Source organism: Curtobacterium sp. MCBD17_003 (assembly GCF_003234885.2).
In the GTDB taxonomy this organism is placed as follows: Bacteria; Actinomycetota; Actinomycetes; order Actinomycetales; family Microbacteriaceae; genus Curtobacterium.
This window is the reverse complement of record NZ_CP126275.1, coordinates 563,947-618,919: the sequence shown is the minus strand read 5'-3', so window position 1 is coordinate 618,919 and position 54,973 is coordinate 563,947. Positions and strand designations below refer to the sequence as shown.

Annotated in this window: 60 protein-coding genes (2 of these 60 running past the window's edge); 21 read left to right on the top strand and 39 right to left on the bottom strand. The window is 69.8% G+C overall.

From position 1 onward, the window contains the following. A protein-coding gene (locus DEI88_RS03070; protein WP_111012314.1) for a PadR family transcriptional regulator crosses the window boundary here: on the bottom strand, positions 1 to 425 show its 5' portion. Its footprint begins 205 nt before the window's first position; 425 of the gene's 630 nt are visible here — the first part of the coding sequence; the start codon lies at positions 423 to 425; the stop codon falls past the left edge of the window. 125 nt (positions 426 to 550) lie between these two features. On the opposite strand from DEI88_RS03070, the gene DEI88_RS03065 reads away from it, so the two are divergent. The 4 genes from DEI88_RS03065 to DEI88_RS03050 all read left to right on the top strand — a co-directional run bounded on the left by DEI88_RS03065 (position 551) and on the right by DEI88_RS03050 (position 5,007). Continuing rightward, complete coding sequence (locus DEI88_RS03065; RefSeq protein WP_111011554.1) at positions 551 to 802, top strand: phosphoribosylformylglycinamidine synthase subunit PurS; 252 nt, start codon at positions 551 to 553, stop codon at positions 800 to 802. Between the two features lie 5 nt (positions 803 to 807). Next, positions 808 to 1,503, top strand: coding sequence for a phosphoribosylformylglycinamidine synthase subunit PurQ (gene purQ, locus DEI88_RS03060; RefSeq protein WP_111012427.1), 696 nt, complete (start codon positions 808 to 810; stop codon positions 1,501 to 1,503). Between the two features lie 223 nt (positions 1,504 to 1,726). After that, complete coding sequence (purL, locus tag DEI88_RS03055) at positions 1,727 to 4,060, top strand: phosphoribosylformylglycinamidine synthase subunit PurL (RefSeq protein ID WP_111027227.1); 2,334 nt, start codon at positions 1,727 to 1,729, stop codon at positions 4,058 to 4,060. A gap of 2 nt (positions 4,061 to 4,062) precedes the next feature. Further along, positions 4,063 to 5,007, top strand: coding sequence for a 2-hydroxyacid dehydrogenase (locus DEI88_RS03050; protein WP_111072816.1), 945 nt, complete (start codon positions 4,063 to 4,065; stop codon positions 5,005 to 5,007). A gap of 113 nt (positions 5,008 to 5,120) precedes the next feature. On the opposite strand, the gene DEI88_RS03045 is transcribed toward DEI88_RS03050, so the two are convergent. Genes DEI88_RS03045 through DEI88_RS03035 form a run of 3 tightly spaced genes read right to left on the bottom strand, consistent with a single transcriptional unit; the run spans position 5,121 to position 7,312 of the window. Further along, positions 5,121 to 6,236 carry a lactonase family protein gene (locus DEI88_RS03045; RefSeq protein WP_181441302.1) on the bottom strand — a complete coding sequence of 372 codons (1,116 nt, stop codon included), beginning with the start codon at positions 6,234 to 6,236 and terminating at the stop codon, positions 5,121 to 5,123. Further along, positions 6,233 to 6,595, bottom strand: coding sequence for a chorismate mutase (locus DEI88_RS03040; RefSeq protein ID WP_111011557.1), 363 nt, complete (start codon positions 6,593 to 6,595; stop codon positions 6,233 to 6,235). Before DEI88_RS03040 ends, DEI88_RS03045 begins: the two co-directional genes overlap by 4 nt. Before the next feature lie 9 nt (positions 6,596 to 6,604). Beyond that, the gene (locus DEI88_RS03035) at positions 6,605 to 7,312 is read right to left on the bottom strand and encodes a haloacid dehalogenase type II (RefSeq protein ID WP_111072818.1); all 708 of its coding nucleotides are present in this window, start codon (positions 7,310 to 7,312) and stop codon (positions 6,605 to 6,607) included. Positions 7,313 to 7,499: 187 nt separating this feature from the next. Between DEI88_RS03035 and DEI88_RS03030 the strand changes: the two genes are divergently transcribed. Beyond that, entirely contained in the window at positions 7,500 to 7,787 is a 288-nt protein-coding gene (locus DEI88_RS03030; RefSeq protein ID WP_111011559.1) for a putative quinol monooxygenase, read from the top strand. Positions 7,788 to 7,884: 97 nt separating this feature from the next. Then, positions 7,885 to 8,289, top strand: coding sequence for a DUF1304 domain-containing protein (locus DEI88_RS03025; protein WP_181434616.1), 405 nt, complete (start codon positions 7,885 to 7,887; stop codon positions 8,287 to 8,289). 37 nt (positions 8,290 to 8,326) lie between these two features. On the opposite strand, the gene DEI88_RS03020 is transcribed toward DEI88_RS03025, so the two are convergent. From DEI88_RS03020 to DEI88_RS03005, 4 genes are all read right to left on the bottom strand, one after another. Beyond that, positions 8,327 to 9,040 carry a class F sortase gene (locus tag DEI88_RS03020; RefSeq protein ID WP_111072819.1) on the bottom strand — a complete coding sequence of 238 codons (714 nt, stop codon included), beginning with the start codon at positions 9,038 to 9,040 and terminating at the stop codon, positions 8,327 to 8,329. Continuing rightward, positions 9,037 to 12,057: a DUF7927 domain-containing protein gene (locus tag DEI88_RS03015; protein ID WP_181441303.1), complete on the bottom strand. Its 3,021-nt coding sequence runs from the start codon at positions 12,055 to 12,057 to the stop codon at positions 9,037 to 9,039. The genes DEI88_RS03020 and DEI88_RS03015 overlap by 4 nt, the downstream gene beginning before the upstream one ends. Before the next feature lie 500 nt (positions 12,058 to 12,557). Next, positions 12,558 to 13,070 (bottom strand): VOC family protein, encoded by a 513-nt coding sequence (locus tag DEI88_RS03010; protein WP_111011568.1) that lies wholly within the window; start codon positions 13,068 to 13,070, stop codon positions 12,558 to 12,560. A 232-nt stretch (positions 13,071 to 13,302) separates the two neighbouring features. Continuing rightward, entirely contained in the window at positions 13,303 to 14,316 is a 1,014-nt protein-coding gene (locus tag DEI88_RS03005) for an iron-siderophore ABC transporter substrate-binding protein (protein ID WP_111011269.1), read from the bottom strand. A gap of 133 nt (positions 14,317 to 14,449) precedes the next feature. Between DEI88_RS03005 and DEI88_RS03000 the strand changes: the two genes are divergently transcribed. Next, the gene (locus tag DEI88_RS03000) at positions 14,450 to 15,214 is read left to right on the top strand and encodes an enoyl-CoA hydratase/isomerase family protein (protein WP_111035487.1); all 765 of its coding nucleotides are present in this window, start codon (positions 14,450 to 14,452) and stop codon (positions 15,212 to 15,214) included. 85 nt (positions 15,215 to 15,299) lie between these two features. Beyond that, the gene (locus tag DEI88_RS02995; RefSeq protein ID WP_181439696.1) at positions 15,300 to 15,878 is read left to right on the top strand and encodes a TetR/AcrR family transcriptional regulator; all 579 of its coding nucleotides are present in this window, start codon (positions 15,300 to 15,302) and stop codon (positions 15,876 to 15,878) included. On the opposite strand, the gene DEI88_RS02990 is transcribed toward DEI88_RS02995, so the two are convergent. Together DEI88_RS02990 and DEI88_RS02985 are read right to left on the bottom strand one after the other, a co-directional pair. Beyond that, complete coding sequence (locus tag DEI88_RS02990; protein WP_284183586.1) at positions 15,875 to 16,867, bottom strand: IS481 family transposase; 993 nt, start codon at positions 16,865 to 16,867, stop codon at positions 15,875 to 15,877. The two genes, DEI88_RS02995 and DEI88_RS02990, sit on opposite strands and share 4 nt — an antisense overlap. 254 nt (positions 16,868 to 17,121) lie before the next feature. Next, positions 17,122 to 17,817 (bottom strand): SDR family NAD(P)-dependent oxidoreductase, encoded by a 696-nt coding sequence (locus DEI88_RS02985; RefSeq protein ID WP_111012305.1) that lies wholly within the window; start codon positions 17,815 to 17,817, stop codon positions 17,122 to 17,124. A gap of 101 nt (positions 17,818 to 17,918) precedes the next feature. Between DEI88_RS02985 and DEI88_RS02980 the strand changes: the two genes are divergently transcribed. Beyond that, the gene (locus tag DEI88_RS02980) at positions 17,919 to 18,791 is read left to right on the top strand and encodes a helix-turn-helix transcriptional regulator (RefSeq protein WP_111035485.1); all 873 of its coding nucleotides are present in this window, start codon (positions 17,919 to 17,921) and stop codon (positions 18,789 to 18,791) included. Between the two features lie 42 nt (positions 18,792 to 18,833). Continuing rightward, the gene (locus DEI88_RS02975; RefSeq protein WP_111035484.1) at positions 18,834 to 19,718 is read left to right on the top strand and encodes a shikimate dehydrogenase family protein; all 885 of its coding nucleotides are present in this window, start codon (positions 18,834 to 18,836) and stop codon (positions 19,716 to 19,718) included. Here the strand turns inward: DEI88_RS02975 and DEI88_RS02970 are convergent. The 3 genes from DEI88_RS02970 to DEI88_RS02960 form a co-directional block, all read right to left on the bottom strand. Next, positions 19,696 to 20,646: a metal ABC transporter solute-binding protein, Zn/Mn family gene (locus DEI88_RS02970; protein WP_111035483.1), complete on the bottom strand. Its 951-nt coding sequence runs from the start codon at positions 20,644 to 20,646 to the stop codon at positions 19,696 to 19,698. The genes DEI88_RS02975 and DEI88_RS02970 overlap by 23 nt on opposite strands. 163 nt (positions 20,647 to 20,809) lie before the next feature. After that, positions 20,810 to 21,298, bottom strand: a complete 489-nt coding sequence (locus DEI88_RS02965) for an FBP domain-containing protein (RefSeq protein ID WP_111072726.1) — start codon at positions 21,296 to 21,298, stop codon at positions 20,810 to 20,812. Between the two features lie 211 nt (positions 21,299 to 21,509). Beyond that, positions 21,510 to 22,094, bottom strand: a complete 585-nt coding sequence (locus DEI88_RS02960) for a helix-turn-helix domain-containing protein (protein WP_111072725.1) — start codon at positions 22,092 to 22,094, stop codon at positions 21,510 to 21,512. A gap of 83 nt (positions 22,095 to 22,177) precedes the next feature. Between DEI88_RS02960 and DEI88_RS02955 the strand changes: the two genes are divergently transcribed. Beyond that, the gene (locus DEI88_RS02955) at positions 22,178 to 23,206 is read left to right on the top strand and encodes an NAD(P)/FAD-dependent oxidoreductase (protein ID WP_111072724.1); all 1,029 of its coding nucleotides are present in this window, start codon (positions 22,178 to 22,180) and stop codon (positions 23,204 to 23,206) included. Between the two features lie 132 nt (positions 23,207 to 23,338). Here DEI88_RS02955 and DEI88_RS02950 read toward each other — a convergent pair whose 3' ends face one another. Continuing rightward, a complete protein-coding gene (locus DEI88_RS02950; RefSeq protein ID WP_111035606.1) occupies positions 23,339 to 23,881 on the bottom strand; it encodes a TetR/AcrR family transcriptional regulator in 543 nt (180 codons plus the stop codon). A gap of 54 nt (positions 23,882 to 23,935) precedes the next feature. Between DEI88_RS02950 and DEI88_RS02945 the strand changes: the two genes are divergently transcribed. Further along, a complete protein-coding gene (locus DEI88_RS02945) occupies positions 23,936 to 24,646 on the top strand; it encodes an MBL fold metallo-hydrolase (protein ID WP_111035481.1) in 711 nt (236 codons plus the stop codon). A gap of 75 nt (positions 24,647 to 24,721) precedes the next feature. On the opposite strand, the gene DEI88_RS02940 is transcribed toward DEI88_RS02945, so the two are convergent. Next, positions 24,722 to 25,102, bottom strand: a complete 381-nt coding sequence (locus tag DEI88_RS02940) for a YchJ family protein (protein ID WP_111011280.1) — start codon at positions 25,100 to 25,102, stop codon at positions 24,722 to 24,724. Between the two features lie 143 nt (positions 25,103 to 25,245). Here DEI88_RS02940 and DEI88_RS02935 point away from each other — a divergent pair, with 143 nt between their 5' ends. Beyond that, entirely contained in the window at positions 25,246 to 25,818 is a 573-nt protein-coding gene (locus DEI88_RS02935; RefSeq protein ID WP_220037211.1) for a GNAT family N-acetyltransferase, read from the top strand. 80 nt (positions 25,819 to 25,898) lie between these two features. Further along, positions 25,899 to 26,252 (top strand): hypothetical protein, encoded by a 354-nt coding sequence (locus DEI88_RS02930; RefSeq protein ID WP_111048921.1) that lies wholly within the window; start codon positions 25,899 to 25,901, stop codon positions 26,250 to 26,252. A gap of 72 nt (positions 26,253 to 26,324) precedes the next feature. Here DEI88_RS02930 and DEI88_RS02925 read toward each other — a convergent pair whose 3' ends face one another. Both DEI88_RS02925 and DEI88_RS02920 read right to left on the bottom strand, forming a co-directional pair. Next, on the bottom strand, positions 26,325 to 28,121 hold the full coding sequence (locus tag DEI88_RS02925; protein ID WP_181441290.1) for an IPT/TIG domain-containing protein: 1,797 nt from the start codon (positions 28,119 to 28,121) through the stop codon (positions 26,325 to 26,327). Between the two features lie 330 nt (positions 28,122 to 28,451). Then, positions 28,452 to 28,877, bottom strand: a complete 426-nt coding sequence (locus DEI88_RS02920) for an organic hydroperoxide resistance protein (protein WP_111035479.1) — start codon at positions 28,875 to 28,877, stop codon at positions 28,452 to 28,454. An 85-nt stretch (positions 28,878 to 28,962) separates the two neighbouring features. On the opposite strand from DEI88_RS02920, the gene DEI88_RS02915 reads away from it, so the two are divergent. Then, a complete protein-coding gene (locus tag DEI88_RS02915) occupies positions 28,963 to 29,571 on the top strand; it encodes a maleylpyruvate isomerase family mycothiol-dependent enzyme (RefSeq protein ID WP_181434613.1) in 609 nt (202 codons plus the stop codon). A 63-nt stretch (positions 29,572 to 29,634) separates the two neighbouring features. Here DEI88_RS02915 and DEI88_RS02910 read toward each other — a convergent pair whose 3' ends face one another. Beyond that, entirely contained in the window at positions 29,635 to 30,198 is a 564-nt protein-coding gene (locus DEI88_RS02910; RefSeq protein ID WP_111011288.1) for a DUF3040 domain-containing protein, read from the bottom strand. Positions 30,199 to 30,372: 174 nt separating this feature from the next. Here DEI88_RS02910 and DEI88_RS02905 point away from each other — a divergent pair, with 174 nt between their 5' ends. Then, positions 30,373 to 31,104, top strand: a complete 732-nt coding sequence (locus tag DEI88_RS02905; RefSeq protein WP_111035477.1) for an SOS response-associated peptidase — start codon at positions 30,373 to 30,375, stop codon at positions 31,102 to 31,104. A 7-nt stretch (positions 31,105 to 31,111) separates the two neighbouring features. Here DEI88_RS02905 and DEI88_RS02900 read toward each other — a convergent pair whose 3' ends face one another. Beyond that, complete coding sequence (locus DEI88_RS02900; RefSeq protein WP_181435049.1) at positions 31,112 to 31,261, bottom strand: hypothetical protein; 150 nt, start codon at positions 31,259 to 31,261, stop codon at positions 31,112 to 31,114. A 117-nt stretch (positions 31,262 to 31,378) separates the two neighbouring features. Between DEI88_RS02900 and DEI88_RS02895 the strand changes: the two genes are divergently transcribed. Further along, the gene (locus tag DEI88_RS02895) at positions 31,379 to 32,275 is read left to right on the top strand and encodes a VanZ family protein (protein WP_146242787.1); all 897 of its coding nucleotides are present in this window, start codon (positions 31,379 to 31,381) and stop codon (positions 32,273 to 32,275) included. A 108-nt stretch (positions 32,276 to 32,383) separates the two neighbouring features. Here the strand turns inward: DEI88_RS02895 and DEI88_RS02890 are convergent, their stop codons facing one another. The 13 genes from DEI88_RS02890 to DEI88_RS02840 form a co-directional block, all read right to left on the bottom strand. Further along, positions 32,384 to 32,941, bottom strand: a complete 558-nt coding sequence (locus DEI88_RS02890) for a sortase (protein ID WP_111027196.1) — start codon at positions 32,939 to 32,941, stop codon at positions 32,384 to 32,386. Between the two features lie 74 nt (positions 32,942 to 33,015). Further along, on the bottom strand, positions 33,016 to 34,827 hold the full coding sequence (locus tag DEI88_RS02885) for a DUF4012 domain-containing protein (RefSeq protein ID WP_111035475.1): 1,812 nt from the start codon (positions 34,825 to 34,827) through the stop codon (positions 33,016 to 33,018). Positions 34,828 to 35,480: 653 nt separating this feature from the next. Next, entirely contained in the window at positions 35,481 to 36,425 is a 945-nt protein-coding gene (locus tag DEI88_RS02880; RefSeq protein WP_181435048.1) for a glycosyltransferase family protein, read from the bottom strand. Next, positions 36,385 to 37,170 carry a glycosyltransferase gene (locus DEI88_RS16445; protein ID WP_502866985.1) on the bottom strand — a complete coding sequence of 262 codons (786 nt, stop codon included), beginning with the start codon at positions 37,168 to 37,170 and terminating at the stop codon, positions 36,385 to 36,387. The genes DEI88_RS02880 and DEI88_RS16445 overlap by 41 nt, the downstream gene beginning before the upstream one ends. A gap of 293 nt (positions 37,171 to 37,463) precedes the next feature. Then, complete coding sequence (locus DEI88_RS02875) at positions 37,464 to 38,858, bottom strand: O-antigen ligase family protein (RefSeq protein WP_111072721.1); 1,395 nt, start codon at positions 38,856 to 38,858, stop codon at positions 37,464 to 37,466. Beyond that, a complete protein-coding gene (locus DEI88_RS02870; protein WP_111035472.1) occupies positions 38,845 to 39,900 on the bottom strand; it encodes a glycosyltransferase in 1,056 nt (351 codons plus the stop codon). The genes DEI88_RS02875 and DEI88_RS02870 overlap by 14 nt, the downstream gene beginning before the upstream one ends. A 10-nt stretch (positions 39,901 to 39,910) precedes the next feature. Continuing rightward, entirely contained in the window at positions 39,911 to 40,825 is a 915-nt protein-coding gene (locus DEI88_RS02865; RefSeq protein ID WP_181435046.1) for a glycosyltransferase, read from the bottom strand. 293 nt (positions 40,826 to 41,118) lie between these two features. After that, the gene (locus DEI88_RS02860) at positions 41,119 to 42,312 is read right to left on the bottom strand and encodes a lipopolysaccharide biosynthesis protein (protein ID WP_284183585.1); all 1,194 of its coding nucleotides are present in this window, start codon (positions 42,310 to 42,312) and stop codon (positions 41,119 to 41,121) included. 62 nt (positions 42,313 to 42,374) lie between these two features. Next, on the bottom strand, positions 42,375 to 43,475 hold the full coding sequence (locus DEI88_RS16440) for a glycosyltransferase (RefSeq protein ID WP_111035469.1): 1,101 nt from the start codon (positions 43,473 to 43,475) through the stop codon (positions 42,375 to 42,377). A gap of 1 nt (position 43,476) precedes the next feature. Then, positions 43,477 to 44,943 carry a sugar transferase gene (locus tag DEI88_RS02855; protein ID WP_111072720.1) on the bottom strand — a complete coding sequence of 489 codons (1,467 nt, stop codon included), beginning with the start codon at positions 44,941 to 44,943 and terminating at the stop codon, positions 43,477 to 43,479. 19 nt (positions 44,944 to 44,962) lie between these two features. Next, the gene (locus DEI88_RS02850) at positions 44,963 to 45,955 is read right to left on the bottom strand and encodes a hypothetical protein (protein ID WP_111072719.1); all 993 of its coding nucleotides are present in this window, start codon (positions 45,953 to 45,955) and stop codon (positions 44,963 to 44,965) included. Further along, entirely contained in the window at positions 45,952 to 46,554 is a 603-nt protein-coding gene (locus DEI88_RS02845; protein ID WP_111072718.1) for an arsenate reductase/protein-tyrosine-phosphatase family protein, read from the bottom strand. Before DEI88_RS02845 ends, DEI88_RS02850 begins: the two co-directional genes overlap by 4 nt. Then, positions 46,554 to 47,987 carry a tyrosine-protein kinase domain-containing protein gene (locus tag DEI88_RS02840; RefSeq protein WP_111012280.1) on the bottom strand — a complete coding sequence of 478 codons (1,434 nt, stop codon included), beginning with the start codon at positions 47,985 to 47,987 and terminating at the stop codon, positions 46,554 to 46,556. Before DEI88_RS02840 ends, DEI88_RS02845 begins: the two co-directional genes overlap by 1 nt. A gap of 143 nt (positions 47,988 to 48,130) precedes the next feature. On the opposite strand from DEI88_RS02840, the gene DEI88_RS02835 reads away from it, so the two are divergent. Next, positions 48,131 to 48,874 carry a CPBP family intramembrane glutamic endopeptidase gene (locus DEI88_RS02835; protein WP_181436030.1) on the top strand — a complete coding sequence of 248 codons (744 nt, stop codon included), beginning with the start codon at positions 48,131 to 48,133 and terminating at the stop codon, positions 48,872 to 48,874. A 34-nt stretch (positions 48,875 to 48,908) separates the two neighbouring features. On the opposite strand, the gene DEI88_RS02830 is transcribed toward DEI88_RS02835, so the two are convergent. Continuing rightward, entirely contained in the window at positions 48,909 to 49,106 is a 198-nt protein-coding gene (locus tag DEI88_RS02830) for a hypothetical protein (RefSeq protein WP_111011311.1), read from the bottom strand. Positions 49,107 to 49,175: 69 nt separating this feature from the next. Beyond that, on the bottom strand, positions 49,176 to 49,382 hold the full coding sequence (locus tag DEI88_RS02825) for a hypothetical protein (RefSeq protein ID WP_111035464.1): 207 nt from the start codon (positions 49,380 to 49,382) through the stop codon (positions 49,176 to 49,178). Between the two features lie 274 nt (positions 49,383 to 49,656). Between DEI88_RS02825 and DEI88_RS02820 the strand changes: the two genes are divergently transcribed. Then, on the top strand, positions 49,657 to 50,325 hold the full coding sequence (locus DEI88_RS02820) for a TetR family transcriptional regulator (protein ID WP_181434605.1): 669 nt from the start codon (positions 49,657 to 49,659) through the stop codon (positions 50,323 to 50,325). A gap of 159 nt (positions 50,326 to 50,484) precedes the next feature. Here the strand turns inward: DEI88_RS02820 and DEI88_RS02815 are convergent, their stop codons facing one another. Further along, positions 50,485 to 50,805 carry a hypothetical protein gene (locus DEI88_RS02815; protein WP_111011314.1) on the bottom strand — a complete coding sequence of 107 codons (321 nt, stop codon included), beginning with the start codon at positions 50,803 to 50,805 and terminating at the stop codon, positions 50,485 to 50,487. Positions 50,806 to 51,102: 297 nt separating this feature from the next. Between DEI88_RS02815 and DEI88_RS02810 the strand changes: the two genes are divergently transcribed. After that, a complete protein-coding gene (locus tag DEI88_RS02810) occupies positions 51,103 to 51,468 on the top strand; it encodes a hypothetical protein (RefSeq protein ID WP_111035462.1) in 366 nt (121 codons plus the stop codon). A gap of 196 nt (positions 51,469 to 51,664) precedes the next feature. Here DEI88_RS02810 and DEI88_RS02805 read toward each other — a convergent pair whose 3' ends face one another. Both DEI88_RS02805 and DEI88_RS02800 read right to left on the bottom strand, forming a co-directional pair. Next, a complete protein-coding gene (locus DEI88_RS02805) occupies positions 51,665 to 52,957 on the bottom strand; it encodes an adenylosuccinate synthase (protein WP_111011316.1) in 1,293 nt (430 codons plus the stop codon). Between the two features lie 228 nt (positions 52,958 to 53,185). Then, positions 53,186 to 53,917 carry a triose-phosphate isomerase family protein gene (locus tag DEI88_RS02800; protein ID WP_258371889.1) on the bottom strand — a complete coding sequence of 244 codons (732 nt, stop codon included), beginning with the start codon at positions 53,915 to 53,917 and terminating at the stop codon, positions 53,186 to 53,188. 126 nt (positions 53,918 to 54,043) lie between these two features. On the opposite strand from DEI88_RS02800, the gene DEI88_RS02795 reads away from it, so the two are divergent. Then, complete coding sequence (locus tag DEI88_RS02795) at positions 54,044 to 54,217, top strand: Rv0909 family putative TA system antitoxin (RefSeq protein ID WP_111035461.1); 174 nt, start codon at positions 54,044 to 54,046, stop codon at positions 54,215 to 54,217. A gap of 159 nt (positions 54,218 to 54,376) precedes the next feature. Here the strand turns inward: DEI88_RS02795 and DEI88_RS02790 are convergent, their stop codons facing one another. After that, positions 54,377 to 54,718: a hypothetical protein gene (locus DEI88_RS02790; protein WP_111035460.1), complete on the bottom strand. Its 342-nt coding sequence runs from the start codon at positions 54,716 to 54,718 to the stop codon at positions 54,377 to 54,379. A gap of 175 nt (positions 54,719 to 54,893) precedes the next feature. Next, positions 54,894 to 54,973 carry the end of a hypothetical protein gene (locus tag DEI88_RS02785; protein ID WP_181434603.1) on the bottom strand. Its footprint extends 91 nt past the window's final position, so the window shows 80 of its 171 coding nt (coding positions 92-171); the start codon falls outside the window, past its right edge; its stop codon occupies positions 54,894 to 54,896.

The following is a 54,973-nucleotide window of genomic DNA, read 5'->3' as shown; positions in this document are numbered from 1 at the left end:
CTCTCGTACGCCTCGTCGAGGAAGGCCGTCCGTTCCCGGAGCGCGGCGATCCGCGTGCCGAGGGTGTCGAGGACCTCGACGCGGGGCAGGTTGTGCGCCTCGGCGATGGCGAGCGGGAACTCGGGGTACTCCTCGGCCGGGGTCGCGAGCATCGTCAGGAGCTGCTCGCGGAGCACCGCCCGCCCCTGCTCCGTGATGGCGTAGGTGGTGCGCTCGGGCCGGTTGCCCTCGCGGTCCGTGCCCTGCTCGACCAGGTATCCGAGTTGCGTCAGTCGCCCGACCTGGTGGTAGAGCGTGCCCGGGCGCACCTTGACGTTCCGGTCCTCCTTCCGGAGCACCATCGTCTGGAACATCTCGTACGGGTGCATGGGGCGCTCGGCGAGCAGCGCGAGCGCGGCGAACGCGAGCGGTGTCATGTCCGGCATGGAGGGCCTCCCGTCCTGACTGTCCGACGCCAATTATTCGACGTGGAATATACGCCTTGGAACAACCGGACGCAAGGGTAGACTCGGCTGGTCCCTTCCCCCCGACCCCTGTTGGAGTTGACAAGGTGCCCACGATCGTCGTCGAGGTCATGCCGAAGGCAGAGATCCTCGACCCCCAGGGAAAGGCCGTGGGCGGCGCCCTGGCCCGCCTCGGCAAGTCCGACCTCACGAACGTCCGCATCGGCAAGCGGTTCGAGGTGTCCGTCGACGGGCCCGTCGACGACGCCAAGCTCGACGAGGTCCGCGGGATCGCGGCCGACGTCTTCTCGAACGCCGTGATCGAGGACGTCGTCTCCGTCCACGTCGAGGGCGAGTGACCCCGGTGCGCATCGGCGTCATCACGTTCCCCGGATCGCTGGACGACCGCGACGCCCAGCGCGCCGTCCGCCTGGCCGGTGCCGAGCCGGTCGCGCTCTGGCACGGCGACCACGACCTCCAGGGCGTCGACGGCATCGTGCTGCCCGGCGGGTTCTCGTACGGGGACTACCTGCGCGCCGGTGCGATCGCCGCGAAGGCGCCGATCATGGCCGAGGTCATCGACGCCGCCGACAAGGGGATGCCGGTGCTCGGCATCTGCAACGGGTTCCAGATGCTCGCGGAGGCCCGGCTCGTCCCCGGCGCGCACACCCGGAACGCGCACCAGCAGTTCATCCGGCGCGACCAGAAGCTGCGCGTCGAGAACGCCGAGACCGCGTGGACGAGTGGGTTCGCGCCCGAGCAGGAGATCACCATCCCGCTCAAGAACGCCGACGGCCGGTTCGTCGCCGACAGCGAGACGATCAAGCGCATCGAGGGCGAGGGGCAGGTCGTCTTCCGGTACGTCGGGGTCAACCCGAACGGCTCCATCGACGACATCGCCGGTGTCTCGAACGAGCGCGGGAACGTCGTCGGGCTCATGCCGCACCCCGAGCACGCCACCGAGCCCGGGTTCGGGCCGGACACCCCCGCCGCGATGTCCTCGGGCACCGACGGTCTCACCTTCTTCACCTCGGTCATCGAGTCGACGCTCGTCCGGTGACGAGCACCCCCGCTCGTCACACGGCGAGCACCGACGTGACCACCCGGCGCCGAACCGTCGACGCCCGCGACCAGGAGCCTCCGCAGCCGTGACCGACGCCCAGCAGCCCGACGCCCACGCGCAGTTCGCGCCCGAGCCCGCCACGACCGCGCCGGGCGCCCCGGTCGCCGAGGCACCCTCGATCCCCGGGCCCGCTCCCGCTGGCGCCGCTGGCGGTCCGTCCGTGGGCGGCCGAGGGGTCCCGGCTCCCGACACCGTGCAGGACGCCGCAGCGACGCCCGACAAGGAGCAGCCGTACGAGGCCCTCGGGCTCACGGCCGACGAGTACGCCCGGATCCGCGAGATCCTCGGGCGCCGCCCCACCTCGGGCGAGCTCGCCATGTACTCGGTGATGTGGAGCGAGCACTGCTCGTACAAGTCGTCGAAGAACTACCTGCGGCAGTTCGGCCGGAAGGTCACGCCGGAGATGACCAAGCGGCTCATGGTCGGAATGGGCGAGAACGCCGGCGTCGTCGACGTCGGCAACGGCTACGCCGTCACGTTCAAGGTCGAGTCCCACAACCACCCGTCCTACGTCGAGCCGTACCAGGGCGCGGCCACGGGTGTCGGGGGCATCGTCCGCGACATCATCTCGATGGGGGCCCGCCCGGTGGCGGTCATGGACCAGCTCCGGTTCGGCGCCATCGACGCCGAGGACACCGCGCGCGTCGTGCACGGCGTCGTCGGGGGCATCTCGTTCTACGGCAACTGCCTGGGCCTGCCGAACATCGGCGGCGAGACCTACTTCGACCCGATCTACCAGGGGAACCCCCTGGTGAACGCGCTCGCGGTCGGGGTCCTCAAGCACGAGGACCTGCACCTGGCGAACGCGTCGGGCACCGGCAACAAGATCGTCCTGTTCGGCGCCCGGACGGGAGGCGACGGCATCGGTGGCGCGTCGATCCTCGCCTCCGACACGTTCACCGAGGGCGGCCCGACCAAGCGGCCCGCGGTCCAGGTCGGCGACCCGTTCGCCGAGAAGGTCCTGATCGAGTGCTGCCTCGAGCTGTTCCGCGCTGACCTCGTCGAGGGCATCCAGGACCTCGGCGCGGCCGGCATCTCGTGCGCGACCTCCGAGCTCGCCTCGAACGGCGACGGCGGCATGCACATCTCGCTCGACGACGTGCTGCTCCGCGACCCCACGCTCACGGCCGAGGAGATCCTCATGTCGGAGAGCCAGGAGCGCATGATGGCCGTCGTCCGGCCGGACAAGCTCGACGCCTTCCTCGCGGTCACCGCCAAGTGGGACGTCGAGACGAGCGTCCTCGGCGAGGTCACCGGCACCGGCCGCCTGGTCATCGACTGGCAGGGGCAGGAGATCGTCAACGTCGACCCCCGCACCGTCGCGGTCGACGGCCCCGTGTACGACCGGCCCGTCGCCTACCCGACCTGGATCGACGCGGTGCAAGAGGACAGCGCGGCCTCGCTCGACCGTCCGTTCGAGGGCGAGGACCTCCGCACCCAGTTCCTGCAGGTGCTCGGTTCGCCGAACATGGCGGACAAGCGCTGGGTGACGAACCAGTACGACACGTACGTCCTCGGGAACACGGCACTGTCGTTCCCCGACGACGGCGGCATGATCCGCGTCGACGAGGAGACCGGCCTCGGCGTGGCGATCGCCACGGACGCCAACGGCCGCTACTGCTACCTCGACCCCAAGGAGGGCGCCCGTCTCGCCCTCGCCGAGGCCTACCGCAACGTCGCGACGACGGGTGCGGTGCCCGCTGCGGTGACCGACTGCCTGAACTTCGGCTCCCCCGAGAACCCCGAGGTGATGTGGCAGTTCTCGCAGGCGGTCGAAGGCCTCGCCGACGGCTGCATGGAGCTCGGGATCCCCGTCACGGGCGGCAACGTGTCGTTCTACAACCAGACCGGCACGACGCCGATCCACCCGACCCCCGTGGTCGGTGTCCTCGGGATCATCGACGACGTCGCCAAGCGGGTGCCGTCGGGCTGGCAGGACGACGGCCACAACGTCTACCTGCTCGGACGGACCTCGCTCGAGCTCGACGGCTCGGCCTGGGCCGGCACCGTGCACGGGCACCTCGGCGGGCGTCCGCCGGCGGTCGACCTCGACCAGGAGAAGGCCCTCGCGGACCTCCTGCACGCCGCGGCCGACGAGCAGCTGCTGACGAGCGCGCACGACCTCGCCGACGGCGGGCTCGCGCAGTCGCTCGCCGAGTCCGTGCTGCGGTTCGGCATCGGCGCGCGCGTCGTGCTCGACGAGCTCGAGGACCGCGACGGCATCGACCTCGCCACCGCGCTGTTCTCGGAGTCGACCGGCCGCGTGCTCGTCACCGTCCGGCGCGAGGACGACGTCCGGTTCCAGGGACTCTGCGACGGCCGCGGGTACCCGGTGCTCCGCATCGGCGTGACCGACGCCGAGTCGCAGGCGCTCGAGCTCCAGGGCGCCTTCACCGTGCCGCTCGCCGAGCTCCGTCGGACCCACGGCAGCACGCTGCCCGAGCGGTTCGGTGCCGTGGTCGAGGAGACCGTCACCGAGGGGACGCTCGGCTGACGATGACGGTCGTCACCCTGCCGACCGCGGAGATGCTCGACCTGTTCGGGCCCGCGCCCGACGGCGTCACGCTCGAGGTGTGGGACATCGAGTCGCCGCACCCCCGGCCGTCCTCCGTCATCGGCGTGCTCATCCCGGCGTACTTCCGCGGCGGTCATCGCTGGCAGTACGTGCACGACCTGCCCGGGCTCGAGCTCCTGCAGCTCCCGAGCGCGGGGTACGAGTGGGCGCTCCCCCACGTGCCCGGACACGCCACGCTCGCGAACGGCCGCGGGATCCACGACGACGAGACCGCCGAACTCGCCGTCGGCCTGGCGTTGACCTCGCTCCGGAACCTCGACGTGCACACGCTCGAGCGCACCCGGCAGGAGTGGACCGTTCGGCTCGGGCGCTCGCTCGCGGAACGGCGGGTGCTCGTGGTCGGCCACGGCTCCATCGGCCGCGAGATCGCCGCGCGGTTCGAGGCGTTCAAGTCCCACGTCACCGTCGTGGCCCGCACCGCTCGCGAGCAGGACGGCCGGCAGGTGCACGCGTTCACCGAGCTCCCGACGCTCGTGGCGACGGCCGACGTCGTCGTGCTCATCACCCCGCTCACCGACACGACGGCCGGGCTGGTGTCCGCCGAACTGCTCGCCGCCATGCCCGACGGCGCCCTGCTCGTCAACGTCGCCCGCGGTGGGGTCGTCGACACCGAGGCGCTCGTGGCCGAGTTGTCGTCCGGGCGCCTGTCCGCGGCGCTCGACGTCACCGACCCGGAGCCGCTGCCCGCGGGGCACCCGCTCTGGACGACGCCGAACACCGTGTTGACGCCGCACGTCGGAGGGAACACGGGTCTGAGCGTGCCGCGGACGGTGGACCTCATGCGGCGGCAGGTGGCGGCCCTGGCGGCCGGGCGGCCGCTCGTGAACGTGGTCGAGCCCGAGGGGGCGGGCTCCCCCGCGGCCTGACCGCGCCCACCGATCCCGTTCCGCCTGTCTTCGACGGTCCGGGCGTGGCCTGTGGACACGGCACCCGCGGACACGGCGCCCGCGGACACGGCGCCCCGGGCCCAACCCTCGGCTCAGGGGATGGGCACGATGCAGGTCGGGGTCCCAACGGGGACGACCGCGACGGGGGCACCCGGGATGCCGTCCTGGTCGAGCGGCAGGACCGCGACGCCGTCGGACCGCTCGTTCGCGACGAGGAGGAACCCGCCGACGCGGGCGAAGTGCCGCGGCCACGATCCACCGCACGGGACCTCCGCCAGGCGTCGCAGCCCCTGTGCGGCATCGAGCACGCAGATGGTGTCGCGCCCGCGAGCCGCCACGTACACGCGACCGGCGTCGTCGACCTCGATGTGGGACAGCAGCGTCTCGCCGACGGGCCCGTCGAACGCGGGTGCACTCTCGACGTCGTGCAGGACGCCGCCGGCATCGGCCTGGAGGCGGTGCACCCGTCCGTCGAGCTCGCCGCTGACGAGCAGGTGGTCGCCCCACCACGCCATGTGCCGGGGCCCCGTCCCGGCGGGCAGGGCGTGTTGACGGACGTGGTCGATGACGGGGGCGCCGTCATCGTCGACACCGATGCGGTACTCGTGGATCGCGTCCCCGCCGAGGTCCGAGACCAGGACGGTGCCGTTGCGGCCCGGGACGACCTGGTGCGCGTGCGGCTGCTCCTGCCGCGTCACGACCGGCCCCGAGCCGTGCGGGAGGTCGGTGCCGGTCGTCGAGAGGACCGGGGCTCCGGCCCGGGTCTCCGCACCGTGCTCGTACGCGACGGTCCCGTCGTGGAGGACCGACTCGGCGTGCACGTCCGCTGGTTCGAGTGCGACCGCACCGACGCTGCCCGAGGAGTAGTTCGCGAGCAGCAGGACGCCGGACGGATCGACGTGCGCGTGGCAGGGGTCTGCACCGTGGCTCGGGGCATCCCAACGGTGCTCGAGGGTGGCGTCGTGACGGCGGAACGCATGCACGCTGCCCTCCGCCGCTTCGGACACGGCGAACACGCTGTCGCCGGACTGCACGAGGAACGAGGGGTTGTCGACGACGGCGATGGTCCGCGCCGCCAGGTCACCCGCGGTGTCCGCCTCGACCAGGGAGATCCCCGTCGCGTTCCCACCCCGGGATGCCGTGTACCCGCCGACGAGGAACCGCAGCGCGGCGAGTCCCTGCCCCGCCCCGTCCGCGGTGTCCGTCACTCGTCGCCCACCGCGATCCGCTCGTGGTGGTGGATCACCTCGGCGATGATGAAGTTGAGGAACTTCTCGGCGAAGGCGGGGTCGAGGTGCGACTCCGCCGCGAGCGATCGCAGCCGCGCGACCTGGACCTGCTCGCGCTCCGGGTCCGCCGGCGGCATACCGGCCGCGGCCTTCAGGTACCCCACCCGCTGCGTGTACTTGAACCGCTCCGCGAGCATGTGCACGACGGCCGCGTCGATGTTGTCGATGCTCTGCCGGATCGCCGCGAGCTCGTCGACCGCGGAGCGCTCGTACGGCGAGGCCGAGCGGGTTCCTCGGGTGTCGGTGGTGGTCCCGGAGGGCTGATCGGCGGCGGTCATGCGACGAGCCTAACGGCGGCCACCACCGCGGGTCGCTGTGTGACAGCGGCTGTGGATCACGCCTGCGAGCTCGACGAGGGACGGCACGGCGAACTCGGCTCGCTCGAACACCGCCGGCCAGGGCGCTCCGGTGCGGTCGACGAACGCCGTCCGGAGCCCGACCCGCCGAGCACCGTGCAGGTCCCAGGGGTGCACCGCGGCGAGCACGGCCTCGCCCGGTTCGACCCCGATCGACGCGAGCCCGCGCCGGTAGGCGTCCGGGTGGGGCTTCATGACGCCCGTGTCCTCGACGCCGATGTGCCGCTCGACCAGGTCCGCGACCCCGGCTCGCTCGACCAGTGCCCGTGCGTTGGCTCCCGCCCCGTTCGACAGCGTCACGATCCGGTGCCCCGCTGCGGCGAGCGCGGTGATCCCCCCTGCGACGTCGTCGTGCGGCGGGAGCTCGGCGAACGCTCCGAGGATCGCGTCAGCCGCATCCGCCGGCTCGTCGAGCAGAGCCTCGACGTGTGCCAGGAGCCCGAGCAGCACGGGGCGTCCGACCTCGGCGAACGAACGGGACTCGCCCACCATCGTCAGGGCGAAGCCGTCGCGCAGGGTGGCGGCGAACCAGGTCTGCGCGAGGGCACCGGCAGCCCCCTCGGCCTCGAAGGCCGGGGCGAGCGCCGACAGGTCGGAGAGGGTCTCGTTGACGTCGAGCACGATGACGGGTCGGTCCATGTCGGTGACGCTACGCGCCAGGACGGGCGCGCCAGGGCCTCCCGGCTGACCCTGGGGACGACGGCGGTGCGGTCGGCGCTGTGGAGGGGAGGATGCCGGACACGGCCCTCCTGCCCGCCTAGGCTCGGCAGCGCCCGGCGTCGGCCGGGACCGGCGCGGGCCGGGAGGCACGGGAACGGAGTCGAGGATGGCAACGATCGTCAGCGCCACGTGGATCGCGATCGAGGGACACGAGGGGACCGTCGCCGAGTCCCTGCAGAGCCTCGTGGAGGCCACGCACGCGGAGCCGGGCAACCTCGTGTACGAGGTCTACGTCGACGACGCCGAGCCGCGCGTGTTCCGGATCTTCGAGAAGTACGTCGACGACGACGCGTTCCAGGCACACATCGACTCGCCCCACTTCTCGGAGTACGGCACGCTGGGAGCGATCCCCCATCTGGAGGGCCGGGAGCGGCGGACGTTCCGCGCACTCTGATCGGGGGTTCCCCCACACACCCCGCTGACACCACTGCCGTCCACACCACTCCTGGGCGTGGTCTGGGCAGCTCCCCGCTCCTGGGACAATGGTTCCCATGTCGATCGTGCTCGGGATCTCGTGTGTGTTCGCCGTCCTCGCCGGACTGGTGCACGTCTACATCTTCTTCCTCGAATCCGTCGCCTGGACGAGCCCGCGCACGCGTCAGGTGTTCGGCATCGCGGACGAGGCCGAGGCGCGATCGACCCGGACACTGGCGTTCAACCAGGGCTTCTACAACCTCTTCCTGGCGATCGGGGCGGTGCTCGGGGTCGTCCTCGTCGTCACGGGCAGCAGCGCGACCGGGTGGGCTCTCGTCGTCTTCGCGTGCGCGTGCATGGTCGGCGCATCGGTGATCCTCGGGGCCACCGGTCGCCGCTACCGCAACTCCGCGCTGGTGCAGGGGTCGTTCCCGCTGATCGCGCTCGTGTTCGCGTTCATCGGGTCGTTCTTCGCGTCCTGAGCCGCGCCTCCCGGCCGCACCGCGTGGCGGGCCCCGCTCACTCCCGGGTCGCCTCGATCACCACGTTGTCGACGGAGCGGCGGCCGTCCGGTCGCTGGAGGCACGTGATCACGACGAGTCGGCCCGGCACGTCCCTCCAGATCGACGACGTCGACGCGAGCCGACCCTTGGGCACGACGCGCGCCGTGCTGACGCGGTACTCGACACCGCCGACGCTGATGACCGTTCCGGGTGCCACCGAAGCGCGCCGCCGAACGACGTCGATCAAGAAGTTCCCCGGCGCGAGGCCGCCGTTGCGGAGGGAGTGCATGACCACGAAGACCGTGCCGCGGTCCCCCTCGGCGAGAGACGCCCCGAGACCGTCCACGACGTAGGCGGACGTGAACCCGGGCGGGGTGATGACCCCGCCGGCGGCGGCGAGCCGTGCGAGGGGCACGTCGAGATCGAGGGACCTGACGATGAACCGGGAGCCGGCCCGTTCCTCCTGCCCGGCCGCGGTTCCGGCACCGGTCGTGGCTCCGGCCCCGGTCGCGGGCCGGGTCGCGATCGGACCCTCCGGGTCGAGCTGCACGGCGTTGCCGCGCATGTCCACCACCGTTCCGGCCGCTGAGGGTCCGGCGTCCAGGAAGTACCCGCCCACGCCACCGGCGATCATGAGCACGGCGAGGGCGCCGGCCGCGAGGAGCACCCGCGGCCGGCGCCGGCCCGTCCGACGTCCCCGTCGCGCGGGATCCGCCTGCGGATCGGTCACCGCTGGCGACGCCGGAGGACCGTGAACAGCACCACACCGGCGAGCGCCGTGCCTCCCGCACCGAGGAGCACCGTCCACCAGCGCGCGCCCGCCCCGGGCTCGGCGACCGTGCCCCCGGTGCGCACCGCCGCGCCGGTCACCGGTTCGTCCGGCGCGGCCTCCGCGCCGGGCTCGGGCTCGGGAGGCGCGACCACCGTGGTCGTCGTGCATCCTGCGTCGGTCACGCATGCACCGCCCGGAGCACTCGGGGTGACGACGTTCACGAGCGATCGGTCGCCGGTGTCGGGATCGTCGACGGTCACCGAGTACGAGACCCTCGTCGTCTCGCCCACCCCGAGCGCCCCGGACCAGGCGAGGGTGGCGTCCGACACCGTCGCGCCGTGGTCCGCGTCCCGGTCGTAGGTCGCGTCGTCGAGGACCGCCGACAAGTCGTCCTCGAAGGACGCCGGGTCCTCGTCCCTGAACGCGACGGCCCCGGTGTTCTCCACCGTCACCGTGTAGGTGACGACGTCCCCCGGATCCGCGTGGTCGGTGTCGGCCGTCTTCTGCACGGTGTACGAGCGGACCGGGACCCGCACGACGCACGTCGGGTCCTGCAGGTGGGAGCGGCAGTTGCTGTGGGGCGCGACGACGGTGTTGGTCAGGACGTCGTCGGCGTCACTCGCGGCACGGTCACCGACGGTGACGGAGTAGGTGAACGCCGCGGAGGCGCCGGCGGCGAGCGGGCCGCTCCACGTCAACTCCGGCTCGCGGTAGGTGACGTCGTCCGGGAGGGTGTCGACGGTCGCGTCGTCGAGCACCCCCGACAGGTCGTCGACGAACGTCGCCGGGTGTGCCGCGGTGTAGTCCGCGGTACCGGTGTTCCGCATCGTCACGGTGTAGGTGACCGTCCCTCCCGGCGTGACGACGTCGACGTCGGCGGTCTTGCTCACCGCCAGGGAGCGCACCTTCGTGGTCGTGGCGCACCCTGCCGTCCCACAGGAGCCCCCTGCGGCCGTCGGTCGGACGGAGTTCACGAGCTCGTGATCGCCCGTGTCCGGGTCGTGGACGGCCACCGAGTAGGTGATGGTCTTCATCCGCCCCACGGCCAGGGCCCCCGACCAGGAGAGGGTGTTCCCGGAGATCGTCGCGCCGTCCGGAGTGTCGCCCTGGTGGTCGGCGTCGTCGAACACGCCGGAGAGGTCGTCGGTGAACGAGGCCGGGTTCCCCGCCGTGTAGTCGACCTTGCCGGTGTTCGACACCCGAACGGTGTAGGTCACGACGTCGCCCGGGTCGGCGGCGGACACAGACGCTCGCTTCTCGACGGTGTAGGCGGCGGCGCGGGAGTGGGCCGTGCAGCCCGGGTGTGGGTCTGTGGTCGTGCAGTTGGCGCCCGGAGCAGTGCCGACGACGGTGTTGTCGAGCCGGCCGTCACCGCCACCACCCGGATCACCGACGAGGACGGAGTACGTCACGGTGACCTTCGCCCCCACCGCCAACGGCCCCGACCACCGCAGCCCGGGCTCGTCGTACCCCACAGCACCGCCGGACGCCGTCGCGTCCCGGCCGTACACAGCGTCGTCGAGGACCTGGGCGAGGTCGTCGTCGAACGACGCCGGATGCGCGTCCGTGTACGGGGCCGCGCCCGTGTTCTCGACCGTGATGGTGTAGCGGACGGTCGATCCCGCGACGACGTCGGAACGGTCCGCCGTCTTCGTCAGGACGTACGACCGGACCGGCGTCGTCGTGGCGCACCCGGCCGCTCCGCAGGTCCCGCCCGGGGACGACGGGGCGACCACGTTGCGGAGTCGGTGATCACCCTGGTCGGGATCGTCCACCGTGACCGAGTACGTGATCGTGCGGGTCGCACCGGCTGCGAGCGCGCCCGACCAGGAGAGCGTCTTCCCGGTGACGACCGCACCACCGGACGCGTCGTCGCGGTATCTGGCGTCGTCGAGGACACCCGTGAGATCGTCCGTGAACGACGCGGGGTCCTCCGACGTGTAGTCGACGTTCCCCGTGTTGGCCACCGTGATCGTGTACGACACGCGGTCCCCCGGCTGTGCGACCGTCGCTGAGGCGGACTTGGTCACCGTGTAGCTCCGGGCGCTGTTGGTGACCGTGCACGTGATGTCGTCACCGGCCGCCGGGGTCACGCGTTGGACGGTGCCGCCGCCCGACGGCAACCGCGTCGGGCTCTCGGGGTTCGCGTTGGTGCAGGTCCACTGCTGCGCGTACCCGGACAGGTCGGTGCCCGTGCCCGTGGTGGCGGTCTCGGAGAGCGTGAACGCGCCTCCACGGCTGTCCGGGAGGACCGTGGTCGACCCCGTCGTCGAGGTGTCGGCACCCCCGGTCGTCGCGGATGCCAGGACGGTCCCCTGCGGTGACGTGATCGCCGTGTCGAACGAGTCGGACGGACTCGAGCGGCCGTCGACCGCCTTCCGCAGGGTCAACCTCGACGTGACGAACGCGAACGCGACAGCCTCCGCGCCGCTGCGGTTGGTCTCGCTCAGGACGGCCTCGATCGACGTCGGTTCGTTCGCCTGGAGCACGAGCGCACCGAACGGTCCTCTGCCCCCCTCGCACCGGACCGCGGTCGATCCGATCCCGGTCACGCCCCCGCTGCATGCGGGTCGCGCCGGATCCGGGACGTCGAGGCGACCGAGCGGAACGTCCGACGCGAAGTCGATCCGTTCGTGGGTCTCCGAGGTCTCCGCATCGGCGGCGACCATGCCCCATCCTGTGACCGGCGTCCCCGACGCGTCCTCGACGTGGATGTCGCTCAATGCGAAGCGCGCCCCGACGTTCCGCGCGTCGTCGAACCCGAGTGCCGGTCGACCTGGGATGCCCCGGTAGATCTGCGTCCCGATGTACGCCTGTTTGTACGTCGGTGTGCTCGCAGCACGCGTGGTGCCGGCACGGTACCCGCTCGGCGTCGCGGTCCTGATGGTGTATCGCAGGACGTAACCGCCGGGGAGCCTGGCGCTCATCGTCTGGCCGGTCGCGGAGCGCGCCTGACCCTCGTCGTACGAGGACATGTCCAACCAGCACAGATTGGACGCTTCAGTCCCTCCACTGCCGTACCCGCAGCCCGTGGGCGAATCCGAGACGGTCCGGGCTTCGGCGACGGGCGCGAGGACGCCGGTGGCGAGAGCGGTGCTCGCGGTAAGGACGGCGGCTGCGAGAGCCGCGATCCGCCTCCGGATGGGTGCGCCGCCGGGGCGGTTCCTGTGGTGTTGCGTGTGCATCGGGGCAGCGTGGGCCTTCCACCACCGCGGACCGCGGCGACCGCGGTCGGGTGGACGTCATGAACGGGAGGCGTTCACTCTGACGTCCACGGGCGGCGGCGATCGGCCATCCCTCGCGGCACACGGGGGTCGTGGCCGGTCACGTCACCCGTCGCATGACCTGGGGGCGACGCGGGATCCTCGAGCACCTCGTCCCCACACCGGGCCGCGACCGCGGGCTCGGGCACGGGCACGGGCTCGGGCACGGGCACGGGCGCTGGTTACGGCCCGGGCGCTGAGCAGCCCGGTGCTCAGGCGTCGGCGGCGAGCTGTGCGGCGGCCTGCCCCCACCACTCCTCGACGGCGCGGATGCTCTGCTCCTCGGAGATGTCCGGGCGGCGGCTGAGCAGGGCCCAGCGGTGTCCGAACGGGTCGATGATCGACGCGAAGCGATCGCCGGACACGAAGTCACTCGGGGCCTCGCGCCCGTCGGCGCCTGCTGCGACCGCCCTGGCGTAGACGGTGTCGACGTCCGCCACGTAGAGGACGGTCGAGCTGCTGACGCCGTCGCCGCCCTTCTGCGGCGGGGTCAGTCCCATCGCCGGCATCGGGTCGGACAGCTGCAGTCGCCCGGTCCCGAAGTCGAGCTCCGCCTGCCCCACGAACGGTTCACCGCCCTGGGTGGCGGGAGCGTCGAGGCGGTAGACGACCTCGGCGCCGAAGACATCGACGTAGAACGCGATCGCCTCGGCCGCGGGGTGCACGACGAGGAACGGGGTCAGGCTGGTGTAGCCGGCGGGGCGGAAGGCGCTGTCATCGGTCATGTCGCTCATCCAACTCCCGGCCGCGGAGCACTGCTCGGACGGCGTCGTGTGCACACACGACCGAACTCGTGTCGTCCGACAGTGGTTCCGTCGTCACATGCGCACGCAGCATCTGCGGACGTATGAAGCGACGTTCCCGTTGTCGGACGACGGGCACAGTGTCGGGAACAGGCGGTCTCCGAAGGGGGGCGGGGGCGGGCGGCCCGGGGCGGGGCCGAGGGCCCGAGGCGGGTCAGCCGAGCTTCGCCGCGAACTGGTCCGGCAGCCGCTTCAGGGCCCAGAGGATCGCGGGCACCGTCCCGATCGAGAACGCGGAGGAGACGTCCGCGTTGCGCTCGACGATGACGTGACCCTTCTTCACCGAGGGCACCTGCTTGAACAACGGACTCGAGGACGCCTGGGCCGCCGTCGTGTAGATCGGCAGGATCACGGTGAGGTCGGCGTCGAGCAGGTCGAGGTTCTCGTTCGACAGCGTCGCGGAGAACGCGCTGCCCGCGGCCTTGTCGACCGCCTTCGGCTGGGTGAACCCGAGCTGCTTCATGAACGCGACGCGGGAGTCGCCCGAGGCGTAGGCGCCGTACCCGCTCGACGTGTACGCACCGATGACGGCCGTCTTGCCCTTGAACTCGGGGTGGGCCTTCCGCGCGCTGGCGAACGCGGAGTCCACCTGGTCGAGCAGGTCCTTGCCCTGCTGCACCTTGCCGAGGGCCTTCGCGATCATGGTCACCTGCTGGTCGGTACTCGTCAGGTAGTTCGCGCCGCCCTTCGGGATGGCGACGGTCGGGGCGATGGCGGAGAGCTTCTGGTAGCGGTCCTTGTCGCCCGAGCTCTTCGTGTCGAGGATCAGGTCGGGCTTGAGCGCGACGATCTGCTCGTAGCTCGGTTCGAGGGTGCCGATGATCTTCGGCGACGTGGTGTACGCGCCCTTGAGCCAGGGGCCGACGCCCTCGCCGCCGAACGCGAGCCAGTCGCTCGCGCCGACGGGCTGGACACCGAGGGCGAGGGCCGTCTCGGCGTCCCCCCACCCGAGCGCGACCACGCGCTTGGGCGCGGACGGGATCGTCGTCGTGCCGAACGCGGTCTGCACCGACACCGGGTAGGAGGAGCCGCTCGTCGCCGTCTGCGAGGCGCTGTTCGAGGCGGTGCCGCTGCTGCACCCGGCGAGGACGAGGGTGGCCACGACGGCGGTCGCGATGGCGGCGACGAGGGAACGGAGGCGGCGCGCGGGCCGACGGCTGGCAGTCACGAAGGTGAGGCTACCCTAAGCCGCCCCCACGCCTCCCGCGAGTCCGGCTTGACGTAACTGAACGGATCTGTATGGTTGAGCCAACGCGGCTGAACAGACCTGTTCAGTTGCCAACCGAGCCCGAGGAGCCACCATGACCACGCCCACCTACTTCGACCAGTACGACAACCTCGCCTTCGAGCGCGACGAGGACGGCGTGCTCGTCCTCCGCTTCCACACGGACGGCGGACCCCTCACCTTCACCGGCCGGACCCACGAGGACCTCCCCCAGGCCCTCGAGGACATCGCGCTCGACGCCGACAACCGGGCCCTGGTCATCACCGGCACCGGCGAGCACTTCATGAAGGACATCGACGGCCCGAGCCTCGGCGAGATCTTCAAGCCGGCCGCGTGGGAGAAGACCCGCGTCGAGGGCCGCAAGGTCCTCGAGCGCCTCCTCGACCTGCCGATGCCGGTCGTCGGCGTCGCGAACGGCACCGCCACGATCCACTCGGAGTACCTGCTGCTCGCCGATGTGCACATCGCGTCGGAGCGGGCGACCTACGGCGACTTCCCACACCCCGCGTTCGGCATCACCGCCGGCGACGGCCTGCACGTGGTGTGGGAGGAGATCGCCGGCACCCAGCGCGCCAAGTGGCTGCTCTGGACCGGCGAGACCATCGACGCGCAGACCGCGTTGCAGTGGGGTGTCGTCAACGAGGTCGTCGCGCACGAGCACGCCCTCGAGCGCGGCATCGAGATCGCGCGGAAGCTCGCCGCCAAGCCCGCGCTCTACCGTTCGCTGCAGAAGCAGACGCTCAACCTCGCCCTGCGACGCCGGCTGACCCAGGACGTCCCGTTCGGGATGGCGCTCGAGGGCCTCACCGCCGCCGATCTGGCGTACCAGCAGCAGGCCTGACGTGGAAAGCGCGGGGGTGCCGCCGTCTCGATCGGCGCCCCCGCCCGCGTCGTAGACTGAACAGATCAGTTCAAGGAGGCCCGACGTGGCGACCACGACACCCCGCACCCGCAAGCGCCCTGCGCTCGACCGCGTCGTGCAGACCGCCGACCGGCTCTTCTACGCCGACGGCATCCACGCGACCGGCGTCGACACGATCGCCGATGCCGCGAACGTGTCGAAGGCCACCATGTACACGTACTTCCGCACGAAGGACGACCTGGTCGGCGCGTACGTCGAGGGCCGGAGCCTCGCTTGGCGCGACCATCTCACGACGCAGCTCGCCGCGGCCGACGTCGACGCGGCAGAGCAGATCCTCATGGTCTTCGACCTGCTCGGCACGTGGTTCGCGACGGACGACTTCAACGGCTGTCCGTTCATCAACGCCGAGGCCGAGAGCACGACGGATTCGCCCGCGCACGTCGTGAACGTCGAGCACCGCACCTGGATCCGGGCGCTCTTCACCGACCTCGCCGCCCGGGCCGGCACCGCCGACCCCGCCGCGACGGCGATCCGGCTCGCGATGCTCTACGACGGTGCCATGGTGGGCGCACACACGGAGCCGCAGCTGCCGTGGGCCGCCGAGGCCCGCGACGCGGCCGCCGTCCTCATCGCCCAGCGCTAGCTGTACTGCCCAGGGAGGTTGGTCAACCGAGTGATCGGTGACCGGTTCCCGATGGCGGTGTGGGGCCGGTGGTGATTGTAGTGATGCAGCCATGCCGGGAGGGCGTTCCGGCGGGCGTGCTCGGTCGGGTAGTGCCGTGAGAACGCCCACCCGTCGGCGAGGGTGCGGTGGAAGCGTTCGATCTTCCCGTTGGTCTGCGGCCGATAGGGGCGGGTCTTCTTCGGCGTGATCTCCAGCTCAGTGCAGGCCTCGCGCCAGGCGTGGGACTTGTAGGCAGAGCCGTTGTCGGAGAGGACCCGCTCCACCCGGACACCGCGTGCGGCGAACCACGACACGGCCCGCCGTAGCACCCCGATCGCGGTCGCTGCTTTCTCGTCGTCGTGGATCTCGGCGTAAGCGACGCGGGAGTGGTCATCGATCACGGTGTGCACGAACGCGGTCCCGATCAGCGGGCCGCGATGCTTGCTGCGGCCCTTACCGGGCGTTGCTGACCGGTTCCGCCCACCTTGCTGTCGGCCGACGTAGCGCCAGCCGCCGCCATCGGGGATGTTGCCGAGTTTCTTCACGTCGACGTGGATCATCGCGCCCGGACGTTCGTGCTCGTAACGGCGCACGAGTTCGCCGGTGCGGATGTCGATGTGGTGCAGCCGGTTCACCCGACAGCGGGTCAGCACGGCGTGCACTGTCGAGGCCGGCATGCCGAGTTGCCCGCCGATCCCAACGGGACCGAGGCGCTTTCGCCAGCGAAGTGCGACGACCTTCTTCACCAGCTCAGGGCGGGTGCGGTTCGGGGACCGGTGCGGACGGGACGAGCGGTCATGCATGCCCTCGGCGCCCATGGCCGCATACCGGTCGGCCCAGCGCTTCGCGGTCGGCCAGGACACGTGGAAGAACAGGGCTGCGTGCCGGACTGGCCAGCCGTCATCGACGATCAGACGACCTATCCGGAGGCGTTGGCGTGGTGTCAGGGCAGCGTTAGCGTGGGACACGAGGACCTCCTGCGGAGAGTGTGTGAACTAGACAGCTCCACTCCACTGCAGGAGGTCCTTCTCACATCCCAACGACTACAGCGAGTCGTCGCAACACAACCAACGTCCCTGGGCAGTACAGCTAGCGACGCGTCCGCGGCCCCGCAGGGTGGCGCGGCGCACATCGGACGCACACCGCCCCTCGAGGACGTGGCCGGGAGGCGCGACGCACGTCGGACGCGCGCCCCGCCTCGCGGCCATGGTCGATGGCCCGATCACCAGGCGACGGCGCCGCTGCGATCGACGAACGTGCCGGTCGGGCCGTCGGCGCCGATCGTGGCCATGGCGACGATCGCGTCGGTGCCTTCCTCCACGGTCTGGTGACCGGAGTTGCCGTTGAGGTCGGTGGCGGTGTAGCCGGGGTCGACCACGTTGAAGCGCACCTCCGGGATCCACTTGGCGTAGATCGTCGTGAGCATGTTGAGCGCGGCCTTGCTCGCACTGTACGAGAGGGTCGGGATCTGCGCCTCGATCCGGGAGTCGTCGGCGCGGACGGCGAACGAGCCGAGGCCGCTCGAGACGTTCACGACGACGGGTGCCGTGGAACGACGGAGCAGCGGGAGGAACGCGTGGACGACCCGGACGGGGCCGACCGTGTTCGTGTCGAGCACCTGGGCGATCGCGGGCCCGTCCACCTCGTCGAGCGGTGCACGGCCTCCGGCGATGCCCGCGTTGTTGACGAGCACGTCGAGCGTGCCGAACCGCTCGGTGAACTCGGTGGCGGCCGTCGCGACCGACTCGTCGGAGGCGACGTCGATGGTGATCCAGTCCACGCCGAGCTCCGCTGCTGCCGATGCACCGCGCTCGGGGTCGCGGGATCCGATGACGACGGTGTGCCCGAGGTCGCGGAGTCGCTGCGCCGCCGTGTACCCGAGTCCCTTGTTGCCGCCGGTGATGAGTGTCGTTGTCATGGCTCCACCGTGCTCCTCCACAGCGGGGGCTACCAGGGAACCGTCAACAGTGTGACCGGCGGTACCACCCAGGGGACCGCGGTCGGTGGGACCATCGATGCATGACCGAACGAGGCGACTTCGCGACCCTGCTGCGCGCGTGGCGCGACCGGTTGCACCCGGCCGCGGCGGGCCTCCCTGCCGGTGCCGGGCGGCGGGCGGCTGGGTTGCGGCGTGAGGAACTGGCGGCCCTGGCCGGGGTGTCGGTCGATTACGTCGTGCGGTTGGAGCAGGGGCGGGCGGACCGGCCGTCGGCGCAGGTCGTCGCCGCGATCGCCCGCGCGCTGCAGGTGTCCGAGGGCGAGCGCGACCAGTTGTACGTGGCGGCCGGGCTCGCCGCTCCGTTACCGACGGTGGTCCCGACGTTCGTGCCACCGAGCGTGCAACGGCTGATCACGCGGATGCCGGACGCCGCCATCGCGGTGTGCAGTGCGGACTGGACGATCCTGACGACCAACGCGGCATGGGACGCGCTGCACGGCGCTCCTCCGGCGAGCGGGCCGGAGCGGAACGTCGTCCGGCGGCACTTCCTCGGCTCGCCGACCCGGCTGCTGCGCGAGGAGGGCGAGACCGAGCGGTTCGAGCAGGCGATCACGTCGGACCTGCGGACGACGACGGTGCGCTACCCGCAGGACCGGCAGCTGCAGGCGCTGATCGACGAACTCGTCGCCGGGAGTCCCCGGTTCGCCGAGCTGTGGGCGCAGGTCGGCGCCGCCCGACACCGGACGGAGCGGAAGACGATCCTGCACCCGACGGTCGGGCCGGTGCTGCTCGACTGCGACGTGCTCAGCGTGTCAGGCGAGGACCTGCACATCGTCACGAACACGGCCGAGCCGGGCACCGAGGACGCCTCGCGGTTCGACCTGATCCGGGCACTCGGGGCGACCGGGGCGGCACCGCTCGACCCCGCGGATTCGCCGCTCCTGCCCAGCTGAGTCGCCCGGCGGTCACGGTCCCGGTCGGTAGGGTGATGCGCTGTGCCCGCTGCTCTCCCCGATCCCGACCGCACCCGCCTCGCCGTCCTCGGTCAGCCGATCGACCACTCGCTCTCGCCGACGTTGCACGCGGCGGCGTACCAGGCCCTCGGTCTCGATCTGACGTACGAGCGGCACGAGGTCGGCTCCGGCGAGCTCGAGGCATTCGTCGGTGACCTGGACAGCTCGTGGCGCGGCCTGAGCCTGACGATGCCGCTCAAGCGCGAGGTCCTGCCCCTGCTCGATCGCACGACACCGCTCGTCGACGAGCTCGGCGTCGCGAACACCCTGCTCCTCCGGACCGAGGCCGGCCGCACCGTGCTCTCGGGGGCGAACACCGACGTCGACGGCATCGTCCGCCCGGTCGAGGCCCTGGGGCACGTGCCGGGTGCCGCGACGATCCTGGGCGGCGGAGCCACCGCGGCGAGCGCCTTGTTCGCGTCGCTCCGTCTCGGGGCGTCGTTCGTGCGCGTGTACCTGCGCGACACGACGAAGGCGAGCGAACTCGTGCTGCTCGCGACGCGGCTCGGTGTGACGCTCGAGGTGCACCCGCTGGCAGACCTGCCCGATGCTCCCGCGTCGGGGCTCGTCATCTCGACGCTGCCGGGCGGCGCCGCCGACACCCTGCAACTGCACCCGTCGGGCGACGACGCCGTCCTGTTCGACGTCGCGTACGACCCGTGGCCGTCGGTGGTCGCCGAGCGCTGGTCGGCAGCGGGCGGCCGGGTGCTCAACGGGCTCGACATGCTCGTCGAGCAGGCCATCGGTCAGATCCGGTTCTTCACGAGCGGGGACGCCGACCTGCTGCTGCCTGACGAGGCCCGCGTCCGCGATGCCATGCGGGCCTCGGTCGGGCTGTCGGCGATCAGCCCGCAAGCGCCTTCTTGACGGCGTCGATGTTGCTCTGCTGCCAGGCGATGTAGCCCTTGCCGGACGGCAGGGTCTCGGTGACGCCGACGACCGGCACGTGGTTGCTGCGCGCCGCGGACTTGACCTGCTCGGTCTCGGGGCTCGAGGTCTGGTCGTTGTAGGCGAGGAGCTTGACGGGGTCCTTGCCACTGAACAGCTGGAGCGTGTCGTTGAGCGCCGCGGGTGGCACGTCGTCGCCTTCCTCGATCGCCTCCGAGAAGTCCTGCGGGGTGACGTTGCGCAGCCCGATCGCGTCGAACAGGTAACCCGGCACCGGCTCGGTGTAGGCCACGCGGTCGCCGGCGTCCTGCTGCTTGAGCGCTGCCGTCTGCGCTTCGAGGCCCTGGAGCTGCTTGGTGACTCGTGCCGCGTTGGCCCGGAACGACCCCTTGTGCGTGGGCTGCTCCTGGCCGAGCTCGGTCGCCACGCGACTGACGAACCGGACCATGGTCGGGTAGCTGTAGAACACGTGCTCGTTGAAGTCGTCGTCGCCGGCCTTCTGGAGCCCGGACAGCTTGACGACGTCGATGAGGTCGGCCTTGGACTTCGTGGAGTCACGCAGGGTCTCCATGTACGAGTCGTACCCGCCGCCGTTCTCGATGAGCAGGTCCGCATGGGACACGGCGAGCTGGGTGCGGGGCGAGGCCTCGAACGAGTGCGGGTCCTGCGAGGGGTCGGACAGGATGCTCGTCACGTGGACGTGGGAGCCGCCGATCGTCGACACGAGGCCGCCGTACACGTTGGTCGACGCCACGACGTCGATCCGGCCGGAGGACCCGGAGCCACCGGAGGCGGACGACCCGGATCCGGACGTTCCACCCGCCCCTCCGGAACTCGAGCATCCGGTGAGACCGAGAGCGGCGGCGCCGGCGACGGCGGCGAGGGCGATGAGGGCGCGTTGACGCATGAGGGGTGGAGGTCCGTTCCGAGGCCGCTCGACAGGGGCGGGCGGCGGCGACCACGCTGCGCCCGCACCGCGACGCTATTCACTATCGATAATGATTGTCAATTCCGATGCACTGGGGAGGCGCGGCCCGCGCCTCCCCAGCGGCTCACGCCCCCCGGACGGTTCACGCCCCCCGCACGTCCCGCGCGAACGCGGCCGCCCGCTGCCGGAGGCTGACGATGCGCTCCTGCCGGGCCGCCTCGACGTCGAACCCGAGGTACGCCGGCGGCGGTGGGTTCCGCACGTTGGCCGAACACTGGAAGTCGGCGCAGACGAGCGTGCCGACGGTGTTGCCGTTCCGCCCCGAGGCCCCGCTCCGGCGCGCGCTGTAGAACAGCACGTCGTTCGGCAGGCGGACGTCCTGGCACCAGGCGCACTGCGGCCGGGTGCGGGTGCCGCCATCGGCCTGGCGGAACAGGATGCCGACGAGGGCGTCGCCGTCGGGGACGATCGCGTACGCCCGGCGTCCGATCTTCGGATCGCGCCAGCCGAGGTAATCGAGGGCGTCCCAGTCGAGGGCGTCGAACCCGCTGGGCAGGGTGATGTCGGAGACCTCCTTGCGCGAGGCGTTCACGAACGCGGCGCGGATGGCCTTCTCGGTGATGGGGAGCATGGGTGTGCCGTTCTCTCAGCCCGGGCGCGCAGGCGCCGGGCGGGTGTCATGGGGAGGAGGGCACAGCGGACGACGGTCACGACGACCGGGATCGATCCACTGCGCCGCCAGCCGGCATCCGCGGAAGCGGGGGCCGGGGCGGCCGTCACCTGACGTCGGCGGATGGACCGCCGGCGACCTCCTGCCATGACGAGTTGCGCACGCTCCTACGCTACCGCGCGCCGGACGTGGGCAGGACGTGCGCGCGCTCCCCACTCCTCCCGGACAGGCTGAGGAACTCGACCGCTTCCGGTCCCGCAGCCCCGGACCAGTGTGGGGTGCGGGTGTCGAACTCGGCCGCTTCACCGGGACCGAGCACCATGTCCTGGTCGCCGAGCACGAGGCGGAGTCGGCCGGTCAGGACGTACAGCCACTCGTGCCCGGGATGGGTCATGGGCTCGGGCACGGCCGGCGCGGCCCGTCCCGGCATGACGTGCTTGAACGCGGTGATCCCGACGGCCCCGCGTCCGAGCGGCAGGATCGTGTGGCCGTGGGCGCGGAACGGTCGGATGTGGATGCGCGGGTCGCCACTCGGCGGCGCTCCGACGAGCTCGTCGAGCGGCACCTGGTACTCGCGGGCGAGCGGGAGGAGCAGCTCGAGTGTGGGACGTCGCCCGCCCGACTCGAGCCGCGACAGCGTGCTCACGGACACCCCGGTGGCGGCGGACACCTGCGCGAGCGTCAGTCCGCGGTTGGTCCGGAGCTTCCGAAGCCGGCCACCGACCGCGTCGAGGGTGCGTTCCCACGTCTCGTCCATGGACCCACTTTGCCATTCCCGCAAGAACGATTGCCACTTCGGCGAGCACCGCACAAGCTGACGGTCGAACGAGGAGGAACGACATGCCCACACACACTGACCACGACGTCGTCGTCATCGGCGGCGGTGCGGCCGGCCTGAGCGCCGCGACGGCACTGGCGCGCTCGATGCGATCGGTGGTGGTCGTCGACGCGGGCGAGCCCCGGAACGCACGGGCGGGGGCCGCCCACAACGTCCTCGGCCGCGAGGGGACCGCACCGGCCGACCTCCTGCGCCTGGCTCGCGCGGACGCCGAGCGCTACGGCGTCCGCATCACCGTCGGACGAGCGACCACCGCTGCACGTCAGGGCGACCGCATCGCCGTCAGCCTCGAGGACGGCAGCCGACTCCGCGGCCGCCGTCTCGTCCTGGCGTCGGGCGCGGTCGACGAGCTCCCCGACGTGCCCGGACTGCGCGAGCGTTGGGGGCGCGACGTCGTGCACTGCCCCTACTGCCACGGTTGGGAGGTCCGGGGCCAGCGGATCGGCGTGCTCGGCTCCGGCGCGATGGCCGTCCACCAGGTGCTGCTCTTCCGGCAGCTCAGCGACGACGTGACGCTCTTCCGTCACACGATGCCCGAGCCCTCGGACGAGGAGTGGGAGCGGTTGGCGGCTCGGGGCATCCGCGTCGTCGAGGGTCCGGTCGCTCGGGTGCTCGTCGACGACGACCGGTTGACGGCCGTCGAACTCGACGACGGGCATGTGTTCCCCCTCGACGCGGTGGCCGTGCAGACGCGGGTGGTCGCCCGAGCGGACGTGTTCGAGCACCTCGGCGGCGAGGTCGCCGAGCATCCGAGCGGCATGGGCCGACACGTCCCCGCCGACCCGACCGGTCGGACTGCGCTGCCCGGCGTGTGGGCGACCGGGAACGTGACGGACATCGGCGCGCAGGTCATGAGCTCCGCCGCCGCGGGCGTGATGGCCGGCGCGGCGGTCAACATGGACCTCATCGAGGAGCAGACGGCCGCGGCGGTGCGAGCGCGGCAGGAGCCGTTCTCGCCCGAGGCCGAGCGCGAGGTCACCGAGCGGGTGCTCGGCGCTCGCCGACACGGGTTCGAGCCGCCGCGGGACTGAGCCTGACGCCAGCGCGGGACCGAGCCTGACGCCAGCGCGGGACCGAGCCTGACGCCAGGGCTGCGCATGCGGACGACGAGTGCGCACGCGGCCGCATGCCCGGTTGTCGTCCGCATGCGCACCCGACCTGCGTCAGCGCCCCATCCCCAGTGCCGCGACGATGCGCTCCCGCCCGAACGCCCACGCCGCCTCGACGTCCCCGCCGAGCTCGAAGCGCCCGTTGAGTTCCATGCCGACGAACCCCACCACCCAGGCCGTGAGGGTCCGCGCCGCCTCGAGCGCGTGCTCCTCGCCGGCGAGCTCGCCCCCGAACCGCACCACGGCGACACTGGCCGCAGCGCCGAACTCCGGCCGGGCAGCGGAGACGCCCGCGCCCGGCGTCATGACGAGCTGGAACGCGGCGGGTCGCTCGTGCCCGAACGTCCGGAACACGTCGACGACCTCGGCGGCAGTGGTCGCGGACTCCATCCGCCCCGCGAGGTCCGACAGGGTCGCCTCGGCCACGAGCTGGATCAGGTGGTCGCGGCTCGACACCCGCTTGTACAAGGAGGGCGCCCGCACCCCGACCCGCAGCGCGACGGACTGCATGGTGAGACCGGCCAGCCCGTCGTGCTCGAGCAGGTCACGGGCGGCGGTCACGATCGCGTCGAGGGAGGTGCGTTCCGGCGTGGGCATGTCCATCAGCATAGCTATTGACGGTAGCCATCATGGCTAAGTACAGTAGCCATCATGGAACTGGCACCGAACCTCCACCGCATCGGCAACGACATCGTCGCCGCGTACCTCGTCGTGGCGCCCGAGGGCATCACCGTCATCGACGCCGGCCTCCCCGGGTCGTGGCACGACCTGGTCGCCGAACTCGCCTCGATGGGTCGCTCGCTCGAGGACGTGCGCGGCGTCGTCCTGACCCACGGCGACTCCGACCACGTCGGGTTCGCCGAACGCCTGCGCCGTGAGCGCGGCGTCCCCGTGTACGTCCACGCCGCCGACGCCGCGCGGGCCAAGGGCGGCGACAAGCCGAAGGCCGGCAAGCAGTCGATGCGCCTCGGCCCCCTGCTCGGATTCGTCGGCTACTCGATGCGCAAGGGCGGGCTCCGGACGAACTGGCTCACCGAGGTGGTCGAGGTGCACGGCGGCGAGACCCTCGACCTCCCCGGCGCCCCGCGGATCATCAGCACGCCGGGGCACTCGCCGGGCAGCATCGCCGTGTTCGTCCCGGCCGTCGACGCCGTGTTCGTCGGCGACGGCCTGACGACCCGGCATGTCCTCACCGGCCGCACGGGTCCCGCGCCCGCGCCGTTCACCGACGAGCCCGAGCAGGCGGTCCGGTCGCTCCGCGCCCTGGTCGACACGAACGCCCACTGGGTGCTCCCCGGTCACGGTGCCCCGTGGAGCGGCGGCGTCGCCGCGGCGGTCCAGGCCGTCGAGCACGCCGACTGACCCCCTGCCGGGAGGGACCGACGACCGGGAGGGGCCCGGCCACCGGGAGGCACCGGCGACCGGGAGGAACCGGCGTCAGCTCGTCACACCGTCCACGTAGAACCAGCGCCCGGCCTCGCGCACGAACGCGCTGTCCTCGTGCAGCTCGCCCCGCTCCGAGGGCGTCCGCCACCACGCGCGGAACTCGACGGTCCCGCTCGTGTCGAACGGGCCTCCCGAGCTGGTCCCGAGGACGTCGAGTCGCGTCCACCGCATCATCGGGTCGAGCTCGAGGCTCGTCGGCCGCGTCCGCGGGTGCCACGACGTCAACAGGTACTCCGGCATGGTGAGCGCGAACGCCGTGAACCGCGAGCGCATGAGCCGCTCGGCCGTGGGCGCGGCCGCTCCCGCGTGCAGGGGGCCGCAGCACTCTGCGTACGGATTGCCGCTCAGGCAGGGGCATCGTTCCGCTGACATGTCCTCAGCGTAGGACCGCGACGCCGGCTCGCCACCGGCCCGGGAGGCCCGACCCCTCCCCGCCGCATGCGTGACGTCCGCATCGACCCCACCACCGGCCCGCGAGGACCGCCGCACCCCGCGACCGCGTTTACGGTTGGTCCATGAGCACTCCCCTGATGATCCGACGCGCCACGCTCGAGGACGCCGCGACCGTCGCGGACCTCGTCGAACGTGCCTACCGCGGCGAGGCGAGCCGCGAGGGCTGGACGAGTGAGGTCGACGTCATCGGCGGTCGCCGTACCGACACGGAGCAGATCCGCGCGCTCATCGCTGCGCCCGACTCGGTCGTGTTCGTCGGCGTCGACGAGGGCCGGATCATCGCGACCTGCCAGGTCCAGCGGCATGGCCCGGGCCTCGCGTACTTCGGCACCTTCGCGGTCGAGCCGACGATCCAGGGCAGGGGCCTGGGACGACGGATGATGGAGGCCGCCGCCGAGCACGCCCGCACGACGTTCGATGCCGCCGCGCTCGAGATCACGGTCGTCGCGCAGCAGTCGGCACTCATCGCCTGGTACCGACGCCTCGGGTTCGTGCCGACCGGCGCGACCCGGCCGTTCCCAGCCGAGGCCTGGGGCGCGACGCCGCTCGTGCCGGACGTGCACTTCGTCGTGATGCGGAAGCCGCTGAGCGACCGCGATGAGGTCGACACCGAGGACGTGGACCGGGTCGGCTGACACGAGCAGCCCGTCCGATCAGGGACAATGGCTCACGCGACGGATGAGACCGCCGCACGATCCCGCCCCGAGGAGGCGCCGTGCCCCGACTGACGATGGACGAGCTCGAGGGTTGGATCTCGGAGTTCCGGGCGGGGTCGTCGCACCTGCTTTCGAGCCCGCAGGCGGTCGACATGTCGTGGGACCAGGCGACCATCGACACCGCGCTCATCGTCATGCACCTGGAGACCAGTGGCACCGAGGTCTACCTGCAGCGCGAGATCGGTGTCTCGCCGGAGTGGACGGTGACGTTCGAGCGCCGTGAGAACGACGCCCGGGTCTCGGCCGAGCAGGTGCTGACCCTGGCGGCCGAGGTGAGCGCGATCGGCCACCTGTGCTCCTACCTGACGCTCAAGACGTCGGAGCACCTGCAGCGGCACGCGGCAGCGCAGTAGCCCACGGACGACGGAGGCCGCCGCGGGTGATCAGGATCACCCACGGCGGCCTCCAGGTCGCCGGTCGCCGCGTCAGCGGAGACGCAGGTGGCGGCGGCGTCGGTACCCGATGAGCGCGACGATCCCGCCGAGCCCGAGCAGGCCGATGCCCGTGATCGCAGCGGGTCGGGCGTCCGAGCCGGTGTAGGCGAGGGCGTTCGCCCCGGTGCCGTCACCGCCACGGTCGCCGGTCAGCAGCGCAGCGCCGGTGCCTGCACCGGTCGCGCCGGTCCCGGTGGCCGCCGCAGCCACGTAGCGGAAGCCCGTGGCGCCGCTCGTGCCACCGGTCGTCGTGACGGTGATCGTCGTGGCTCCCGGGTCGCAGGCCGGCGTCGTGAACACCAGCCGGGTGCCGGCAGCGTTCACCGTCACGTCCGCAGCGGGGATGGTCGTCCCGCAGATCGTGACGCTGGTCCCGCCGGGCACGAAGCCGGTTCCGCTCACGGTGACCGTCGTGCCTCCCGCGGTCGATCCCTGCCCGGGGTCGGTGCCCGTGACGGTGGGTGCGGCGCGGTAGGTGTAGCCGTCATCGTCACGGGCTGCACCGGCCGGATCGGTCAGGACGACGTCGACCGGGCCGGCGGCACCGGCGGGCGTGGTGACGGTGACGCTGGTGTCGGTCGGCGTGCCCACGACCGTCGCCGGGACGCCACCGAACGTGACGCCGGTGACGTCACCGAGCCCGGTACCCGAGACGACCACGGTCTGGCCGCCGGAGGTCGGACCGGACGCGGGGGTCACACCGGTGATCGTCGGCGCACCGGCGGTGACGTAGAGGAACTGGTCCGGCGCGGCGACCGTCGTGCCACCGGGGAACCCGACGACGACGTCGGCGAGGCCGGCACCCGGCGGCGTCGTGACGACGATCTGCGTGCCGTCAGCGGAGACGGAGCGGACGGTGCCGGCCGTTCCGCCGAACGTGACGCCGGTCGCGTTCTGGAGGCCCGTTCCCCTGATGGTGACGGACGTCCCGCCCGCAGCGGGGCCCTGGTCCGGCGTGATCCCGGTCACGGTCGGCGCGACGTACGTGTAGCCGAGCCGGGCGGTCCCGTTCGGGTCGCTGACGACCACGGTGGTCGGGCCCGCGGCGCCGACCGGCGTGACGGCGGTCAGGGAGTTCCCGTCGGCGGCGACCTGGACGTTCGTCGCCCGGGTCCCGCCGAAGGTCACGGTGGTGTCGGGCGTGAACCCGGTGCCGGTGATGGTGACCGTCTGGCCTCCGGTGGTCGGCCCGGTCGCGGGCGTGATCCTGGTCGCGGTGACCGGGATCGGCGCGGTGGGCGTCTCGCAGGTCGCGTTCGCGAGGACGACCGTCGCGACGGTCTCGTTGACCAGCGGAACACCGGCGACGGTGCCGTTCAGCGTCGCGACCGCGCGGACGGCCGTGCCCGTCGCGGTGGTCCCGGTGGTCGTCTGGACGCGGCTCGCCTGGACCGTCAGGGTCGCACCGGCGAGCGTTCCGGTGAGGTCCGCGCTCACCGTCGCGGTCGGCGTGGCGGCGTTCAGTGTCACCGCACGGCCGAGCAGGGTCAGGCCGACCAGGTCCGCGGCGCTCGTCGGCGTCCCGCCCACCGGGCACGTCGCCGTCGCGGTCGCCGCGTCCGCGGTGAGCACGCTCTGCCCGAACAGCGCCACGTTCGCACCCGCGATCCGCGAGGACGCGGTGGACCGCGTCGCGTTGCTGCTCGCCGAGGTCGTCACCGCCCCGACGGTGATGTCCGCGGCCGCCACGTCGGCCAGCGTCGAGCCGTCCGCGTCGGTGAAGGCGCGGTCACCTGATCCCGTGACCGCGACGTCACCGACGGCCGCGTTGACGTCCAGCGTGGCCACGCCTGCGACATCCGCGTCCGCGACGGCACTGATGCCGACCGCCGACGCATCCCCCGGTGCCGCTGACGCCGGTCCTGCGACGACGAGGGCACCCCCAACCACCAGTCCCGCGGACAAGCCGACCGCGGACAACCGCATTCCCACGCTCCGTCGCATGGCGCCCCCTTCACGAGCTGTTCTGCCTGCGCACGCTAGGCCCGGGGGTGGCGGGTACGTTCGCTCCAACACTGGGGTTTGACAACCACTCACGAACAGGAGTACGACGTCCCGGCACGTGGAACGCCCGGCCCCCGCATCGGGGACCGGGCGTTCGGCGCTGCTCGCCGACGATCAGTCGACGAGCGAGAGCGTGACCTCGACGTTGCCGCGCGTCGCGTCCGAGTACGGGCACACCTGGTGCGCGGCCTCGGCGACCTCCTGCCGACGGTCCGCCGGCACGTTCGGGGCGTAGATGTCGAGCTCGACGGCCAGGCCGAACCCGCCCTCGCCGTTGTCGCCGATGCTCACGCTGGCCGACACGGAGGCGTCAGTGGTGTCGACGCCGAGTCGCTTGCCGACCAAGTGGTAGGCACCGAGGAAGCAGGCCGAGTACCCGGCGGCGAACAGCTGCTCGGGGTTGGTGCCCTCGCCGTTGCCACCCATCTCCGTGGGCGGGCGGGTGTCGAAGTCGAGGCGGTCGTCCTCGCTCCGGACGTGTCCGTCGCGACCGCCGCCCGTGGCGTGGGCGATCGCGGTGTACGTGATGTCAAGGGTCATGGACCCCACCTCACACCACGGGACTGGACGGTCGCTGACGTGTATCCGGTGGACGCACACCGCAAGGAGCGGCCACGATGTGATGGTGAGCAGCGTTGCCCAGTTCAGTTCGTCCGCCGATGCCTTCGTGGCCGTCGTCGCGCAGGTCCCCCACGACGCGTGGGAGCGACCGGCACTGGGCGAGTGGACCGTGCGGAGCCTGGTCGGGCACACCACGCGCGCGCTCCTGACGGTCGAGCAGTACCTGCACCTCGAGCCCCCGGCCGAGGTGACGATCCCGACCGCGGCGCTGTACTACGCCACCGTCTACGAGCAGTTCACGGACTCGAACGCCGTGACGCAGCGCGGGATCGCTGCGGGGATCTGGCTCGGGGACGAGCAGCTCCTGCGGATCACGGACGCCCTGGCCCGCGCGAAGGCCGCGATCGAGGCGGCTCCCCCGGACCGTGCCGTGTCGATCGGCGGGATGGGGATCCCGCTCGAGGAGTACCTGCGTACGCGGGTGTTCGAGCTCGTCGTGCACACGATCGACCTCGCACGCGCGATCGAGGTGCCGTGCGCGCCCCCGCCGGACGCGGTGGAGTCGTGCGCGGTCCTGGCCGTGTCGGCCGGCAACGCGCGCGGCGACGGCGAGGCGGTCCTCCTGGCCCTGACCGGGCGCGGGTCGCTCCCGGACGGGTTCTCGGTGGTCTGACCGCGCCGGAACGGCGCGCTCCGGGTGCCGCGGGGACACGACCGGGAGGCCCGACCCGGCGACTCAGCGTCGGCGTCGGCCCTCGGCCGATCCGTGGGACGGCTCCCGGTCCTCCCGGCTGTCGCGGCGGAGCACGAGCGACAGGGCCGCACCGAGCAGTCCGGCGACGATGAGCACGATCGGCACGGAGATCGGTGCGTGCGTCGGCGCCGCGATGACGAGCAGCACCAGCCCGAGCACGACGAACCCGATGGAGGCGATGAGCACGTTCCGGCGCGTCGCACGACGGGCGTTGGCGCGGTTCGGTGCGGCGAGCAGGTCGGGATCGTGGAGGACACCGCCGTCGCCCGGCCGCGCCACCGACACGGCGGATGCCTGCGCGGTCCGAGGGGTGGGAGAGGCGAGGAGCCCGGCGATCGACGGACCGCTCGGGGCGAGTTCGGCGTCGAGGTCGTCGTCGTCCTCCTCGGGCACGGGGACGACGAGCGCGGCCTCGCCGGCGTGGCCGGCCTCGGCGCGCTCGGATTCCTCGCGGATGGCGATGGCGCGCTCGGCCTCGGCCGCCTGCTCCGCCTCGTCGAGGTGGTGCGCGGAGGGACGACGGACGTCGGGGTGTTCGTTGGTCACGAGGCGGGTACCTCTCGGGATCGTGGACGGCACGTCGGGGTCCGCGCCGGTACCAGCACATCAGGAACGTGCCGGATGCGCGAGCATATGACACCGATCTGGTAGCGCGCTGCCCTTGTCCGGTGAGCGCGCCCAGACTCGGGCACACTGGCTGCGCTCGGGCACACTGGTCGCATGTGTGGCAGATTCGTCGTCTCCGACACCACCGCTGACCTGTTGCCCGAGCTCGTGGGTGAGCTCGCGTCCCGCACCGAGCACGTCGACGAGGACACGGGCGTCGTCAGCACCGGACTCGTCGAGAACTACAACATCGCCCCGACGGACGACGTGCAGGCGGTCCGGCAGTTCCGCGGCGAGCGGGCGATGCCCGACGTGCACTGGGGGTTCGTGCCGTCGTGGGCCAAGGACTTCCGGAAGCAGCGGCCCCAGCCGATCAACGCCCGGATCGAGACCGTCGCGACCTCGGGCATGTTCCGCACGGCGTTCGCGGGCAACCGCTGCATCGTCCCGGCGCAGGGGTACTACGAGTGGGTCCTGACCGAGACCGGCAAGGAGCCCCACTACATCCACCAGCCCGACGGCGCCCTGGCGATGGCAGGCGTCGTGAGCGCCTGGCCGGACCCGACCAAGCCCGAGGGCGACCCGGACAAGTGGCGCCTGTCGATGGCGATCATCACCCGCGACGCCCACGTCGCCCCCGGCGAGGTCCACGACCGCATGCCCGCGTTCCTGACCCCGGACAGCTACGACGCCTGGCTCGACGACACCCTGTCGCCCGACCAGCTCCTGGCGCTGCTCGACCGCGAATCGCACGAGGTCGCGCACGACCTGGTGCAGTACGAGGTCTCCCGCGCGGTGAACAGCGTGCGGAACGCCGGGCCGCAGCTCATCGAGCCGGTCGCGTAGCCCACCGTCACCGGGTGAGCGCCACCACCACGAGCACCACGACCACCACCGCGAGCGCGGCGACGAGCACCCACTGCCACCAGCGGAACTTGGCGCGGCCGTTCGAGCCGCGCGGGCGGATGGGTGAGCTGGGTCGTGAGCGCGGTCTGGCGGACATGCGCGAACCCTAGGCGCGATGCATGTGCGCACGCCGGTCCGGGGAGACGGAACCGTTCAGGCCGTGGTGGGGGCGCCTCCAGGATGGGCCGTCGGCCGCCCGGTAGCGTTGCTCGGCATGACAGCACGACGCCCGTTCGTGGTGGGGGCCGCCGCCGTGCTCCTGGGCGTGTACGCGCTCGCGAGTGGCGCGTTCGTGCTCATCGGCGGTGCCGCGCGGCAGCGGCTCGAAGCAGACGCGGTCCGCGTCCTGCTCGCCGTGCAGTCGGTCGGGCACGGGACGCTCCAGCTCGACCGCGGGTTCGTCGCCGCGATGGCCGTGTCGCTCGTCGTGGCGCCGCTGCCGATCGCCGCCCGGGTGCTCCTGCCCCGCCTGGGTGCCCGCGCCGCGTGGGCCCTGGCCGCCGTGGTCGTCCTGCTCGTCGTCGTGCTGGGTGCCGCGCTGCGGCTGCTGTCCGGCACCCACGCGATCTCCGTGGCGCTGGGCTGCGTCGTCGGCCTGGCGTTCGGGGTCCTCGTGGACCTGGCGGCGCGGTCGCTCGCCGCCCTGCGCGGCCACGAGACCGAGGGGCCCACGGGCCGGAGCCGATGGATCGCCCTCGCCCTGATGGTCCTGTACGTCGTGGCCGTCATGCTCATCGCGTTCCACGGCTCCCCCGTCGACGCCGGCAGCGACGGGTTCCTGTTCCGGGTGCTCGACTGGTTACACCGGCACGGCACGCCGCAGTGGATCGGCTACGCCGCCGTCGAGTTCACGGCGAACATCGTGTACTTCGTGCCGCTCGGGATCCTCGTCGCCCTGCTCATCGGCGTCCGGCGCTGGTGGCTCCCGGTGGCCATCGGGTTCGTGGCGAGTGCGTTCATCGAGGTCGTGCAATCGGTGCTCCTGCCCGAGCGGACCGGCTCCGTCGACGACGTCCTGTCGAACACGGCCGGGGCGTTGCTCGGGACCCTGGTGGGCATCGTCGTCCTGGCGCGGTTGCGGCGGCGGGCCGCGGTGCGGCAGCTCGGCTGAACCGCTGGGCGCGCGCCTCCGCCTGCGTTCGCCGACGTCGGCTCACCGTCCGAGAACGACGAAGCCCCCGAGCCAGCAGGCTCGGGGGCTTCGGCGTGGTGCTGGGTGTCAGACGTTCTTGCGCTGACGACGCGTGGCCGCCGTGACGCCGACGAGCGCGCCACCGAGGACGACCGCGCCACCGGCGCTCCAGACCAGGAGGGTCGGGACGGTCGAACCCGTGAAGGCGAGGCCGGTGCCGGTGCTGGTCGCGGTGACCGTGGCGCCCGTGCCCGTGGCGGCCGCCGGAACGACGGTGAGGGCCGTGGTCGCGATGTTGCCGGACGTGACACCGGTCGCGGTGACCTCGTAGGTGCCCGAGGCACCGCGGGGCAGCGTGATGGGAGCGTTGAGCGAGCCGGTTGCGGACGCCTGGCGGACCGCGGTGACGGTCTGCGTCGGCAGCGCGCCGATCGTGACGGCACCAGCACCCGTGACGGAGATGGTGACGTTCTCCGAGTCGGCGAACGAGCCCGGCGCGAAGTTGATGATGGTCGTACCACCGGCGACGACAGAGCCCGACACACTGACGTTGCTGGCGGGCACGTAGCCCTCGGCGTTGGCTGCCATCGGAGCGGCCATGACGGCTGCGCCGGCGAGCACCAGCGCCGCGATTGTCTTCTTCATGAGTGATCCCCTAGTTCGAACGCGACGGCGGCCTGACCTCTCGCAGGACGCTCGATTAGCGAAGTTCCATCAAACTATCGGCTTTCACAGGTGACGTCCACGGGTCGTGTAACAGTTTGGTGAACGCCCGGGGTCGATTCGGCCGCGACCGTGTGGCCCGCTGCCGCCTTCGGCCCGAGGAACTGCACCGTCAGCGTGGTGCTTTGCCCTGGTGAGAGCAGAGTTGGGATCTGCACGACCGGGTACGTGCCGTCGAGCGCAGTCTGGGGGCTGGCCGCCTTGCCGTCCTGTGACGCGCTCAGGAACACCCCCGTTCTGGGGGCGTAGATCGCGACGTTCGTTCCGACGTTGCCCGGCGACACGCCGAAGCCCCCACCACCGGTCACATACCGGGGAAGGCTCGTGGCGGCGTCCGCGGGCGCCGTGTTCTTCAGGGTGACCTGCACGGTCCAGGTCGGGCGACCATCGGCGCGGCAGACCTTGCTCCCCACGGCGATCTGCTTCGTGAGGTAGTAGTCCATCTTCGCGCCGGTGGCGTCGTTGAGGTAGACGCCGAACTTCGCGGTAGAAGCGGAACTGCGCGGCAGCGAGCCCGAGATCGCGGTCGGCGCGAGGATCAGCTGCTCAGCCGGATCGGCACTCCACAGTTTGAGGCGGCCTTCGCCCGCCCCCTTGGCGAGCGCCGAGACCAGGGAGCTTGGGTCGAATCGACCACTTGAAACCTTCGCGAACACGTCGGCCGCGGCACCAGCGAAGAAGGCGTCTTGCTCCGCATTGTCGGGGTATCGCGCATACACCTCACTGAGCAGGAGTGACACCGCATTCGACGACGTGAGCGTGTCCCCGGTCGGGAGCGTGACGGGCCCCGTCGCCTTCAGGATGTAGCTCAGGGTCACGGGGTCAATGGACAGGACGCCGTCGACGTCTTGGCCATACTTCTGCTTCCACATAGCTCGCGCGAGCTTCGAGGAGCTCGAGAACCGCGGCGTGAGCGTGACGTCTTGGATGTACTCGCCCGTGATCGAGCCGTACAGTCCTTGCGTCTCGACCGGCAGCGGCAGCACCGGTGACGGCGCCTTCGTGAAGTCCGAGGATGACGCTTGACCTTCCAAGGAGATCGACCCGTTGTCCGCCCTCAAGAGCGCGATGGCGCCCGAGATCCCGCCGCCAGCGCGGAGTTCGGCGTTGTTCTCGAAGAGCAGCAGATACTGCTTCGAACCATGCGCCCCGAGCATCGAGGGTGCGAGCTGCACGGCACGGTTCGCCACTCCGGCTTCTCCGGCAACCGACTGCAGGGTGGACCGCAACTGGTTCACCGCCGATTCGACTGGAGACACCGTGTCCGCCGTGTCGATGGCCTCGGCGTCCCGCTGAGCCCGCTGCAGCGTCGTCGCTGCTCTGGCCACCGGCGCTTGTGCTCGCTCCAACGGAGCGAGGTCGACACGGCCGTCGACGGGCCTCAACGACGATGTGTTGAAGCTCGAGAGCACCGGTGCGATCGGCTGCACCGCGTTCGAGGCGACGTCATCAACGATGCCCGCCACTTGCCGCACCACCCGGAGGTTCCCGCCGATTAGTGGCGTGTACTCGAAGGTCCGCCAGATGGGGTCGCTCGTAAGCGAACGTGCACCACCCGCGCGCTGCTCGAGCTCCTTCGCCAACTGTTGCGCCCGAGTCCCATCGCCGGAACTGACGTCGTGTTTGAGTTGCGTGACCAGCGACACCGATGCCTCGAGGTCCCGTTTCGCGAGGTAGGCACGGACGCCGACCCACGCGACTGCGGCGACGAAGAGCAACACGATGACAAGCGCGATCCAGACGACGCGCCGGCGTCCCCGAGAGTCCCCAGCCCGCACCACCTGTCGCGACTCCGGCAGGTCGGACATGCTTGTAGCGTAGAGGACGAAGCCAGCGCCTGACTCACAATCTGTCGACTTGTCGGAAGTTCAGCCTTCAACCGGACGACTGTCGTCAAACTCAGATGGTTCTCCACGCCGGGCGTCAAGGGGACAAGGGGGTCGCGCGGGGTCGCCAGCTTCTCGGGGGCTGACGACAAAACCAGCGGGATCGAGCCGTTGTTCCCGCCTAGCAGTGAGATCGGGTCCGGGACGTTCCTGCTGGCGCGCCATTCCGCATCATCACTCAGAGTACGTGAACGAATCTCCAGTTCGCCCAGACCGTGCCCGACGAAACCATTAGAGCCGCGTCGCTAGGACCGTGCCCGGAAAAACGTCTGCGGCTGTTGAATGAGTTGTCGCCCAGTCTGGACTGGCGCAACGGGTTATTTCCGGACTGAAACGGAACCTGGCCGATCCCGAAACCCACGCCAGAAGCAGGGCCACCCGAACGCAATTCGGCACCGCAAAGGATATGGCTGCGACGCTGACCAGCACCAAGTTGCCTTTTGGCGGAGGCTCATATGCAAAGTTCAGGCCGTGCGTGCGGGACGCGTCTATGCCCGGCTTTCTTCGGGAGGAGGCCGTCACGCTGCCTCAGCAAACCCTCGTCCTCGTCAATCGGCCGCACGCTGCCTCGATTGTTACGGAAGTGGACCACCCCTGCCCAGCGCTCCGTCCAGCAGACCGCGTACCATCAACATTGCGCGAGCCGGGTCGCGGAATAGGCAGGTGAACGTAGAGAGTACCGCACTGAACGACTCGCCGACGCGCCACGAATACGAACCAATGCCACCTCGCGCCATCAAAATCGTATTTCTCTTCAGGTAATAGTCCCGGTCCGCCGACGCATGATGGTACACGGTCGCACCAGTGAGCATGCTCGAGCTAGCCGAGTCACCCAGAGTATGCGACATCGTAATATCTAGGAACTGCACAAGAGAGTAACCCTGGCTCCGCGCCCTCATACCCCATTCACGATCCACATGGTCGATGAAGAAGTCCTCCCGAAAGCCTCCAATCGCCTCATAGGCGGCAACACGCATTATTGTTCCGGAAGCAAGTAGGAACGGTGCCTCGTAATCCGAATCGAGCACTGGAGAGTGCCTCACGAGCGAGGTCCGATAACGTCCCTCGCGGTAGATCAACGATTGCCCGGTCCGATAATCAACCGCCGTGCACCCCACCGCAGCGATGGTGGTGGATGTAACGAAGGCGTCCGCTGCTCGAGCGAAGAGTAGCCGAAGGAAGGCCGCGTCAACACCGCTATCTTGATCCAGCAGGAGGACGCGTTCGAATCCTTGCTTAGCAGCGCTTCTCAAACCCCGGTTATGACCCCACGCAATACCCCGGTTGATTCCATCTCCGAGATAATGAACTCCCGCTTGGGACGCCGCTGCGCGGGCAACAGCAGCCCCCCCGCCTGACGAATTATCAACCACAAACGTCGGAATACCAGCCTTCTGCAGTTCGCCAAGTAGGACCCGGATGACTTCAGCTGAGGGCTCGTATGTCACGACGATCGCTGCGCCGTCGATCCGTTCCGTCTCAACCATCAGCAAGCTCCCGTATCCGACGGAGTAGGGCATCGCGAGATAATCGGGCTGCTTCCCGTGGCAGTCGAGCGACCCGCTCCACCTCGGGTGGGGACGGGCGACAAATTGAAGCATTCTCCAGAGCTGACGCTATCGCCGCTGGATCACCGGGCGCCACTTGTATCAGGAGTGGACCCATCAACTCCTGCAACTCGCTCAGCGCCAGCGACTCGCGCGTCAGTACTCTTCGCCCTGATGCCAACCCCTGCACCACCTTGTTAGCTACGACCTCACCTGCCTTAGGTGATGTGCCGAAGACGCCAAGGACAATATCCGAATCCGCAATCAGCATTGCGAGTCGGGACTCCGGAATATCCGGAATAAACTCGACCCTCAGCTTGCCGTCCGCTGCTCGAAGCCGGTCGATTGCTGCAGACCGCTGGCCCTCAGTGCCGCCAACAAACCTAAAGCTGAACCGTTCGGGGTTAGCAACTCGTCTTGCTGCTTCGAATACATACTCAAGGCCATGCAGAGGAATGTAGTTTCCGTAATACAGTACCTCGAGGCGCTCTGAAGCGGAAGGCGGCCCAGGAACCGCCCACACTGGCGGCTCGACAGCAACCGGAATCACACGACGCGCCGACTTGTAGCGCTCAGTAAATCGGGCTGCCCGCGGAGGGGTATCTGTGAAAGCCTGATCGGCGAGTCGAAGCGCCAGCCAATCGAGGAACCAAAGCAGACGAGCCTTAATAGACCCGTGAGCTACCCTCCCATAGTCCTCCACCCTCGTCTCGTACATCCCGACGAAGAAATCGACTATCAAGGGAACCCGCAATACCCGAGAGACCAACCATGCCAATGCCCCGAATTGCACCGAGAACTCCGACAGGATCACCACTGAAGGCGCGGGACGGACAAGCAGAGACCGGGTGATCAGACGGAGTGTCTTCGCCACATAACTACCAGTACCCGTCTCGACGATTGCTACGCGCCAGCCGTCAGCCTCGAGGGCCTGACGAATTGCACGGTTCCGCGGGTAAGAAGAATCATGAACTGCTAGATAGGCTGCAACAGGCGTACCCGACGTCCGATTCACGTTACCACCCCCAGCTGCGAACTTATCACCTGAGTTGGATTTCGAGCGATTTCACGCCGGCTTTCTAGGAACGCCGCCGAGAGCCAAAATAACAAACCGACGTCTCCCTGAATAGTAGGAGCCGAAGCTTCGGCGACCACAAGCAGGACCACAAGCACGATCGCAACGCTGTACGCGGTGTCCTCAATGCGACCAGTGGCTGCGCCCAGCGCCTTGATCAGCGCCCACCCGATGGCAACAAGGAATGTGACGCCACCCAGCAATCCCAGATCGAGGAATGCGGCTAGGTAGCCGTTGTCGACGACGGTGCTCTGGTCGGTGCTCCCTCCCGGTCCCAACCCGAGACTGAATACCGCGCGCAGCAGCTCCGAGGACAAGAGGTGAACGCGCGCCTCTAGGGACGTGTCCGAATGGAGTCCAGTCAGGCTGAAGCGAGCCGAGAGTCGCGGGTCGATCCTCCCAAGCACAAGCGGTAGCGCCGCGTATACGACAGGAATCGGCGCAAGAACAAGCAACGCAAGAGGGCCTTTGCGAAACAGGGCGTAAATCATTATGGCCATGAGTAGTGCAAAGACACTTGTCCTCACGGAAGTCAACAACAACGGCACCGCCACAAACGCGACAACCAGACCACTTACCCACCACGGCGCCTTCCCCCTCACAAGCAGCCAGCAGCATATCACCAAAGCGAGAAGAGTCGCATAACCGAGGGGGGACGACGACGTGCCAAACAAACGGAACTCGCCCTTTGCTGCAACTCCGAAACTCGACACCACACTCGCTCTGCTCGATAACCAGCTGAGATCCCAACGCGGCGGGGCGAAGTATTGCACGTAACCGTAGGCGGCCGCGAGTACTCCCGCCGTCCGAATATGCCCGATCGCACGCCTGAAGCTCAACGTTAGTTCTTGTGGCCCAAGTACAAGAACGGCCAGCATCGGTATCACAAATTGCACAAAGCCGAGCGCCACCGTCGTCGCCTGGGCCCCCTGCATCAGACCGAGCACTGTCGTGATTAGCGCTACGAGAGTCAGAACGACCTGGAATTTCGCGCTCGTGCGCAATTTGCGTGACGATCCAAGCCGCCTCAGGATCAACGGAAGTAGGACAACTGTCGGGACCAGAATCAACGGATCGTTTGGCGTGTACCCGTCGGCGCCGCCTAGCACGCGCCGGAAGACCGAAACGAAGAACAATGCCCATATTGAAAAAGGGATGGCGGTCGACGGCCGAACGTAAATTAACACAAAGGCAAAGGAACCCGCGATGGCAACTAAGACGTACTTAAGGCCGAGGCCCACTTCGCAGGCGACGACCACGAGTGCTGCAGTCGCCAGGGCGCCTAGCAGCCAAACCACGGCGTCACCCGCCATCTCCCTAACGCGGGACACGAGTTGGCTCCAAGTCAGGACGGATCTCGCGGTAAACCCCCAGGACGTCTCGATTTACCCGTTCGACTGAGTAATAATCGAGCCCCTCCAGCGAACGCGAAGCAAGGGACAGCAGTTTGCCGCGGTCGTACGCGAATTCGTCTAGTGCTACCGAGATGCCGCCCGGATCCGCCGGCGCCACTGCTCGTCCTGCCCGCGGTCGAAGCATCGACTTCATGTCCCCTACAGCCGTGTAAAGGATTGGTGCACCGACCATCCTGGCTTCGGTGAGCACTAGGGCCCCGCCCTCCGCGTGACTCACCAGTGCGAACAGGTCGGCCGAAGCAATCCAAGGCGCGGGATCTGATTGGAAGCCGACAAAATGAACTCGAGCTGCGATATCGAGCCGCTCCGCTTCTACCTCTAGCTCGCGTCGGTAGGGTCCCTCACCCACAATGTATAAGTGCCAAGACGCCCGTGATTTGGCTACTGCCCTGATGAGATCCTGCACTCCTTTCCGCTCGTGCAGGCCGCAGACAGTCGCGACGGAGGGAGACACGAGCTCCACTGCCATATTGCTCTCCCCGTAGCGCGGGCTGTTCACCACGCCATTGACTACCACCCGTGTTCTCCCTCGACCGGTGTCGCCTGAGGCCGAGAGCAAAATTGATCGCCGCGGTAAGATCCGGCCTAAGAAAGAAGCTTTCTGCCAGGGGTTGTGTAAGGTATGGATGATGGGCTGGCGAGAAAGGCTGAAAGTAAGCACCAGCGCCGCGAGCGTGTGCGTATGAATAATACGCGGTTTTGCTCTAGCCATCCGACGGAGCGCCGCGATTATCCGCCACCATTGCCCAGGCGACCGCCAGCTGTCCAAGGGCAGTGCCAGGTGAAGGACCCCGTAGGAACTGAGCAGCTCGCTCCACTCCCCGCCGGCGCTCATCACCCCGACCGAGTAGCCGTCCTTCGCCTGTGCTATGGCGAGATCAACCACGGCATTTACGATACCATTTCCAACTCGACGAACGTGCGGCACAACGTGGACCACATCTAATCTCGTTGCCATTGCTCTACGTTCAGTTCGACGGACCACCCAGTGCGACCTTCCGATAGAAATTCTCGAGAACGCTGGCGACTTGCTCGTCGGTGGGAACCTGTGTTTCCCGAGCGCCCCGCCGTATCTCCTCTAGCAGGGCCGGATCCCCGACCAGCAGCCTCAGCGCTGCCGCGAGTGCTTCCGAATCGCGAGGACGCACCTTCAGCCCGTTCACGCGATCGTTCACCCACTCCGCTGGCCCACCCTCGTCCGCCACAAGGAGTGCCTTCCCGAGCGCCAGATATTGCAGTACGTTTTGACCTAGCGGCTCCGGGCGGACCGAGTACTGGACGCAAATGTCTAAACTGCGAGCGGCAATCAGCGGATCGTCGACATGTCCTGTTAACTGCACCCGATGCTGCACCCCAAGCTCCGCCGCTAGTTCGCGAAGCTCCTTCTCGAACTGCTCGCCTCCGAAGGACGTACCGCCAACGAGACGCAAGACGGAGTCCTCAGCCGGGAATGCCGACGCGAACGCTCGTATAAGGAGGTCTTGGCCTTTCCATGGGGCCAACCGTGCAATCATCCCGACAACCAGCGGTCGGCTCGCTTCCTGGAGCACCTTCGGATGAAGCTCGGGCCCCGACCACCCGATCGGGCTGGGGGCCACAACGGTCGCGGTGCTCGTTCGCAAAAAGGGTCGAGCCGTAACGAGTGTGGCCTCGGAGTTGGAAACAACCCCGGCCGCAACCGGTAGGACAAGACGCGTCATGGCGAAGTAGCCGAACGTGCCGAGGAAGGGTTTCTCCACGCGGTCGCGAAGATGAACCACGAGCGGAACGCGGCGCGCCATTGCAACGAGGGCGCCGTACAACGCGTTCCTGGACGAGTTCGCGATCAGGAGACTAGCAGCTTTGACCTCACGGTCAAGAAGCAGGTCGAGTGCCGTAGCCACAACTCTCACCGCAAGTCCGAGCGCCTTGAGAGGTGACGACGATGCACCAGCGCCGTGTCCAGGACCCCGCCAAAGCGCACGCCCCGGGAATGCCTCGAGTAGTGACGTGTACAGTGATTGTGCGCCATGAAGGTTTCGGGGAAGTTGTATTCGCCAATTCCACGGAGCTGATGCCAACGTGCGGATGAGGGCAAGCTCCGCACCCCCGGGATCAGCAGTGTGGCTAAGGTGTACAAAAAGCGCCCTTTCAGGATCCCCCTCAGTGAACCAGCGGCTCGCCCTCCTAATCATCCTCACACACCCTCGGTCTTCCCGGAAGCCGATCTCCCGCCCGTCGCGAGTCCGACAAATTGGACAGCGAGAACGGCGGCCTCGCCGATGACAATCGCCATTGCGCCCCCGCTCGCCCCGTACCTGGCAGGAAGTAGGAGCAGCAGAGGAAGGGAGACGATTGCGCCAACTATCGCGCTAGCTGCCAGCCAGCTACGGCGCCCGCTCAGCACAAGCCCGATCGTGCCCGTAGTTTGCGATACGGCAGTGAGCAGAAGTGTGCCGGCCGTGAATACCACCAGACCAAACCTGAGATCGATCGCTCCCCCGCTGAGGATTTGACCAACTGGGCGCGCCAGAGATGCATAGACGATCGCAACGAGCAACCCCCAGAGCGCTGCAGTCACTAGGCTCGAGCGATCACGGGTTCGCCGTGAGACTCGGTCCCTTGCTGAAGCAACCCACCCCTGTAGCGTCTGAGTCATCGGAGCGATGACTAGCCGTGCGATCCTCGCGAGCCTGTCAGCGAGCGCGAATGCGACGACCGAACCCGGCGCCGAATAGGCGATGATCACAACCGGCAGCGTGAGATAGGCGCTACCGAACAGGGCGGTAGCGGTCCCGTAGAACTGTGCCCGCACGCCTCCACTGTCCGACACGCCCGACCGCCGATGCCAGACCTGCCAACCGACGAGCCGCCGGGTGGTTAGGGCGACCGGCACAATCGCCCCCAGGACCTGCGCCACAGCGAACAGGGCAACCGAGTGTGTCGGCAAGGTAAGGACAGCGCCGACCACCGAAAGCGTGGTTCGGGGGAGCGTGTCGAGCAGTAGTAGTGATCGAGGCGCGGAGGTTCCGTAGAAATACCACTGTCCTCCGAGACCCGCCAGCGCAGCCGCCACGGCGATCAGCCCAACCGAGAAGCTTTCTTGATCCCGTTGCAGAGCAGCCAAGGCGAAACACGCGATAGAGACCGGCACCGCGACCGCAAGACGCACCAACACCGATAGCCGGTAGTATTCCAGCTGATCTTCACCGTCAAGAGTGCCCACTTCTGCAGGTCCCGACACACCCCAGCCAAGGTTGATTAAAATCGCGCCTACGGCCCCGGTCGCTTGGGCGACGGCGACCCCCGCCCAGGTCGAAGCGCCGACCGCATGGATGAGTACGGGAATGACGACCGCGCCAGCGACAGTTGTCAGCACAGTCGAGCTCAAGAAGCCACCGAAGGCACGTCCGAGCACGTGTGGAAGCGGATACGCTTTTACTTTGTGCATTCTCACGGCCTTTCGTTCCGAAGCCGCACCGCTTCTTCAACTGCTAACTCGAGCCGCTCGATGAACGTCCGGACAGAGAAACGTTGGGCATGTGACCGGATTGCGTCCCGGTCCCATAGTCGAGGGAATCCTCGCACTGCTTGCCGAATACTATCCACGTCGTCAGCGTCAATGAAGCGCCCTGACACTCCGTCCGAAGTCGAGTCGAGAAAGCCGCCCGCGCGTAGCACGAGTGAAGGCGTGCCAAACGCGTTCGCCTCGAGCGGAGTCAGCCCGAAGTCCTCGCGGGACACGGATACCAAGGCTCTCGCGTTCTCGTACAACCATCGGATTTCTGCATCTGAGACACGACCCACGCTTATCACGTTCGGCGGCAACGGTGCATGCCAGTCACCCACGATCACGAGAGGAAGGTCGGGCATCCCGCTCCAGGCGTCCACCAGCATGTCCGTGCCTTTATACCCCCGCGCTCTCGCGACCGTGAGGAAGAAATCGTTCGGAACGGCGACACGCTTCCGTGCTCCGTTCTCATCGATATCGATGGGGGGGTGAATAATTGAGGGGGTTACCCCGTATGCCTCTTGAATTCGAGTTGCTACCGCTCGCGAATTAGCAATGTAGGTCGTTGCAGTTGACGCAGCCTTTTTGTCCCACCTCATCAGCCATGGGGTCAACAGCCGAGCTAACCTCCGGACAACCGCTGGCTGATCGCGAAAATAATCCTCTGGTTGGTAAAGCCAGCGAGGTGGGTTATGGCAATAGACGACCTTCGCGGTACCGGCAGTAACACGGATCGCGTGCGACCAACCCGATGAACTACAGAGCACGGCGTCCGCATCCACTTTCCTCCGCCACGCCCACGCTAGGGGCAGGAGCGGAAGTGCTCGCCGGGGATCCTTCCGGAAGAACTTGAACCTGTTCAACCAGGATGGGCTGATTGAGATGTCGCGGTAGCCTGGAAACGATCCGTTCGGCTCATACAACGCGGTAAGAACGCTTCCGCTTCCGAGCCGCTGCGCTATCGATAGCGCGACTCGCTCAGCTCCACCCTTCTGGCTGATGTAGTCGTGTGCAATGCGGACACGCCTGTCCCTTGAGACCATGTCAGTACGCGCCTCGGGATGCAATCACTGCCCGCACAGTCCTCCAAAGGATTACCAAGTCACCTGTCGTGGACCAGTTCTCCACGTAGTAGAGATCCAAGCGGACGGAATCCTCCCAGGACAAGTCGGAGCGACCACTCACCTGCCACAAACCCGTTAGCCCCGGTTTGACCAGGAAGCGTCGATGGACGCGGGGGTCATACCGATCTACCTCACGCTGCAGCGGCGGTCGAGGGCCCACCAGCGACATGTTGCCGAGCAACACGTTGAACAGCTGCGGGAGCTCGTCCAGGCTGTACCGCCGCATGAACGAGCCAACGCGGGTCACGCGGGGGTCGTTGCGCATCTTGAACAGCACGTCGTTGCCCTCGGCGCGGTCGAGCTGGCTGACCTCCTGGATCCGGCTCTCGGCGTCGACGACCATCGACCGGAACTTGATCATCCGGAACGTCGAGCCGTTGAGGCCGACGCGCTCCTGCAGGAACAGCACCGGGCCCGGCGAGGTGACCTTCACGGCGATCGCGAGCAGCAGGAACACGGGTGACAGCACGATGACGAGCGCGGCGGCGATCACCAGGTCGAAGACCCGCTTGGTGTAGAGCTTGCGGCCCGAGTACGTCGGGGTCTCGACGTGGATCAGGGGCAGGCCCTGCACGGGGCGCGTGTGGATGCGGGGACCACCGATGTCGGTCAGGCTCGGCGCGACGACCAGGTGCTGTTGGCCGGGCTCGAGCGACCAGCTCAGCTCGCGCACGCGCTCGGGCGGCAGGTCGTCCGCGCTGGTGATCACGACGGTGTCGGCGTGCGTCGCGTCGAGCGCGTGCTGCAGGTCGTCGAAACCGCCGTAGGAGTGCAGGTCGGTACCCGGCAGGACGCCGACGAGTCCGGTGGAGACGGCCGCGCCGAGCACGCGGTAGCCGGCGGCCGGTTGGCGCTCGAGCTGCGCGGCGATGTGGCGGACGCTGGCGGGTGAGCCCACGAGCAGCACGCGGGCGGAGTACCGCCCCTGCTTGCGCTGCAGGATGAGCCACTGCCGCCACATCCACCGCGAGAACAGCAGCACCAGGATGCCGATGGGGAACGCGATGAGCACGTAGCCGCGGGCGAGCTCGAGGTGCAGCAGGAACGCGGCGATCGCGAACAGACCGAAGACGCGGATGCTCGAGTCCGCGACCAGGCGGTACTCGGTGCTGCCGACGCCGATCACGCGGTCGCCCCGGGTGTCGTAGACGCCGAGTGCGAGCGTCCACACCACGATCACGAACACCGAGATCCCGGTGTAGCTGAGCTTCAGGTCGTTCTCGTTCGACACGAGGTTGGAGCGCAGGCCGAGCCAGGCGATCTGCACGCCGAACACCACCCACGCCAGGATGAGGACGTCCGTGATCACCAGACGGCGCGCGAACGCACGACTCCAGCCCAACGTCGATGCGTCGGTCTGGAGGGCCGTCTCGCGTTCCGCGGTCATGGTCGCCGCCGCCTCCCGGTCACCACGTAGCGCCCCCGTCGGTCGACGTCAGCACCTGCGACCCGCTCCACACGGACACCCTGCTGTCGGTCTGGGCGATCGCCACGGCGCCACTCGTGGTCGTCGCGGGAGCGCACCCGGCGTGGGTCGGCTTCGACCCCGCGGCGGCGGCCGCCGTGGTGAGCGTGTCGACCTCGACGCCGTCGCACGTCGAGCGGCCGGTGCGTGCGACCGTGAACCCGCTGTCGGTGGGGGTGGCCGCGACGAGTCCGGAGACCGGCACCTGCACCCAGTCGTCGGCGGCGGTCTGCCGGACCGCCAGCACCCCGGGGCAGACGACCGCGGCGGTGGTGCCGCTCGTCAGGACCTGGGTCGGCGACGCACACGGCGAGGCGGACGTGCCCGACGACATGTGGATGCGCGAGTCGGCCGTCACGTAGTCGGAGACCAGAGCCGCATCGTCCGGGGCCCAGTACTCGCCGTCGGTGTACGACGACAGCGCGGTCTCGGCACAGCTGGCGCCGGTGCCGGCGACGATGCTCGTCTTGACGCTGCCGGCGTCGAGCCCGGCGACGGTGTGGACGTCGTACTGCGCGGTCGATCCCGCCTTCCAGGTCGCTCCGCCGTCCGTCGACCGTTCGACGACGGCGTCACCGCCGGTGCACGACCCGGACGTCGCGCGCCAGAGCTCCGAGGCGCTGACGGCGACGAGGAACCGCCGCTGACCGTCACCCGCAGCGGTCGGGGTCCCGGTGGCCGACGGGGTCGGGTCGGCGGTAGCGCTGGCCGAGGCCGAGGGACGAGCGGTGGGGGTCGCGGTCGCAGCCGGGACACTGCTGAACGTCGGGATCGGTGCTGCCTGGCCGTTGTCCCCGGGGGCGGTCCGCCCGAGCGCCACGGTCACCAGGAGCACGTCGACCACGACGAGCACCACGACCACGGCGGCCACCCAGACCAGCGCCTGTCGCGACACCGCGAAGCCCAGACGCCCCTTCCCCCCGTTCGAGCTCATCCCCGACTGCCCCCTGCTGTCGTCGAGTGGATCGCGGTCGTGATGGTCCCGACCGCCCCGGCGAGCACGTCGGCCACGCGCTCGTGGACCTCGGGCGACCGCCGGTACGGGTCCTCGACGTCGTCGTCAGCCGGGTCGGCCGGCGGCGGCACCATGCCGCGCGCGGCCGCGACCGTCGTGACGAGCGAGGCCAGGTCGGTCACGGCCTCCAGGTCCGCGGGCTCGAGCCCGCGCAGCACCCGCGCGAACTGGAGGATCGTGAACGTCCGCCGCGACGCCCGCGGCAACAGCGACACCACGGCGGCGCGGTGCGCCCGTTCCGCGGTCAGGATCAGGTCGGCGCCGGCGACGATGCGCTCCGTGAGGTACCGGGACCGGTGGTCGCTGGGGTCGCCTCCCAGCCGTTCCGACTGCACGGCGGCGGTGACGTCCATCGGCGCGCCGTCGTCGGCCATGGTCCCGGCGCTGGCGACGACGATGCCGGGCAGGTCGGCGAGCTGCGCGCGGAGCAGCTGCGCCGCCAGCGGAGACCGGCAGATGTTGCCGGTGCAGACGGTGAGGATCGTGAACGGACGGGCGGTCCCCTCCCCCGTCGTCATCAGTCCGCTTTCCGCAGCGGACCGACGCCGGCGCTGGGCTTGCGGGGGATCTCGGCCTCGTCCTCGTTGTCCAGCCCGTAGCCGTACGCGTAGCCGTACCGGCCGTAGCCGTAGGCACCCGGACCCTTGGTCGGCATCATCGTCAGGACGAACCCGGCGATCGGTGCCCCGACGTTCTCGAGCGTCGACGCGGCGCCGGCGAGCTGCGCCTTGTGGGTCTTGCCCGAGGCGACGGCGACGATCGCGCCGCTCGCCTTCTTCGACAGGATGGCCGCGTCGGTGACCGGGAGGAGCGGGGGCGCGTCGAACAGGATGTAGTCGTACTCCTGCTCGAGGCGCTCGATGAGCAGCTGCATGTTCCGCGAGCCGAGGAGCTCCGACGGGTTCGGCGGGATCGGCCCGGCGGGCATGACGCGCATCGCACCGCGACCCCAGGGCTGGGCGACGTCGTCGAGGTCGGCGCGGCCGATGAGCACGTCGGTCAGACCCGCGGCGCCCTCGACGTCCATGTACTGCGCGACCTTCGGCCGGCGCAGGTCGGCGTCGATGAGGATGACCTTGTACCCGGCGGTGTCGAGCGCGATCGCGAGGTTCGCGACGGTGGTGCTCTTGCCCTCGGATTCGACCGACGACGTCATGACGAACGTGCGCGCCGGGCCGTCGAGGTCGAGGAACTGCAGGTTCGTGCGGAGGGTGCGGAACGACTCGGCGCGCGGGCTGCGCGGGTCGGCCTGCACGATGAGCGGACGCGTCGCCGCCTTGTTGTCGAAGGCGATGCCACCGATGATCGGCTTGGTGCTGATGCGCTCGATGTCGGTCTCGGTGCGGACGCGGTTGTCGAGCGTCTCGCGGAGCACGGCCACGCCGACGCCGAGCGCCAGGCCGACGAGCAGGCCGAGGACGATGTTGACCGGCACGTTCGGGCTGACCGGCTTCGAGGGGACCTGAGCCTCCTTGACGCGGGTGAGCTTGACCGTGCTCTGGCCGTTCGCGTCCGTCGCCTCGATGTTCTGCACGACGTTCGTCAGGCTCGACGAGGTCGCGTTCGCGATGTCCGCCGCTCGCACCGGGTCGACGTCGGTCACGTTGATCGTGATGAGCGTGGTGCTCGTCGGGGCGTCGGCGCTGACGAGGCCGGCGAGCTGCTCGGCCGTCATGTGCAGGTGGAGCTTGGCGATGACCGGCAGGAGCACGATCGGCGTGCTCACGAGGTTCGAGTAGGTGACGACCCGCTGCTGCGTGAACGTGTTGCCCTGCGCCAGGTCGGACGCGCTGCCGCTCGTCTCGGTGGAGACGAACACCTGCGCCGACGCGGCGTACTGCGGCGTCTTCGCGATCGAGAACCCGGCCGCTGCTGCCACCCCCACGAGCGCGAGGATGAGGATCATCATCCAGCCCTTGCGTAGCACCGTGATGTAGTCGCGAAGCTCCACGCTCCAGCCTTCCCCGAACTGACGTCACCGATGCTCCTGATGCGTCGTGTGACAGCCACCGGTGAGGAAATAGTGCCATACCGATGAGGAGGGATCGGGTTCGTCATGCACATCGGGCTGGACCTGACCCCTACGGTGAGTGCATGAGCGCCGAAGAACCGACGATCGCTCCGCCGCGTCGCCGGAGTCTCCTGCCCCTCGGGATCGCGCTGGTCATCGTGATCGTGCTCGAGCGGATCGTGAGCAGCGCCGTGCAGCGGGGGTCGGTGCCGAGCGCTCCCGTGCAGCTCCTGCTGTCGGACCTGGCGTCGTGGGTGCCCCTCGTTCTGGGGGTGCTCTGGTACCTGCGCGACCGCGGCGCGACCTCGGTCGTCGATCGCCTGGGCCTCCGGATCAGCGTGTTCGACGTCTTCCCCGCCATCGCGATCGCCTGCCTGGCGCGGGCCGTGGACGGGTTCCTCAACCTGGCGATGTTCGACAGCACGGGGCTCAGCCCGCAGCCGGTGCTCGGCGGCGGGGTCCAGGTCGCGGTGCTCACGCTCACGGTGCTCGGCCCGTGCATCCTGTCGCCCGTGATCGAGGAGCTGTTCTTCCGCGGCACACTGCAGCCACTGCTCGCCGATCGGATCGGCGGCGAGGACGACCGACGGAGCAACCTCCGGCTCGCGACCGTCCTGGGCGTCGTGGGTGCCGCGGTGCTGTTCGCCGCGATGCACGTCCTCGTGGCGAACACCACGGTCGAGGGGGCGTTCGTCACCTTCGTGAGCACGTTCGTCCTCGGGCTGCTGCTCGGGACGTTCGTCGCCGTCACGAAGCGGCTCGGCGGCGCGATCCTCGCGCACGTCCTGTTCAACGCGATCGCGGTCGCGCTCACCTGGCCTCGGTGAACACGACCGCGATGCGGTGAGCATGGGCGCTCGATCAGTGGATGACCGGGTGCACGTGCTCGTACGCCAGCCACACGAGTGAGACCGACGACGCCGTGACGACGCCGAGCGTGGCCCACTGGTGCCAGGTCGCGCGGAAGCGGCCGTAGCGGTCGCGCTGCGCGGTGTGCTGCATGTGCCGGATCTGCGTACGGGAGTAGCGATTCTGGGCGCGGTTGTAGACGGGTTGCATGGTGGCCTTTCGGGTAGGAACCAAGCGGATTCGGGATTTCGGGTAGCCGAAGAATAACCCGAGATGCCCTCAGGGGCTAGTGCGGACGGGGCGACGCGGCGCCCGCCAGTGCGGCTGCGGGACCAGCCCAGCACCCGCCGGCACCGTCACGTGGTCCTCGCCGCGCTCGCAGAAGCAGGCGAGCAGGATCGGCGTGCCGTCGTGGAGCTGGTGGAACGTCTCGACGTGGGGCCGCGGCTGCCCGCCATCGCTCGTCGGCTGTGTCTCGTCCGGCATGGATCGATTCCCCCTGGTCCCCGACCACCTCGTCCGGAGCGGCGACACCGTGGTACTCCAACGAGGAACCGGGAAGCGCTCCTCGACCACCGCCCCGGACGGGTGTCCTCTACCCCGAGCGCAGACCCGAAACCGGCGCGGAGCGAGGTGCGACACATGTTGCCTGGTTCGGACACGTTCCACAAGTCGTTCGTCTGGCGAACCGGCCGGTGGCGGCCGGGCGGTGCCGCAGGGTCCTCGCCGCTCTGCTCGCCGATCCGGATACGGTGATGCGATGCACGACCAGCGATCGACGACCAACCACCGTCAGGAGCAGAAGGCGAACACCCGTGCCGCGATCCTGCGCGCCGCCGCGACGGAGTTCGCGACCCGGGGCTACGCCGGCACGAGCATCGCGAGCATCGCAGCGGCCATGGGCAAGCCGAAGTCAGCCGTGGGGCACCACCAGTTCGCTTCGAAGCAGCAGATCGCCGAGGCGATCGTCCGGCAGCAGCAGGAGACGTGGGCCTCGATGCGGGCGGAGGTCGAGCAGGCGACGCCGCCCGGACTCGGCCGGTTGCTGCGCCTCCTCATGACGGCGGCGCTCGACGCGCGCGAGCACCCGAGCGCACTCGCCGCAGTGCGCCTCCTGGCCGACCAGCGTGCGAACGGGATCACCCTGCCGCGCTCGACGGTGCCGTGGCGGGCGTACGTGGCTGAACAGTTCCAGATCGACATCGACGCCGGACGGATCCCGTCCGACCGCCCCGCCGAGGAACTCGCGCGACGGCTGCTCAACGCGAGCTTCGGTGTGTTCGACGCCGAGAGCCGCGGACTCCAGGCCATCGACACCGAAGCGGCACTCCGGGCGCTGTGGGCGGACCTCCTGGCCGGGGTCGGCGTGACGGACGTCGACGCCGTGCTCGAGCAGGTCGGCGCGGTGGACGCCGCGCCCCCCGCCTGACGCGCCGATCCGACTGCGGCCCGACCGCGGACGGGCGGTCGCACGACCGCAGGACCACCCGTCCGCGCGACCGCCGACCGCACCACCGGCCGGGACGACGAACGCCCCCGCTGCCGGAGCAGCGAGGGCGCGAGGCCGTCGATCGTGGAGCGCTCGAGCTCAGCGGATCGGGCGGATGACGTTCGGGAGCATGAGGTGCAGGTGCTCCGAGAGCTTGGCCTGGGCGTCCTCGAGCGAGGCGTAGTCGCCGATGTACTGGCCGAAGGTGTCCGACGCGAAGTAGTGGGCGCCCTGCTTGTCGACCGTGCCGCCGTAGTAGCCGCCGTAGCTCGCGACCCAGAGGCCCTTGTCCGCCTCGGTCCACGTGATCTGCGCGCGGGTCACCTGGCCGGCGGCTGCGGCTTCCGCCTCGAGGATCGCGATGGTGTCCACGGTGTCCGTGTCCAGGGTGACGTCGGAGTGGGAGATGGTCATGCTCATGTCGCGGCCTCGCTTTCCTTCGGGGTACGTCTGCGGTACTCCTCCACCGTACGAACCACGGGTCCGAGCGCGCCAGTCGAGCCCGTGATCTCCCGGGATCCTCGGAGCAGCAGGCAAGGCGAGGCCCGGATTCACGGGTCACGCATGACTCCCGCTATCCCCCGCGTTGGGGTACAGGGGTACACACGCGTCACACCGAGGCGGCCCTGGCACCTGCGACTCCCGACACCCCGGCCCCTGGTGATCGATGGGAACACCTGGTCGAATGACTCCCACCCCCGACCGTCAGGAGGACGAGTGCACGCCGGAGACCTGTCAGCCGCGCTGTGGAACGAGCGCGCGCTGCTCGAACGCCTCGTCGGCGCGACCCGGACCGCACGCCCCGCAGCCGAGTGCGACGCCGTCCTGGAGGACCTCCGTGCCGCCCGCCTCGTCCGTGACGTCCACCTCGCCACCGTCCTCCGCGATCTGCACCGCGCCGAGGATGCGGGCCTGTCCGCGTTGCTCGAGCCGGGCCTCCCGGCCCCGTGGGACCTGATCCTGCCCGAGCACGTGACCGCGATCCGAGCGCTGGCGGCCGAGATCGACGCGCAGGAGCGCGGGCGCCCCGGTGCCGCCCCCGCACGATGGCCGGCGTTCGCGGCCGCCGCCGGCTACCGCTGACGCCCGGGCGGCCGGCCACCGGCCACCGGCCAACCGGCGTCCGGCCGCTCCCCCGAACCGCGAGATCGCAGTCGTTGCCGCTTCGACCGGGGTCGTACCGGCAACGACTGCGATCTCGTGGGAGAGAAGGGGCGCCACCGGCCTCGGCCGGCGCCCCGGCCGCCGGCGCCGGCCGGAGGGGGCGCCGCGGCGTCGGCTACTCGGCGCCGAGGAGGTCGTGGCGCACGACGATGGCGTCACGGCCGGGGCCGACCCCGATCGCGGAGATGCGGGCGCCCGACATCGCCTCGACCGCGAGCACGTAGTCCTGCGCGTTCTTCGGCAGGTCGTCGAAGCTCCGCGCGCCCGAGATGTCCTCGGACCAGCCGGGGAACTCCTGGTACACGGGCACGGCGTGGTGGAAGTCCGACTGCGACACCGGGACCTCGTCCATGCGCTCGCCGTCGACCTCGTACGCGACACAGACCGGGATCGTCTCGAGGCCCGTCAGGACGTCGAGCTTCGTGAGCACGAAGTCCGTCACGCCGTTGATCCGAGCCGAGTACCGGGCGATCGGGGCGTCGTACCAGCCGCAGCGGCGCGGCCGTCCGGTCGTCGTGCCGAACTCGAACCCGTTCGCACGGAGGAACTCCCCCGACTCGTCGAACAGCTCGGTCGGGAACGGGCCGGCGCCGACCCGGGTCGTGTACGCCTTGACGATGCCGATGACGCGTTCGATGCGGCCGGGACCGATGCCGGAACCCGTGGCGGCGCCGCCCGCCGTGGCGGAGGACGACGTGACGAACGGGTACGTGCCGTGGTCGACATCGAGCATGGTGGCCTGGCCGGCCTCGAAGAGGACGGTGTCGCCGCGCTCGAGCGCCCGGTGGATCTCGAGCGCCGTGTCGGTCACCATCGGGCGGAGCCGGTCGGCGAACGACAGGAGCGACTCGACGACCTCCTCCGCCTCGATCGCCCGGCGGTTGTAGACCTTGACCAGCAGGTGGTTCTTCTGCTCGAGCGCGGCCTCGACCTTCTGCCGGAGGATGTTCTCGTCGAAGATGTCCTGGATCCGGATGCCGACGCGGTTGATCTTGTCGGCGTAGGTCGGCCCGATGCCCCGGCCGGTCGTGCCGATCTGCCGCTTGCCGAGGAACCGCTCGGTCACCTTGTCGATGGTCCGGTGGTAGTGCGTGATGACGTGGGCGTTCGCCGACACCCGCAGCTTCGAGACGTCGACCCCGCGGGCCCGGAGCGCGTCGAGCTCCTGGAACAGGACCTCGAGGTCGACGACGACGCCGTTGCCGATGACCGGCGTGACGCCCGGCGTGAGGATGCCCGAGGGCAGCAGATGCAGGGCGTACTTCTGTCCGTCGACCACGACCGTGTGCCCGGCGTTGTTGCCGCCGTTGAACTTGACGACGTAGTCGATGCGGCTGCCGAGGAGGTCGGTGGCCTTCCCCTTGCCCTCGTCCCCCCACTGGGCTCCGATGATCACGACTGCGGGCATGTGGTTCTCCTCACGTCTGCGGAGGACCGGGCCCGACCGAGCGGCCGGTGGTCCACCCGAGTCTATCGGCCTCCTGTCCCCCGTTACCCGGGGTGTCGGGCAGCGCCGTTCCGGCACCGTCCCGGCGCGGACACCTGCGAGCAGCGACGTCCCGGGCGTCGTCCGACAGCCGCGTCGTCGAGAGCAGGCGGTTGATCGCCGTGGTCGTCGGGATCGGGCAGCGGTGCTTCAGGCGGTGAGGGCCGCGGCCTCGTCGAGGACCCGGCGGACGTTCTCCGGATCGTGGGCGAAGCGCCCGAGGAACAGGCCGTCCACGCTCGGGTGGAGCCGTCCGAGCAACCCCGGGCCCGCACTCCCCCCGTAGACGATCGGCGTGCCCGCGAGCGCTCCCGGCAGTCCGTCGCGCAGGGCGTCGACGGTCGCCGTGACGTGGGACGCTGGGGCCGGTTCCGCGGCACCGATCGCCCAGACCGGCTCGTACGCGATCATGAGCGGTCCGGTCGTGGCGGCGCGGACCTGCTCGAGGCACCACGCGGCGGCCTCCCGCGGGTCGCACCGCGTCGTCTCGCCGACGCACAGGAGCGGGGTGAGCCCGGCCTCCTGGGCGACGGCGACCTTGGCCGCGACCACCGCGTCGGTCTCGCCGTCGGCGCGACGCTCGGCGTGCCCGATCTCGGCCATCGTGACCCCGAGCTCGGCGAGCAGGGGCGCGCCGGTCTCGCCGGTGTGGGCGCCCTCGGCGTAGCGGCTGACGTCCTGCGCGGCGACGCGGACCCGGGTGCCCGCAGCGAGCCGGACGGCGGACTCGAGCAGCGGCGTCGAGGGCGCGACGAACAGCGCCACGCGGCCGTCGACCACGCCGGGGTGGTCCCGAGCGAGCTCGGTGACGCGGCCGAGCCAGTCGAGGGACTGGCGGTACGACAGGTAGAGCTTGGTGCTGATGCCGATGTGGATGGTCACGAGCCCAGTGAACGCGATGACCGGCGGAGACGCTGGGAACGCTCTCCGCAGCCGGGAGGAACGTGGGCACCCGACGTCCGGGGCAGTGGATCCCGGGCGGGCTGGAGCACTCGGAAGGAGCACGACATGGCAGACCTCGGCGACAAGGCGAAGGACTTCGCGGACAGCGACAAGGGCGAGAAGGCGACCGACGCGGGCCTCGACAAGGCGGCCGGCGCGGCTGACAAGGCCACCGGCGGCGGACACTCCGACCAGATCGAGAAGGGCGAGAAGGCCGCCGACGACAAGATCGGCAACTGACCCCGCTCCACCGACACGACGACGGCACCCGTTCCCTGTGGACCGGGTGCCGTCGTCGTCAGGGAGACCGGGTGCCGACTCGTCAGGGGACGGGTGCCGCCCCGTCAGGGAGGCTCGGGGCCGGTGGCTCCGTCGCCGGCGGGACCTGCTGCCGGTGCCTCAGTCGCCCTCGGGGTGCGGGACGCCAGCGCGGAAGTCCGGTGTGCCGTCGGCGTGGACCGGCGTCGCGCCCGAGAGCTTCCGGGCGCCCTCACGGAGCCGCTCGACGAACGCGGGGTCCTCGGGCTCGAGCTCGTCGTCCGGGGCGTCGTCGACGACGATCTCGCTGGCGGGTCCGATGAGCAGCGTCGCGTACGCGACCGATCCGTGGTCGTCGAAGGTCGGGACGTGCACGGTGTCCGTACCACCGGCCGCGCCGAGGGCCGCGGCGTACTCGATCACGGCGTCGGCGATCTCGCTCCCCGTCATGACCGCGGTGCTGTCGTAGTGGATGTACTTCATCGCTCCTCCTGCATCCTGCCGACCAGTGAAACACCGGCTCCCGGAGCGCGTTCACGTCCTGTCCAGGGAACGAGACGAACGCGCGTCCCGGCCGGGTCCCGGGACGACGACGGCACCCGCTCCGGTCAGGAGGGGTGCCGTCGTGGGCCGAGCGCGGGACGGACCCGCGGGGCGCTCAGGCCTGGAAGAAGTCCGCGTAGCTCGGGTCGAGCGGACGGCGCAGCTTCGACGTGCCCGAGACGCGGGCCTCGACCA

Excerpts from the sequence above, each read along its gene's own strand:
- DEI88_RS02850 (WP_111072719.1), bottom strand. The coding sequence starts at position 45,955 with ATGAGCTCGAACGGGGGGAAGGGGCGTCTGGGCTTCGCGGTGTCGCGA.
- DEI88_RS02845 (WP_111072718.1), bottom strand. The coding sequence starts at position 46,554 with ATGACGACGGGGGAGGGGACCGCCCGTCCGTTCACGATCCTCACCGTC.
- DEI88_RS02905 (WP_111035477.1), top strand. The coding sequence starts at position 30,373 with ATGTGTGGCAGATTCGTCGTCTCCGACACCACCGCTGACCTGTTGCCC.
- DEI88_RS02880 (WP_181435048.1), bottom strand. The coding sequence starts at position 36,425 with ATGCCCTACTCCGTCGGATACGGGAGCTTGCTGATGGTTGAGACGGAA.
- DEI88_RS02830 (WP_111011311.1), bottom strand. The coding sequence starts at position 49,106 with ATGCAACCCGTCTACAACCGCGCCCAGAATCGCTACTCCCGTACGCAG.
- DEI88_RS02870 (WP_111035472.1), bottom strand. The coding sequence starts at position 39,900 with ATGGCAACGAGATTAGATGTGGTCCACGTTGTGCCGCACGTTCGTCGA.
- DEI88_RS02890 (WP_111027196.1), bottom strand. The coding sequence starts at position 32,941 with ATGAAGAAGACAATCGCGGCGCTGGTGCTCGCCGGCGCAGCCGTCATG.
- DEI88_RS02900 (WP_181435049.1), bottom strand. The coding sequence starts at position 31,261 with ATGTCCGCCAGACCGCGCTCACGACCCAGCTCACCCATCCGCCCGCGC.
- DEI88_RS02960 (WP_111072725.1), bottom strand. The coding sequence starts at position 22,094 with ATGGACGAGACGTGGGAACGCACCCTCGACGCGGTCGGTGGCCGGCTT.
- DEI88_RS02920 (WP_111035479.1), bottom strand. The coding sequence starts at position 28,877 with ATGACCCTTGACATCACGTACACCGCGATCGCCCACGCCACGGGCGGC.
- DEI88_RS02790 (WP_111035460.1), bottom strand. The coding sequence starts at position 54,718 with ATGAAGTACATCCACTACGACAGCACCGCGGTCATGACGGGGAGCGAG.
- DEI88_RS03025 (WP_181434616.1), top strand. The coding sequence starts at position 7,885 with ATGTCGATCGTGCTCGGGATCTCGTGTGTGTTCGCCGTCCTCGCCGGA.
- DEI88_RS02815 (WP_111011314.1), bottom strand. The coding sequence starts at position 50,805 with ATGAGCATGACCATCTCCCACTCCGACGTCACCCTGGACACGGACACC.
- DEI88_RS03010 (WP_111011568.1), bottom strand. The coding sequence starts at position 13,070 with ATGACCGATGACAGCGCCTTCCGCCCCGCCGGCTACACCAGCCTGACC.
- DEI88_RS03050 (WP_111072816.1), top strand. The coding sequence starts at position 4,063 with ATGACGGTCGTCACCCTGCCGACCGCGGAGATGCTCGACCTGTTCGGG.
- DEI88_RS03035 (WP_111072818.1), bottom strand. The coding sequence starts at position 7,312 with ATGGACCGACCCGTCATCGTGCTCGACGTCAACGAGACCCTCTCCGAC.
- DEI88_RS02940 (WP_111011280.1), bottom strand. The coding sequence starts at position 25,102 with ATGTCAGCGGAACGATGCCCCTGCCTGAGCGGCAATCCGTACGCAGAG.
- DEI88_RS03040 (WP_111011557.1), bottom strand. The coding sequence starts at position 6,595 with ATGACCGCCGCCGATCAGCCCTCCGGGACCACCACCGACACCCGAGGA.
- DEI88_RS02935 (WP_220037211.1), top strand. The coding sequence starts at position 25,246 with ATGAGCACTCCCCTGATGATCCGACGCGCCACGCTCGAGGACGCCGCG.
- DEI88_RS02825 (WP_111035464.1), bottom strand. The coding sequence starts at position 49,382 with ATGCCGGACGAGACACAGCCGACGAGCGATGGCGGGCAGCCGCGGCCC.
- DEI88_RS16445 (WP_502866985.1), bottom strand. The coding sequence starts at position 37,170 with ATGTACGAGACGAGGGTGGAGGACTATGGGAGGGTAGCTCACGGGTCT.
- DEI88_RS16440 (WP_111035469.1), bottom strand. The coding sequence starts at position 43,475 with ATGGTCTCAAGGGACAGGCGTGTCCGCATTGCACACGACTACATCAGC.
- DEI88_RS02980 (WP_111035485.1), top strand. The coding sequence starts at position 17,919 with ATGACCGAACGAGGCGACTTCGCGACCCTGCTGCGCGCGTGGCGCGAC.
- DEI88_RS02895 (WP_146242787.1), top strand. The coding sequence starts at position 31,379 with ATGACAGCACGACGCCCGTTCGTGGTGGGGGCCGCCGCCGTGCTCCTG.
- DEI88_RS02795 (WP_111035461.1), top strand. The coding sequence starts at position 54,044 with ATGGCAGACCTCGGCGACAAGGCGAAGGACTTCGCGGACAGCGACAAG.
- DEI88_RS03000 (WP_111035487.1), top strand. The coding sequence starts at position 14,450 with ATGACCACGCCCACCTACTTCGACCAGTACGACAACCTCGCCTTCGAG.
- DEI88_RS02965 (WP_111072726.1), bottom strand. The coding sequence starts at position 21,298 with ATGCTCCCCATCACCGAGAAGGCCATCCGCGCCGCGTTCGTGAACGCC.
- DEI88_RS02805 (WP_111011316.1), bottom strand. The coding sequence starts at position 52,957 with ATGCCCGCAGTCGTGATCATCGGAGCCCAGTGGGGGGACGAGGGCAAG.
- DEI88_RS02945 (WP_111035481.1), top strand. The coding sequence starts at position 23,936 with ATGGAACTGGCACCGAACCTCCACCGCATCGGCAACGACATCGTCGCC.
- DEI88_RS02855 (WP_111072720.1), bottom strand. The coding sequence starts at position 44,943 with ATGACCGCGGAACGCGAGACGGCCCTCCAGACCGACGCATCGACGTTG.
- DEI88_RS02985 (WP_111012305.1), bottom strand. The coding sequence starts at position 17,817 with ATGACAACGACACTCATCACCGGCGGCAACAAGGGACTCGGGTACACG.
- DEI88_RS02950 (WP_111035606.1), bottom strand. The coding sequence starts at position 23,881 with ATGCCCACGCCGGAACGCACCTCCCTCGACGCGATCGTGACCGCCGCC.
- DEI88_RS02970 (WP_111035483.1), bottom strand. The coding sequence starts at position 20,646 with ATGCGTCAACGCGCCCTCATCGCCCTCGCCGCCGTCGCCGGCGCCGCC.
- DEI88_RS02820 (WP_181434605.1), top strand. The coding sequence starts at position 49,657 with ATGCACGACCAGCGATCGACGACCAACCACCGTCAGGAGCAGAAGGCG.
- DEI88_RS03030 (WP_111011559.1), top strand. The coding sequence starts at position 7,500 with ATGGCAACGATCGTCAGCGCCACGTGGATCGCGATCGAGGGACACGAG.
- DEI88_RS02885 (WP_111035475.1), bottom strand. The coding sequence starts at position 34,827 with ATGTCCGACCTGCCGGAGTCGCGACAGGTGGTGCGGGCTGGGGACTCT.
- DEI88_RS02835 (WP_181436030.1), top strand. The coding sequence starts at position 48,131 with ATGAGCGCCGAAGAACCGACGATCGCTCCGCCGCGTCGCCGGAGTCTC.
- DEI88_RS03015 (WP_181441303.1), bottom strand. The coding sequence starts at position 12,057 with ATGTCCTCGTACGACGAGGGTCAGGCGCGCTCCGCGACCGGCCAGACG.
- DEI88_RS02955 (WP_111072724.1), top strand. The coding sequence starts at position 22,178 with ATGCCCACACACACTGACCACGACGTCGTCGTCATCGGCGGCGGTGCG.